The sequence below is a fragment of the Nocardiopsis sp. NPDC049922 genome (assembly GCF_040660275.1).
GTDB lineage: Bacteria > Actinomycetota > Actinomycetes > Streptosporangiales > Streptosporangiaceae > Nocardiopsis.
The window spans coordinates 1-57,476 of record NZ_JBFAME010000006.1 but is presented as its reverse complement, the minus strand read 5'-3'; the positions used below and the strand labels follow the sequence as shown (position 1 = coordinate 57,476).

Genomic DNA, 57,476 nt, shown 5'->3' with positions numbered 1-57,476 from the left:
GAAGGACTCCCGGAAGTTGGTCAGCAGGCCCTTGGTGAGCTGTTGGAGCAGGACCGTGTTGTCGCCCTCGAACGTGGTGAAGATGTCGGAGTCGGCCTTGAGCTGCGGGATGCGGTTCTCCGCCAGGTACCCGGCCCCGCCGCACGCCTCACGGCAGGTCTGGATGGTGCGGGTCGCGTGCCAGGTGGCCACCGCCTTGAGGCCGGCGGCCCGCGACTCCAGCTCGCGCTGGGCGTGCTCGTCGCGCTCGGCGGCGTGGGACAGCTCGTGCAGGCGGGTGACCAGCTCCTCCTGGGCGAAGTGCAGCGCGTAGGTGCGCGCCAGCGCGGGCAGGAGCTTGCGCTGGTGGGCGAGGTAGTCCAGGACGTGGACCTCGCGCTCGGGCTCGCCGTCGGCCGCGGGCCGGGTGAACTGGCGGCGGGTGTCGGCGTAGCGCGTGGCGATGGCCAGGGCCGCCTTGGTCGCCGTGCCCGCGCCCCCGGCCACGCTGATGCGGCCCCGGATGAGGGTGCCGAGCATGGTGAAGAAGCGCCGGTTCTCGTTGTCGATGGGGCTGGAGTACGTGCCGTCGGCGGCGACGTCCCCGTACCGGTTGAGCAGGTTGGTGCGCGGCACCCGCACCCGGTCGAACCACAGGCGGCCGTTGTCGACACCGTTGAGTCCGGCCTTGGCCCCGCAGTCCTCGATGCGCACGCCCGGCGCGGGCGAGCCGTCCCCGTCGCGGATCGGCACCATGAGGGCGTGCACGCCGTGGTCGGCGCCGTCCGTGCGCAGCTGGGCGAAGACCACCGCCATGCGGCCGTCGCGGGCGGCGTTGCCGATGTAGTCCTTGCGCGCCGACTCGTCGGGGGTGTGGACCACGAACTCCTCGGTCGCCGGGTCGTAGACGGCCGTGGTGCGCAGGTGCTGCACGTCGGATCCGTGGCCGGTCTCGGTCATCGCGAAGCAGCCGGGGAGGTCGAGGCTCATCACGCCGGGCAGGTACTCGGCGTGGTGGCGCTCGGTGCCCAGCGCGCGGATCGCGCCGCCGAACAGCCCCCACTGCACGCCGACCTTCACCATGAGGGACATGTCGGCGACGAGCATCTCGAAGGCGACGACCGAGGCGCCGATGTCGTCGCTGCCGCCGACCGCCTCGGGGAACCCGTAGGCCGGGACCTCGGTCTTGGCGAGCGCCTTGAGCTGGGTGAGGACGCGGGCGCGGTGGTCGTCCACGGACAGGCCGTGGACCGGGGCGAACTCGTCGCCCTGGAGGAGGTCGCGGGCGCGTTCGCGGATCCTCGCCCAGCGTCCGTCCAGGAGGCCGCGCAGTTCGGCCTCGTCCACGCTCAGTGCCCGGTCGCTCATGGTCTCCCCCTGGTGGTGCTCGACGGCGCGGCCACTTTCGTACCACTGCCGGACACGGGCGTGTCGGGAACACGCCGTGGCCACGGGTGTGGCGGCTCCCACGGTACGGGCGGGGAGGGAGGGCGTGCGCCGAGGGGCGGTCAGACGGCGGCGGTCTCCGGGACGGCCTCGTGCACCCGGCGCAGGAGGTCGTCCAGGGACAGGTCGAGCGCCGTGGCCACGGCGGCGACGGTGAAGAAGGCGGGGGTGGGGATGCGGCCGCCCTCGATCTTGCGCAGGGTCTCCACCGAGATCCCGGCCTGACGTGCGACGTCGACCATCGTCCGGTCGCCGCGGGCACTCCGCAGCAGGGATCCGAGCAGGCGGCCCCGCTCGATCTGGTCGGCGCTCAGCGGTTCACGAACCATGCCTGGAGTCTAGGGCGTGTTCCGCGGACACATACCCTGCTGCGCGACGCCCCAGCACAACTCTCGCCGCGTTCTCATCAGTCGAAAGGACCCCACCCTTACTCCTTCTTCGGCCTTGCGACAGCCGCACTGGATGCGCCGCTCGCAACGGGCAGCATCCACGGCACACGCCCTAGCTCCCACGCTCGGGATCGGTACAATAATACCGGCATAGACGCAGGGCCCCGAGAAGGTCGCCCGCATGCGCGAGACCGGGCGCGTCCGGGGCGACGGCGACCCGGTGCCGGCCGCCGTCGCCGAGGGGGCCCGGTGGTCCTCACCGCGCGGTGACCGCCTCCGCCCCGGGCGTCAGGCGCGTGAAGCCCGTCATCCGGGGGCGGTAGGTCACGGGCACCTCGAACGGCGAGGAGGCGATGCCGTCCACCACCGCCTGCTCGGGGTCCCCGTACACCTCGAACGCGTGGATCGAGCAGTGCTCCATGACGTCCTGGATGTACGGGTCGGACAGCTCCCAGTGTTCGAGGACGGAGGCCGAGTCCGCGTAGAGCTGGAAGCTGTGCGCCAGCATCCGCTCCTCGTCGAGGAAGACCTCCACCATCAACTGCGGGGCGTGCTCCTCGGCGAACTCCACCGCCCTCCGGATCGCCCTCCGGAACCCCTCCAGATGACCCTCGGTGATCCGCATCGTGTTGTGGAACAGGAGTGTCCCGCTGTCTTTCGTAGCCATGCGGCGATTCTGCGACCTCAAGCTGAGTTGAGGTCAAGCTCCTCGGTCCCTAGGCGAGGCCCGGGACGGCCAGCTCCAGACTGCCGTCCTCGGCGTCGATCCAGGCGGGCACCCCCAGCGGAACGCTCAGCTGGGCCGCGCAGTGCCCGAACTCCAGCCCCCACAGCACCGGCACCCCCAGCGGCGACAGCCGGTCGCGCATCAGGTCGGCGATCACCCCCAGGTCCGGCGGGCAGTCCGTCCACGTCCCCAGCGCCACCCCGGCCACCCCGTCCATCCACCCGGTCCGCAGCAGGTGGGTGAGCATCCGGTCGATCCGCGCCACGTCCTCCCCGACGTCCTCCAGCAGCAGGATCCCCCCGTCCGCCGACAGCCTGCTGTGCGGCGTGGCCAGCCCGTCGTTGAGCAGGCTCAAGTTCCCGCCGAAGGTCACCCCCCGCGCCCGTCCCGGCACCAGCGCGTGCGCGCCCGGCGACGTCAGCACCGTCCGCTGCTCCGGCGTGAACAGGGTGGTGCGCAGCTCGTGCTGGGCGACCTGGTCGCCGACGAAGTACCGCGTCCCCACCACGGGGCCGTGCACCGTCGCCACCCCCAGCTCGACGGCGAGGGCCTCGTGCAGCGCGGTGATGTCGCTGAACCCGACCAGCGCCTTGGGGCGGGCGCGGCGCATCGCGTCGAAGTCGAGCAGGTCCAGGGTGCGGTGCGCGCCGTCGCCGCCGCGCACGCAGAACACCGCCGCCACGTCCGGGTCGCACCAGGCCTCCTGGAGGTCGGCGGCCCGCGCGGCGTCCGATCCGGCGAGGTAGGGCAGCCGGGGGTGCCGCTCGCGCACGTGTGCGCCGAACTCCACCCGCAGCCCCCAACTCCGCACGACCTCCGCCGCGGCCGCCAACCGGGCGGGCGGAACCGGGCTGCACGGCGCCACCAGGCGGACCCGGTCCCCCTCGCACAGCCGAGGCGGTCGGACCAACTCCCGCACGCCCCGCGCGCTCCGCACGGTTTCGGTCACGGTCTCCTGGCCACCGCGCACCTCGGTCATCGTCTTCCCCACCCGTCACCGTCCATGGTCGTCGCCGTCTTCGGTGGGACGCGCACCGTTCGCGCCCCGATCCGGGTCGCGGTCCCCTCAGGACCGCAGGAACGCGTCCAGCACGCGCACCCCGGATCTCAGCCCCTCCAGGGGAACCCTCTCGTCCACTCCGTGCAGCAGACCCGGGTAGTCCATCCCCTCCGGCAGCCGCATGGGCGAGAATCCGTAGCAGTCGATGCCCAGCCGGGCGAACACCTTGGCGTCCGTGCCGCCGGCCATGCACACCGGGACCACGTGCGCGTCGGGGTCGTGCGCCACCAGCGCGGACCGCATCGCCGCCAGGGCCGCGGTCCCCAGGGGAGCGTCCACCGGAGGAGAGGCGTGGTCGTACGCCCAGTCCACGCGGTCACCGGTGAGCGCGTCCATCGTGCGCGTGAACTCCTCCTCGGCCCCGGGCAGGACCCGTCCGTCCACCCCGCCGACCGCCTCGCCCGGCACCACGTTGACCTTGTATCCGGCCGTCAGCGTCGTGGGCGTCGCCGAGTTGCGCACCGTCGGCGCCACGAGCGAGGCGGCGGCGTCGAACCGGGCCACGAGAGCGTCGACCGCCTCGTTGGTGTCGGTGTCCCCGGCTACGCGCTCGACCTCCAGCGCGGAGGCGATCGCGTCGATCGCGGCGCGGGTCACCGGCGTCAGATGGAGGGGCCAGCGGTAGGCGTCGATCCGGGCCATCGCGGCGGCCAGGGCGCCGACGGCGTTGTCCGCCGGCGGCCGGGAGCCGTGTCCGGCCGTGCCGCGGGCGCGCAACCGGAGCCAGGCGCTGCCGCGCTCGGCCGCGGCGACCGGGTAGAGCCGCACCGGCCGACCGGTGGCGGTGCGGGCGTGCACCGTGTGGCCGCCGCGCTCGCCGACCCCGACCCGGCATCCCTCGAACAGGTGGGCATGCTCGCGCACCAGCCAGTCGGCGCCGAAGGCGGCGCTGTCCTCCTCGTCGGCGACCAGGGCCAGCACGATGTCGCGTCGGGGGCGCAGGCCGCCGCGGGCCCAGTGGCGGACGACGGCGACGGCCATGGCGACGGTGTTCTTCATGTCCACCGACCCGCGCCCCCACAGCGACGGGGCCCCGGTGACCGGGCAGTCGGCGATCTCGCCCCCGAAGGGCGGGACCGACCAGTCCTCGGCGCGGGCGGGGACGACGTCCAGGTGGGCGTGGACCAGCAGGGCGGGGGCGTCGGGATCGGTGCCGGGAACGCGCGCGACGACGTTGGACCTCCGGTGCGCGGGCTCCAGGAGCTGTGGCGTCAGCCCGGCGTCGGCGAGCGCTTCGGCGGCGAACTCGGCGGCGGCCCGTTCGTCGCCCTCGCCGCCGCCGTGGTTGGTGGAGTCCCTGCGGACGAGTTCGCGGGCCAGGCGGACGGCGTCGTCCCCCGCGGCGGTGAGGTCGTACGTCGCGTCGGAAGGGTCGCCCACGGGTGCGGCCTCGCTCTCGACTGGGGTCCTTGGGCCCGGTGCTACGGGTGTGACCACGGTGACCCGCGTCACGGTCTCACCGTACACAGCCGCACCGGTCAGCGGCCCAGAAGTCGCCCTTCGACGGCTCGGCCCGTCATCCGTAGTCCTCCTCCATCGCCCGCGCGGCGAGCGTGGTCACCGCCTTGAAACAGCGGATCATCTCGTAGGCGTTCGGCGAGGTGTAGCGGACCCGGAGCACACCCGTGCGCGTCACGCCGGGGACGACGTCGGCGGCCTGCGCCAGGTGCGCGGCGTCGAACTCCACCTCCACGGCGTGCGTGCGGGGCTCCTCGGGGTCGAGTCGTCCGGCGAGCACCATGGCGGCCCGGGCACCGGCGCGGATGTCCCCGGCCGTGCGCGCAGGGGGGTGGCAGCGCGCGGTGTAGCGGCTCACGTGCTCCTTGACCGCGACCGTCCGGGCGAACGGCGCGTAGGTCGCGGCGTCCTCGCACGCGCGGTCGTCGCCGGTGACGAGGATGACCGGGACGCCGTACTCGGCGGCGACGGCGGCGTTGAGCCGCCCCTCGCTGGCGGGCTCGCCGTCCAGCCAGACCCCGGTGACCGCGTTGGGCAGGTAGGTGTGGGCGAGCACCCCGTCGGCCCCGGCGCCGCAGTGGTAGCCGAGGAAGACCACGCCGTCGCAGTCGTCGTGCTGGATCCCCTCGACCATCGACAGGTCCTTGTGGCGGCCGGTGATCATGGTGGCGCGTTCGTCCAGGCGCTCCAGGAGGAGGTTGCGCATCGTGGCGTGCGCCTCGTTGACCACCACCTCGCTCGCTCCGCCCGCGAACAGGCCCTCGACCGCGGCGTTGACGTCGCCGGTGAACATCGCCCGGCAGCGCTGCCACTGCTCGGTTCCGGGTTCGACGTCGGCGGGCCAGGTGACGCCGGTGGCGCCCTCCATGTCGGCGGAGACGAGGATCCTCATGCGGTGACCCTAACCCTCCGGCCCGGGGTTGGCCACGGGGTGGGGGACCGGCCCGGCGCCGCGCACACGAAAGTGCCCTCCGCACCCGGGACCCGGGTGCGGAGGGCGGCACGTGTGGTGCCGGGGAGCTCGGGACTCCCCGACACCAGGCTCACGATCCGGACCAAGGCGTCCGGTGCTCGCCGTCTGTTCGACTAGTCCCAGAACGGGCCGTGGTGGAAGCCGCGGTCACAGCCACGCTTGCCGTGGAAGCCGCCACCGAAGCCGAAGTGGTGGTCGCGGTCGAACGCGGCGGAGCAGATGCTCTGCGATCCGGCGCCGAACGGGCCGGCGAAGGTCGCGTTGGCCTCGTAGAAGCTGTCGGCGAAGGCGGCGGCCGGCAGGCCGAGGGCCAGCGCGGGCGCGGCGACGACGGTGAGCAGAACTCGCGAGATGGACTTCGTCATGGGATCTCCCCCCTGTGTGTGGATCGGTGCGTTCGCTCCGGTCCCTTCCGGCCGTTCCGCCGTGGTCCGGGTTGACGGAGGCTACTGGTCTCCGTGGCCCCGGGACGGTCCGGCCGGTCCACTCTGTTGAGCGGCACGTGTACAAGGATGCGCAGATTGTGGCCGAATATGCGCGCTTTGTAACCGGATTGACGAAGTGTGCGGTGAGAAGGGCTGATTTGGGGCCTGAAGTGTCGGTGGGGTGACAGCTCGACGGCTGGTTCCGGGGGCGACGGGGGTGCTTCTCCGGGGGCTGGGCGCACGAAAGGTGCCGGGGAGGCGTGCTCCCCGGCACCAGGCTCGCGATCCGGATGGCGTCCGGCGCTCGCCGCTGTCGTGATCTACCAGATCCAGGGGCCGACACGGTCGTCGCAGCCGCGGTGGCCGAAGCCGCCGAACCCGAAGCCGAAGCCGAAGTGGCCACCGTCGAACGCGGCCGAACAGACGTGCGTCGAGCCGGCGCCCTTGGGGCCCGCGAAGGTCGAGTCCGCCTCGTAGAAGCTGTCCGCGAGGGCGGCGCTCGACAGACCCAGCACCAGGGCCGGCGCGGCGACGGCGGTGATCAGGACTCGCGAGATGGTCTTCATCTGGGATCTCCTCCCTGTGTGTGGACCGGTGCCTTCGCTCCGGTCACCCCCGCTCGTTCGAGCGGCACGCCTATGAGGATGCGCCAATCGTGTCCTGATATGCGTGCTTTGTCACCGAATTGACCAAGTATGTGGTGGTATGGGTGGATTTGGGGTCTGAACTGTCGGTGGAGTGACAGCTGCACGCCGTTCTCGGGGGTCCGGGGCACCCCGGACACGACGGTGCCCCGGGGCTCGGGGCACCCGGGGCACTCGTCGGACCGGTCCGCGTCCGTGGTCGAACGTCAGGCTAGGGAAGGGTGAGGATCTCCGCGCCGGAGTCGGTGATGACGAGCGTGTGCTCGAACTGGGCCGTCCACGAGTGGTCGGCCGTCACGGCGGTCCACCCGTCGTCCCACATGTCGTACTCCACCCCGCCCAGCGTGATCATGGGCTCGATGGTGAACGTCATGCCCGGCACCATGACGGTGTCCGCGCGCGGGTCGTCGTAGTGCGGGATCACCAGGCCCGAGTGGAACTCCGGTCCCACGCCGTGACCGGTGAAGTCGCGGACCACGCCGTACCCGAAGCGCCGGGCGTAGGACTCGATGACCCGGCCGATGACGTTGATCCGGCGGCCCGGGCGGCACGCCTTGATCGCGCGCATGGTCGCCTCGCGGGTCCGCTCGACCAGCAGCCGGTTCTCCTCGGCCACGTCTCCCGCCAGGAACGTGGCGTTGGTGTCGCCGTGCACGCCGTCCTTGTAGGCGGTGATGTCGATGTTGACGATGTCGCCGTCCGAGATCACGGTGTCGTCGGGGATGCCGTGGCAGATGACCTCGTTGAGCGAGGAGCACAGCGACTTCGGGTAGCCCTTGTAGCCGAGCGTGCTGGGGTAGGCGCCGTGGTCGAGCACGAACTCGTGCCCGATCCGGTCGAGCTCGTCCGTGGTCACCCCCGGCTGCACGTGCTTGCCGACCTCCTGGAGCGCCCGGGCGGCGATCCGTCCGGCCTCGCGCATCCGCTCGATGGTCTCGGGCGTCTGCACGTCCCCCAGGACACCTTCGACCGGGTGCTTCCGTCCGACGTACTCCGGCCGGACGATGTGGGAGGGAACCGAACGTTGTGGCGAGATGCGCCCAGGAACCAGCGGAGTAGTCATGGGCACAGATTGTAGTTCGTGCCTACCACCGTCCGAGTTCGGCGATCCAGCGGCCAGAGGGTGTGAGGGATGCCCCGCCGCGGGTACGTGCGGGGCACGGACGACGGGAGGCGGGTGACGGTGAGCACACTGCACACGGGTGACTGGTGGTACTGCCTGAAGCACATGCGCGTCGAACAGGGGGCGGGCTGCCCCAACCGGGAGCGCATGGGGCCCTACGAGGACGAGGCCACGGCGGCGCGGGCACTCGCCATCGCGGCCGAGCGCAACGAGGAGTGGGAGGACGAGGAGGACCGCTGAGACGGCGGGGCCGTGGGCGCCCGGCCGGGGCCTCCTCTGGCAGGATCGGCGCGTGACCCCCGCCGCCCACGGCGGGGGCGCCGCGGCGCCCGCCGCGACGCCCGGGTCCTGACACCGACTGCCTCGTCCGGGAGGAAACCCCATGACCGAACCGACCACGCCGGAGGGCGTCGACATCGCGGACAGGACGGTCGCCGTCCTCGGTGGGACGGGTGACCAGGGGCGGGGGCTGGCCCGCCGGTTCGCCCTGGCCGGGCACACCGTCGTCATCGGCTCCCGCAGCGCCGAGCGGGCCGCGACCGCCGCCGCCGAACTCGTCGCGGCGGAGAAGACCGAGATCGACGTCCGCGGCCTGTCCAACGCCGAGGCCGCCGTGGCCGGTGACATCGTCATCGTCGCCGTGCCCTGGGCCGGGCACCGCGAACTGCTGGTCGATCTGGCGGACGTCCTGGCGGGCAAGATCGTCGTGGACTGCGTGAACCCGCTCGGTTTCGACAAGCGCGGCCCCCACGCGTTGGACGTCCCCGAGGGCAGCGCCGCCCAGCAGGCCGCCGAGGTGCTGCCGGACAGCCGGGTGACCGCCGCCTTCCACCACGTGTCCGCCGTCGTCCTGCTCGACCCGGACGTGGACACCGTCGACCTCGACGTCCTGGTGCTGGGCGAGGACCGCGCGGCCACCGACGAGGTGCGCGCCCTGGCCGAGCGGATTCCCGGCGTGCGCGGGGTGTTCGGCGGCAGGCTGCGCAACGCCCACCAGGTCGAGGCGCTCACCGCCAACCTCATCGCGGTCAACCGCCGCTACAAGACCCACGCGGGCATCCGGATCACGGGGTTGTGAGGGCCGGCCGCGGGGGCGCCCGGTCGGAGCGGACCGGCCGCCCCCGCGGGCGCGGGGTCAGGACGCCCAGCCCTTGACCTTCTCGATGAGCGCCGCCGGGTTCCCACCGAGCGGGATCACGTTGAGCTGGGTCACGCCCGCCGCCCGGAACGCCTCCACGCGCTCGCGCACGTAGGACTCGGGCCCGACCAGGTTGGTCAGCTCGACGAACTCGTCCGGCACCGCCGCGGCCGCCTCGTCCTTGCGCCCGTCCAGGTACAGGTCCTGGATCGTCTCCGCGGCCTCCTCGTACCCGTACCGGCGGGCCAGGGTGTTGTAGAAGTTCCTGTCCCTGGCGCCCATGCCGCCCACGTACAGCGCGATCATCGGGCGCACGTGGTCGAGCAGCCGCTTGGTGTCCTCGCCCTCGCCGATGGCCAGCAGACCCCCGGCCGCGATCTCCAGGTCGCCCAGGGCGGGGTCGCGTCTGGCCCTTCCCTTGGCGATGGCCTCCCCCCACACGTCCTCGGCCTTCTCCGGGACGAACAGGTGGGGCAGCCAGCCGTCGGCGATCTCGGCGGTCATCTGCACGTTCTTCTCGCCCAGCGCCGCGACGTAGACGGGGATGCGGGGGCGTACGGGGTGGTTGATGATCTTGAGGGGCTTGCCGAGCCCGGTGCCCTCGTCCGGGGGGAGCGGGAGCTGGAAGACGGATCCGTCATGGGTGAGGCGCTCCTCGCGCGCCCAGATCTTCCGGCAGATCTCGATCGTCTCGCGGGTGCGCGCCAGGGGCTTGGTGTAGGGGACGCCGTGCCACCCCTCGATCACCTGGGGGCCGCTCGCGCCCAGGCCGAGGATGGCGCGGCCGCCGGAGAGGTCGTCCAGCCCGGCGGCCGTCATCGCCACCAGGCTCGGCGTGCGGGTGTACAGCGGAAGGATGGCCGACCCGATCGACACCGTCTCGGTGCGGGCGGCGATGTAGCCCATGAGGGTGGGGCTGTCGAATCCGTAGGCCTCGGCCACCCACACGGTGTCCAGACCGGCCTTCTCCAGTTCGACCACCTGCTCCACGGCGGCCTTGGGCTCGCCCGCGTACTGGAGCGGCATCGAGATGCGCATGCGTCCTCCCCGGAGGGCCGGTCCCCGGCCCGTGTCGGTGCTGGGTACGCAGCGACTGTACTACCGAGTACCGTTCGGAAAGTAGCCTGCCGCACACTCGGGAAGGCGCCGGACACGGCGCCGCCGGTCGGAGCGGGTGCCCCGACCGGCGGACGCGGTCAGCCCGAGCCGGTTCCGGCTCCGATCAGCTGGCGTAGGAGTGGCGCTCCTCGGGGAAGGCGCCGCCCACGACCTCGTCGGCGAAGCCGGAGGCCGCCTCCCGCAGGGTCTCGGCGAGGTTGGCGTAGGTCTTGACGAACTTGGCCACCTTCGGGCTGAGCCCGGCCATGTCCTGCCACACCAGCACCTGGGCGTCCGTGGCCGGGCCCGCGCCGATGCCGATGGTCGGGATGCTCACCTGTTCGGTGATCTGGGCGGCCAGGTCGGAGGGCACGCACTCCAGCACGACCGAGAACGCGCCCGCCCGCTCCATCTCCTTGGCGTCCTTGAGCAGCGTGGCGGCGGACTCCCCGCGTCCCTGGACCCGGTAGCCGCCGAGGGCGTTCACGGACTGGGGGGTCAGGCCGATGTGGCCCATGACCGGGATCCCGGCCGAGACCAGCAGCTCGACCTGGTGGGCCACCGCGTGGCCGCCCTCCAGCTTCACCGCCTGGGCGCGGCCCTCCTTCATGAAGCGGGTCGCCGCCTCCAGTGCCTGCTGGGGCGAACCCTGGTAGGCGCCGAAGGGCAGGTCGGCCACCACGAGCGCCCGCCGCGTGGAGCGGGACACGGCCGCGGTCAACGGCACCAGCTCGTCCATGGTGACCGGCACCGTGGTGTCGTAGCCGTAGACGACGTTGGCGGCCGAGTCGCCGACGAGCAGGACGGGGATGCCCGCCTCGTCGAAGATCCGGGAGGTGAGGGCGTCGTAGGCGGTCAGCATCGGCCAGCGCTCGCCGCGCTTCTTGGCGGCGGCCAGGTCGCGGACGGTGACGCGCCGGCTGGTGACCCCGCCGTACAGGGTCTTCCCGTCGGAGGGGGGCTGGGTTGAGGTGGTCATGATGTGTCTTCCTCCGTGGTCTCGAAGCACCGTGTGGTGTCCCCGGACGTGTGGATGAGATCGTCCCGCGAGTGAGCGGGGAGGCCCCTCGGGGCCGGTCGGTCCCAGCGGGACCCTACGCGTGCGGAACGGGGAACCGCACCGCCGTTCGGTGGGCGACCGGTACCGCACGCCAGCATCATCGCATGCCGCCGATGCGTCGTATTCCTTGGGATACAGCCGCATTCCTTGGGATACAACCGGATCAGGACATGGGATCATTCCGTGAAACCCTGGGTGGAGGTGGGGCGTGGACGACCAGACCGCGTACCGGCGTCGGTGGGGTGCCCTCGCGGTGCTCGTCATCTGTCTGCTGGTGATCGTCGCCGACAACACGATCCTCAACGTCGCGCTGCGGACGCTGTCGGACCCCGAGGCCGGTGTGGGAGCGAGCCAGTCGGAACTGGCGTGGGCGATCAACTCCTACACGCTGGTCTTCGCCGGCCTGCTGTTCACCTTCGGGGTCCTGGGCGACCGCTGGGGGCGCCGCCGCCTGCTGGTGTGCGGCCTCGTGGTGTTCGGGGCGGCGTCGGTCGGCTCGGCCTACTCGGCCTCGCCCGAACAGCTCATCCTGGCCCGGGCGGCGATGGGGTTCGGCGCGTCCATGGTGATGCCGCAGACGCTGTCGATCATCACCCACGTGTTCCCGCCGGAGCAGCGCGGACGCGCGATCGGGATCTGGGCGGGCTCGGTGGGGCTGGCCCTGGCGATCGGACCGACGGCGGGCGGCCTGCTGCTGGTGAACTTCTGGTGGGGGTCGATCTTCCTCATCAACGTGCCGTTCGTCCTGCTGGGGCTGGCCCTGGTGTTCTTCCTCATCCCGGAGTCGCGCGACCCGAACCCCGGGCGGCCGGACGTGCTGGGTGTGGTCCTGTCGGTGCCGGGCCTGGTCCTGCTCATCTACGGCATCATCACGGCGGGGGAGCGGGCGTCGCTGACCGACGGGGACGTGTACGGCGCACTCCTCGCGGGCGCGGCCCTGGTCGCGGTCTTCCTCGTGCACGAGGCGCGCACCCCCGACCCGTCGCTGGACGTGCGGTTCTTCCGCGAACCCCGGTTCAGCGTCGCGATCGCCGTCATCATGGTGCTGTTCTTCAGCATGGCGGGGATCATCTTCTTCCTCAGCTTCTACTGGCAGAGCGTGCGCGAGTTCACGCCGTTCGTCGCCGGGATGCTGGTGCTGCCCTCCGCCGTGGGCCAGATGATCATGGCGCCGCTGAGTCCGACGCTCGTGCGGTGGGTGGGCCCGCGCTGGGTCGCCGCGGTCGGCGTCCTGGTGGCGTGCGGGAGCTTCCTGTTCTTCAGCCAGCTCAGCCAGGACACGCCGGTGCCGCTCATCCTCGTGGTCTTCTTCCTCCAGGCGGCGGCGATGGCGAGCGTGCTGACCCCGGCCACCGACGCGATCATGTCCGCCGTCCCGCCGGGCAAGGCGGGCGCCGCCTCGGCGGTGCAGAACACGGTTCGGCAGATCGCCACGGCGATGGGGGTCGCGGTCCTGGGCGCGGTGATCTCCACCCGCTACCGCGCGGAGATCTCCCCGGCGCTCGACGCGTTCGCGGCGGGGGAGGGCGCGGCCCGCACGAGCCCCGGGGAACTGCACGCGGCGGGGGAGTCGATCGAGGGCACCCTCGCGGTGGCCCGGCGCATCGGAGCACAGGGCCACGAGCTGGTGGCCCCGGCCAAGGAGGCGTTCATGTCCGGGCTGCACCTGGCCGCCCTCATCTCACTGGCGATCGGACTGCTCGGCCTGGTCGTCGTCCTCATCTGGATGCCGCGTGAGGCCGGTCGCCACCAGCCGACCGAGGGGCGGGAACGGTCGGCGGTGGGCGCGGACCGGCGCGGGGAGGAGACCTCCGGCTGACGCGGCGTGGGCGGCGGGAGCCGGTCGCGACTACCGTGGGAGCATGCGCCTGACCGCCTTCACCGACGTCTCCCTGCGACTCGTCATGCGGCTCGCGGTGGCTGAGGAGGGCGAACTCCTGACCACCAGGACCGTCGCGGGGATGCTGGCCGTGCCCTACACCCACATGGCCAAGGCCGTGGCCCGCCTGGCGGAGATGGGGATCGTGGAGGCGCGTCGGGGCCGGGGCGGCGGCCTGCTGCTCACCGGACGCGGAAGACGCGCGTCGGTGGGCGAGATCGTCCGGGAACTGGAGGGCGACGGAGACCTCGCGGGCTGTGAGGACGACCCGCCCTGTCCGCTGAGGGCCGCCTGCCGCCTGCGCGTCGCGTTGCGCGAGGCGCGCGAGGCCTTCCTCACGTCGCTGGACGCCGTGACCGTGGAGTCTTTGGTGTCACAGCCGACCCACGGTGTCCTGACCCTGCTGTCCGCCCCGGAGGAACCCCGCTGAACTGCTGATTCTCGCATTCTCGGGACCCGGCGGGGGAGGTCGCGGGGGCGGCTTTAATATGCATTTCAGATACCAATTATCTGCCCCGGGCCACCCTTCCCGGGATGAGGGAGGACGCATGCTCTCCACCGAGTCCGCGACCACCGTGCGGGCCACGATCCCCGCGATCGCCGGAGCACTGGACGACATCACCGGTCGCTTCTACGCGACGATGCTCGGCGACCGCCCCGAGCTCCTCGACGGCCTGTTCAACCGCGGCAACCAGGCCACCGGGGAGCAGCGCCGAGCGCTCGCCGGATCCATCGCCGCCTTCGCCACCGCGCTGCTGGAGCACCCGGACGAGCGCCCCGACGCCCTGCTCTCCCGCATCGCGCACAAGCACGTCTCCCTCGGCGTCACCGACGACCAGTACGTGATCGTGCACAAGTACCTGTTCGCCGCCATCGCCGAGGTCCTCGGCGACGCCGCCACCCCCGACGTGGTCGCCGCCTGGGACGAGGTCTACTGGCTGATGGCCGGCGCCCTCATCGCCATGGAGGCCCGCCTGTACGCGCGGGGCGGCCACGACGGAGGGGACGTCTGGCGTCTCTGGCGCGTGGTCGAGCGGCACGGGCAGACCCCCGACACGGTCTCCCTCACCCTCGAACCCGAGGGCGACGACCCCGCCCCGGAGTTCGGCCCGGGCCAGTACGTGAGCGTGCGGGCGCGGATGTCCGACGGCGTCCGCCAGGCGCGCCAGTACTCCCTGACCGGCGCGGACGGACGACGCCGCCGCCTCACCGTCAAGCGGCTGCGCGCGGCGGAGGGCCCCGAGGGGGAGGTCTCCGTGTTCCTGCACGACGCCGTCCGCGTCGGGGACACGCTGGAGGTGTCCGCTCCCGCCGGCGACGTCGTCCTCGGCGCGGGGGGCCGCCCGGTCGCTCTCGTCTCCGCCGGGATCGGCTGCACCCCGATGGTGGCGATGCTGCACCACCTCGCGGAACGGGGCGGGGACCGCCGCGTGTTCGTCCTGCACGCCGACCGCTCACCGCAGGACCACGCGCACCGGGAGGAGACGGCGGCCCTCGCCGCCCGGATCCCCGGAGCCGACCACCACGTGTGGTACGAGACCGGCGCGGAAGGGGGAGCGCACGCGGGGCGGATGGACCTGGACGGCATCGGCCTCCCCGAGGACTGCGAGGTCTACCTGTGCGGTCCGCTGCCGTTCATGCGCGACGTGCGCGCACAGGTGCTGGCCGCGGGCGTCCCGGCCCGGGACGTCCGCTACGAGGTGTTCGGCCCCGACCTGTGGCTCGGCGCCGCCTGAGCACCCCCCGGGGCGGAGGCGGCCGGGAGCCCGGCCGCCTCCGCCCGAAATCCCGTATCGCGCCGCGGACACACCCGACATACTGGGCGGCATGCTGGACCACGACCACGCCTCGCCCTTCGTGGGCCGCGACGACCACCTCGCCCGGCTCACCGACGACGCCCGCCTGGTCCGCGAGGACGGAGCCCGGGCGGTACTGGTCCGCGGTGACGCGGGGGTCGGCAAGACCCGCCTCATCGACGAGTACCTGAGCCGCACCCCGTTGGCCCGCGCCGCCGTCGGCGGGTGCCTCGAACTGGGCACGGACGGCGTCCCGTTCGCGCCCTTCACCACCCTGCTGCGCGAGCTCGCCCGGGACGAGGGCGGCCGGCCGTCCACCGCGCACGCCCGCGAGCTGGCCCGGCTGGTCCCCGAACTCGGTGAGCGGCCCGATCCCGCCGACGAGAGCCGCGCCCGCCTCTTCGAGGCCGTCCTCACCTTCCTGGAGGAACGCGCCCGCCCCGGCGGGCTCGTCGTGGTCGTCGAGGACCTGCACTGGTCCGACGCCTCCACCCGCGACCTGCTCGTCTTCCTGCTGCGCAACCTGGGCCCGGTCCCCCTCCACCTGCTGGTGAGCGTGCGCACCGACGACCTGCACCGCACCCACCCCCTGCGCCGACTGCTGCCCGAGCTCCAGCGCCTGCCCCGGGTCGGGCGGCTCGACGTCGGGCCGCTCACCCGCGACGAGGTCGCCGCCCAGGCCGCCGTGCTGCGCGGACACGCGCTCGCCCCCGGCGACGTCGACCTGCTCTACGAGCGCAGCGGCGGCAACCCGCTCTTCGTCGAGTCCTTCCTCGCCACCCCCGACCCCGTCGGGACCGGCCTCCCGGACGGGCCCCGCGACCTCCTGCTCGCCACGGTCGAGACACTGCCCGACGCCACGCGCCGCCTGCTCGGCCTGGTCGCCACCGGGGGCGAACACGTCGACCACACGCTCCTGGCGGCGGTGGCGCGACGGGCGGGCACCGCCGAGGAGGACCTCGACCGGGCCCTGCGGCCCGCCGTCGACGCCCAGGTGCTCCGCGCCACCGCGACCGGGTACTCCTTCCGGCACGCCCTGCTCGCCGAGGCCGTGCACACCGACCTGATGCCCGGCGAGCGCGTCCGCGCCCACCGCCGCTACGCCGAGGTCCTGGAACGGGGCGTCCCCGGCCTGTCGGAGTCGGAGCGGGCGATCCAACTCGCCCACCACGCCCACGAGGCGCGCGACCAGCCGCTGGCGCTGACCTCGGCCTGGCGGGCCGCCGACCACGCGGCCGACGCCGCCGCCTACCCCGAACACCTGGCGCTGCTCGAACGCGTCCTGGAGCTGTGGGACCTGGTTCCCGACGCCGCCGAGCGGGTGGGCCAGCCGCGTGGCGAGGTGCTGCGCCGGGCCGCCGAGGTGTCGCTGGTGGCCGGTTCGCTGCGCCGCGCCGTCGCCCACGCCACCGACGGTCTGCGCGACATCGGGGCCGCCGACTACCACGACCCCGCGGAGCCGCGCCCGGCCGAGGGGGAGCTCATCGGCGGGCTCCGGCACGTCCGCGCCCAGGCCCTGAAGGAACTGGGGCGGGACGGCGCTCTGGAGGACCTGGCCGACGCGTTCGTCGTCCTGCCGGACGGACACCCGGGGCGTGCCGCGATCGGAGCCACCTTCGCCGCCACGCTGATGATGCGCGGGCACGCCGACCAGGCACGACGATCCGCCGCCCGTGCGCTGTCCCTGGCCCGGGACGTGGGCGACCGGCGCAGCGAGGCGGACGCGCTGATCACACTCGGCTGCGTCACGAGATTCGACGACCGCGGCGGTGGCCTCGATCTGCTGGACCGGGGCATCGCGCTCGCCCGCGAGCACGGGTTCGTGTTGGTGGAGTGGCGGGGACTGGTCAACAGGGGCGGCGCACTCAAACACCTGGGGCGGACGGAGGACTCCTTCGCCAACGCGGTCGAGGGGTTACGGCGCTGCGAGGAGGCGGGACTGGCGCGCACCCAGAGCGGACCGTTCTTCTACGCGATGGCGGTGGTCCGCCTGTCCCAGGGGCGGCTGGACGAGGTGGAGCCGTTCCTGGACCGGATCACCGGTGACTCCGTCGTCCAGGCCAGGGCGTTGACCGTGGCGATGGAACTCGCCTTCCACCGCTGGGACGTGGACCGACTGCGCGCGGCCATGTCCGAGTTCCGGCGGTTGCTCCCCGAGAACAGCAGTTCGCCGACCGAGTACCTGCCGTTCCACCTGGCCAAGGTGCGGCTCGCCGTCCATGAGGGACGCCCGGCGGAGGCGTTCGACCTCGCCAGGGATCTCCTGGACCGGGCGGTGGCCGATCTGTGGCGGCTTCCGGAGGACCTCTATGCGGTCTCGCTCCCGTCCCTGGCGGAGTTCGCGATCGTCCTCGCCGAGGAGCCGAGACGGCGGGAGGAAGCGCTGGAGCTGCGCGCCCGGGTGTGTGAGGCCCTCGACCAGTTGCGGTCGGAGGTGGACCACCCCGGTCGGCGTCAGGTCGTCCAGCACCTGACGGGCCTGGTCGCCCGGGACCCCGAGGAGGCCCAGGCGTCCTGCGAGGCCGCACTGGAGCTGGCCGCGGCACAGGGGCGGACGCTGCTCCGCGCCGAGATCCTGCTGGCGGCCGTCCGGGCGGCCGTGCGCGCCGGTGACCGCCACCGTGCCGCCGCCCGTCTCGCCGACGCGGACGCGACGGCGGCGCGCCACGGTCTCACGTTCGTCGGACGTCAGGCGGCGCTGCTGCGGGTGCGTCACGGTCTGGTGGACGGGGCCGGGCGAGCCCTGGAGAGCGGCGCCCGTCCCGCGCGCACGGCACCGGTCCCGCCCGCCGGACTCACCCGCCGCGAGGCCGAGGTGCTCGCCGAGGTCGCCAAGGGCGGCACCAACCGGGAGATCGGCCAGGCGCTGTCCATCTCGGCGAAGACGGTCAGCGTGCACCTGACCAACCTCATGGCCAAGCTCGGGGTGTCCAACCGCAACGCCGCCGCCGTGCGCGCCCGCGACCTCGGCATCGGCTGACCCCCGCGCGCCGGGCGGCGGCGCGACCGCGTCGGGTCAGGCCGACACGAGCCGGTAGGCGTCGAACCCGCCGACCAGGTCGGACACGTCCTCCCGGCCACGTGAGCGCAGGAAGCTGGCGGCGACGCTGGAGCGGTAGCCGCTCGCGCAGTGCACCACCACGGCGCGGTCCGCCGGTAGTTCGTCCGCGCGGGAGGGCAGGTCCGCCAGCGGGATGTGGACGGACCCCTCGATCGCCCCGGACTCCCGCTCGGCCGCGCCGCGCACGTCGAGCACGACCGGCGCGTCGGGCTCCCCGAGGCGGCGGAGCAGGTCGACGGCGTCCACACGGGGCGCGCGCCGCACCTCGTCGGGGACCGAGGCCAGGGCGGACTCCGGTGACGCGAGGTATCCGGCGACGGTCTCCAGGCCGATGCGGGCCAGACGGGTGACGACCTCGCGCTCGCGGCCCCGGTCGGCCACGATGAGGATGTCCCGGCCGGGCTCGACCACCATCCCGGCGGTCTCGGCGAAGCGACCGTCGACCCCGACGTTGACCGCTCCGCGCAGGTGCCCGGCGGCGAACGCCGACTGGTCGCGCGCGTCCACCACGACCGCGCCCTCCGCGCGCAGCCGCAGGAACGCGTCCCGCTCCAGGGGGCGGGTCAGGGCGTCCAGGTCGACCGGGTCGCGCCGCTGCCGGTTGCGGGCGGCGTCGTAGGGGAAGTAGGCCGGGATGGCCTCCTGCCCCTCGGTGACCAGCGCCGTGAACGTGTCGACGTCCATCGGCTGGCACGCGTAGTTGCTCGCGCGCTGGTCGCCGATGGTGGACCACCGGTCGGTCGACAGGTTCTTGCCGCACGCGCTGCCCGCGCCGTGGGCCGGGAACACGCGGGTCCGGTCCGGGAGGGACATGAGTCTGCGGTGCACCGAGTCGTGGAGCATCGGGGCGAGCGCTTCGGGGGCGTGGCCGAACGAGGCGGCCAGGTCCGGGCGGCCGACGTCCCCGACGAACAGCGTGTCCCCGGTGAGGACCCCGTACGGGACGGCGTCGTCGGCGTGCTCGTACACCAGGACGCTGACGGACTCGGGCGTGTGCCCCGGGGTGTGCATGATCTCCAGGGTGACGTCGCCGAGGCTGACGCGTTCGCCGTCGGAGAGGCGGCGGACCGGGAACCGGGTCTCGGCCCGGTCCCCGTAGCCGATCCACGCGCCGGTGCGCTCGGCGACCTCGAAGTGACCGGAGATGAAGTCGGCGTGCAGGTGCGTGTTGATCACACCCTCGATGGTCAGGCCCTTCTCGCGCGCGTCGTCGAGGTACTCGTCGACGTCGACGCGCGGGTCGACGACGACGGCCCGGCCCGTCGTCTCGTCGCCGACGAGGTAGGCGGCCTGGGACAGGCAGTCGAGGTAGTACTGGGCGAAGATCATCGCTGCTCCTCGCGGATCAGACACACCCCGGGGTACACCGCCGGGCCCCGAGAGCCCCGAGAGGGCGACCGCCGCCGCCTCAGAGCGTCGGCAGGTACCTCTGCAACTCGTACGGGGTGACCTGGCGGCGGTAGGAGTGCCACTCCGCCTTCTTGTTGCGCAGGAAGAAGTCGAAGACGTGCTCACCCAGCGTCTCGGCGACCAGCTCGCTGTTCTCCATGATGCGCAGGGCCTCGTCCAGGCTCTGCGGCAGCGGGCGGATGCCCAGCGCGCGGCGTTCGGCGTCGGTGAGCGCCCACACGTCGTCCTCGGCGCCGGGGGGCAGGTCGTAGCCCTCCTCGATGCCCTTGAGACCGGCCGCCAGGATCACCGCGTAGGCCAGGTACGGGTTGCACGCGGTGTCCATGGAGCGGATCTCGATCCGGCTGGAGTTGGACTTGCCGGGCTTGTACATCGGCACCCGCACCAGGGCGGACCGGTTGTTGTGGCCCCAGCAGATGTAGGCGGGCGCCTCGCCGCCGGCGCCGGCGGAGGCGGCCGGGTCGTCCCACAGCCGCTTGTAGGAGTTCACCCACTGGTTGGTCACGGCGGTGATCTCGTCCGCGTGCCGCAGCAGACCGGCGATGAACCCGCGGCCCACCTTGGACAGCTGGTACTCCGCTCCGGGCTCGTGGAAGGCGTTGCGGTCACCCTCGAACAGGGACAGGTGCGTGTGCATGCCCGACCCCGGGTACTCGGTGAACGGCTTGGGCATGAACGTGGCGTACACGCCCTGCTCCATCGCCACCTCCTTCATCACGAGCCGGAAGGTCATGATGTTGTCGGCGGTGGTGAGCGCGTCGGCGTAGCGCAGGTCGATCTCCTGCTGGCCCGGGCCGCCCTCGTGGTGGCTGAACTCCACGGAGATGCCCATGGCCTCCAACATGTTGATGGCGTTGCGCCGGAAGTCGTGCGCGCTGTTGTGCGGCGTGTGGTCGAAGTAGCCGCCCGAGTCGTTCGGCTCGGGGAACTCCCCGTGCTCGGGGAACTTCTTGAGCAGGTAGAACTCGATCTCGGGGTGGGTGTAGAAGGTGAACCCCAGGTCCGAGGCCTTGCCCAGCTGCCGCTTGAGCACGTGCCGCGGGTCCGCCGACGACGGCGAGCCGTCCGGCATGAGGATGTCGCAGTACATGCGGGCGGTGCCGTGCGGCTCGTTGCGCCAGGGCAGCACCTGGAACGTCGAGGGATCGGGCTGGGCGAGCATGTCCGCCTCGTACACACGGGCGAAGCCCTCGATCGCCGAGCCGTCGAAACCGATGCCCTCGGTGAAGGCGGCCTCCAGTTCGGCGGGCGCCACGGCCACGGACTTGAGGTACCCGAGCACGTCGGTGAACCACAGCCTCACGAACCGGATGTCGCGCTCCTCCAACGTGCGGAGCACGAATTCCTGCTGTCGATTCACGATCAACCTTCCTCGATGCCGGTCAGTCCCGATCCCGGTCCGCCGAGCGCGGAGCCAAGCCGGACACAGTGTCCCAGACCCAGTCTGCCGTGCGCATATTTCCGGGGTATTTCCGCACGTGTCGTCCCGGGCGGCGACATCGCGCCCCCTCACTCGCATTATGACCCGTCACGGCCCCGCGGAACCGTGGTCCACAGGCGTAACACGCGGCGGCTACCCTCGAAGGCGTGGCACAGCTGAGAATCGCACTCGCCCAGGTCAACCCCACCGTCGGTGACCTGGAGGGGAACCGCAGCCTGGTCGTCGAGGCCGCCCGGCGGGCCGCCGAGGAGGGCGCCCACATCGTGGCCCTGCCCGAGATGGTCGTCACCGGCTACCCGGTCGAGGACCTGGCGCTGCGCAACTCCTTCGTGTCCGCCTCCATCCGGGCCACCCGCGAACTCGCCGCCGAGCTGGACCGCGCGGGCCTGGGCGACCTCCCGGTCGTCGTGGGCCACCTCTCCCGGCGGGAGGGGGCGGCGCCCACCGGGTTCGCGCCGCACGGCGGGCTGCCCGCCGGAGCCCCGCAGAACGCGGTCGCCGTCCTGCACCGGGGCCGGTCGGTGCTCTCCTCCGCCAAGTACCACCTGCCCAACTACGGCGTCTTCGACGAGTTCCGCAACTTCGTCCCCGGCGACACCCTGCCCGTCCTGCGCGTCCACGGGGTGGACGTGGCCCTGGTCGTGTGCGAGGACCTGTGGCGGGAGGCCGGGCCGGTCACGGCCGCCCGTGCCGCCCGGGTCGACCTGGTGGTCTCCCTCAACGGCTCGCCCTACGAGCGGCACAAGGACGACGTGCGCCTCGAACTGTGCCAGCGCCGCGCCCGGGAGACCGGCGCCGCGCTGGCCTACGTCAACATGGTCGGCGGCCAGGACGACCTCGTCTTCGAGGGCGACTCCCTGGTCGTGGACGCCGACGGCGAACTCCTTGCACGCGCCCCCCAGTTCGACGAGACCCTGCTCGTCGCCGATCTCGACCTGCCCGACCGGTCCGACGCCGGTGTGCCCGACGGCGCCGAGGTCGACGGTCTGCGGGTGGTCCGCCGCACCCTCTCCGGCGCGCCGGTCACCCCCTACCCGGCCCGGGAGAACACCGTCACGCCCAGGCCCGATCCGCTCTCCGACACCGGCGAGGTGTACCACGCGCTGGTCCTGGGACTGCGGGACTACGTGGCCAAGAACGGGTTCGCCTCCGTCCTGGTCGCCGTCTCCGGCGGCATCGACTCCGCACTGGTCGCGACCATCGCCGTGGACGCGCTGGGCGCCGACCGGGTCCACGGCCTCCTCCTGCCCAGCGCGCACTCCAGCGGGCACTCCGTCAGTGACGCGGAGGAGCTCGCCAAGCGGCAGGGGTTCGCCACCCGGACCGTCCCCATCGCCTCCATGGTGACCGCCTTCGAGCGGGCGTCGGCGGACGCCGGGGCGCCGCTGGGCGGACTGGCCGCCGAGAACCTCCAGGCGCGCGTGCGCGGAACGCTGCTGATGAGCCTGTCCAACCAGGAGGGCCACCTGGTCCTGGCCACCAGCAACAAGAGCGAGTCCGCCACCGGGTACTCCACCCTCTACGGCGACTCCGTGGGCGGGTTCGCCCCGATCAAGGACTGCTGGAAGACCCTCGTGTGGGACCTCGCGCGCTGGCGCAACGCCGAGGCGGAACGCCGTGGCCAGATCCCGCCCGTGCCGGAGAACTCCATCACCAAGCCGCCCAGCGCGGAACTGCGGCCCGACCAGCTCGACAGCGACTCGCTGCCCGACTACGACCTCCTGGACGCGGTCCTGGACGCCTACATCGGGACCGACAAGGGCGAGGCGGAACTGGTCTTCGCCGGGTACGACCCCGAACTCGTCCGCAGGGTCATCCGCCTGGTCGACCGCGCCGAGTACAAGCGGCGCCAGTCCGCGCCCGGGACCAAGATCAGCTCCCGCAACCTCAGCCGCGACCGCAGGCTGCCCATCACCAACCGCTGGACGGTCTGAGGCCCGGTCTCCCACCAACCAAAGAGGGGTCGTCGCCCCGACGACACCGGGCCCGGTCCGGACGTCTGGCGAGGCCCTGGAGGGCGTCGACCTCACTGGCATGACCGTCGGCGACGGCCGACGGCGGACGGGTCAGACCAGGCCGAGTTCGCGGGCGCGCGCCCCGGCCGCGGCCCGGTTGGCCACCCCCAGCTTCCCCAGGATGTTGGACACGTGGACGCTCGCCGTCTTGGGGGTGATGAACAGCGCCTCCGCGATCTGCGCGTTGGTGCTTCCGACCGCCAGCAACCGGGCCACCTCCGTCTCGCGTGTCGTCAGCCCGGCCGGAGCGCCGGGCGGCTCCGCCCCCTCGGACAGGGCCGCGCCCAGCCTGCGCGCGAGGTCGGTGGCGACGCGGGCGAGCGGCTCGGCGCCGCACTCGGCGGCCACGGCGTGCACCTCGCGCACGCGCTCCACCGCCCAGGCACGGTCACCGGCCCGCACGGCCGACTCGGCCGCGCACAGCCGAGCCCGGGCCAGGTGCAGCCGCATCGGGGTCTCCTCCCAGGCCGTCACGGCGGCGCGCCATGCCGTCAGCGCCCGCTCCGGCTCGGCGCCGTCGATCACCGCGAAGCGGGCCGCGCACGAGGCGGCGTGGGCCCTCTGCACCGGACCGGTGACCCGCATCGCGGCCACGACCTCGCCCGTCAGCGCGCGCACCCGCCGGGCCCGCTCGGCGGTCTCGGGGGACCTTCCGGGATCCAGACCGAGCTGCGCGGCCTCGGCCATCACCTCGACCAGCGGCCACGAGTACCCCGGAGCGGCGGCCAGCGCCACCCGCTCCAGCACCTTCCCGGACAGGTCGAGGGCCTCGTCCACGGCGCCCTCCACCAGGTCCGTCTCCAGCTGGGCCAGCGCCGACAGCTGGACCACGTTCATGCGCTGGGCGGTCAGGACCCGACATCGCTCCTCCGGACCGGCCGCCCGCCGGGCCGCGGTCAGGTCCCCCATGGCGGCGGCCGCCCTGGCCGCCACGGGCTGGACGTACCAGCGATTCTTGGAGGCGAAGTTGACGTGCCGGGTGGTCGCGACGATCTCGCGCGCCCGGGCCAGGTCACCGAGCTCGAAGAGGATCTCGGCCCGGTTCTGGTTGTTGAACGTGCTGTGCACCGACGCCCACCCGAGCGCGGCGTGCCGTGCGAGCGACTCCTCCAGCACCTCCAGACCCTCCCGGTGCCGACCGATCTCACGCAGGAAATGGCTGAGATTGCCCGCCCCGCGGGCCTCCAGACCGGGGTCGGCGTCGGCCGCGGCCCGGCGGATGCCCTCCTCGATCATCGGCTGCCCCCGCTCCGGGTCGCCGAGGGACATCAGCAGCCCGCCCAGAGTGATCCGGGCGTCGGTGGCCGCACACCCGTCACCGGAGGAGTCCGAGCGCTCGGCGAGCCGGAGGGCCGACCACGCGAGCTCCTCCGCGGTCAGTCCGGCCTCGGCCAGATCGGCCAGCCGCCGCTGGTCCGGGCCCGGATCGCGGTCGACGCGGTAGAGCAGGCTCTCCCGGGCCAGGATCGACAGCAGCAGCCCGTACCCCGGCATGTGCGGCGGGTGCAGTTCCAGGGCCCGGGCCAGGTCGAGGACGCCACCGCCGTTGGGGTCGTGGGTGCGCGCCTGGCCGCGCCGGCGCAGCAGAACGGCCCGGACCATCCGGGTGTGGTCGTCGTCATCGTGCGGCAGGACGGCCAGGGCCTCGTCGGCGAGTTCCCGAGCGCGCGCGTGGCGGTCCGCGCCCAGGGCCGCCCCGGCCGCCAGGCTCATCACCTCGGCCCAGGTGTGGCCCTGGACCCGTTCCTGGGCGTCCGGCACCCGGGCCCACAGGCTCAGGACACGCTCCAGCATGGCCAGCTCCTCGCTGGCGGCGAGGGCCTCCCCGGCCCGCACGGCCGCCCACCAGGACGCCTGGAGCGCGCGCGGCAGCTCCTGGGCGGCCATGAAGTGGTGGGCCTGTTCCGCGGCGCGGCGGTCGGCGGGCACCGACTCGGGGTAGGCGTCGATGAGTTGGGCGAAGCGCAGGTGGAGCCGGGCGTGCGGGCCGGGCAGCAGTTCGCCGTGGACGGCGTCGCGCAGCAGGGCGTGCCGGAAGCGGTAGCCGGTGCGGCCCGCGCGCAGCACGTTGGCGTCGACCAACGTGTGCAGCGCGTTCTCCAGCTCGCGTTCGGGAAGCTCGGCGGCGTGGTACAGCATCTCGTGCTCGACGTCACCGGACACCGCGCCCACCGACGCGACCCGCAGGACCGACAGGGCGGTCTCGTCGAGCCGGTGCAGCGGCTCCAGGAGCAGGTCGCGGAAGTGGTCCGGGACGTCGGGACTCTCGCCGGGGGTGGGATCCACCGCACTGGCCAGGCTCTCCACGAAGAGCGGGAAGCCGTCGGTGCGCCGGTAGAGTGCGTCGAGTTCGTCCGGCGCCAACTCGGCGCCGCGGATGGCCGCGGCCTGGAGGCCGACCTCGTACCGGCTCAGCGGTTCCAGCTGGAGGCGGTGGACGCCCGGGATCCGTTCGAGTTCGGGCAGGAGACGGCGCAGCGGATGGGTGCGGTGCAGGTCGTCGCCGCGGTAGGTGACGACGAACTGGACCCCGGGCTGGTCCAGGTTGCGGACCAGGAAGACCAGCAGGTCGCGGGTGGCGCTGTCGGACCAGTGCAGATCCTCCAGGACGACGGTGACGCCGCCGTCCTGCGCCGCCCGGGTCAGCAGCCGCAGGATCTGCTCGAAGAGGATGCCCCGGTTCTCCCGGCGCTCCGCCGGGACCTCGCCCAGTTCCGGCAGGAGCCGGGCGAACTCGCCGACCCCGCCCGGGGCGGCCTCCTCGAACACCGCGCGCCCGCGCTCGCGGAGGAACTGGCGCAGCACCGCTGTGAACGGCGCGTAGGCCAGGCCGTCGACGCCCAACTGGAGGCAGCCGCCCACGAAGACCGTTCCCTCCGGGCGGGTGGCGACGAACTCGCTGACCAGACGGCTCTTCCCCACCCCGGCGTCACCGCCGATCAGGACCGCGCCCGGTGCCTCCTGGTGGGTTCGTCTGGCGTGCTCCTGGAGGAGGCGGAGCTGGGTCTCCCTGCCGACGAAGGTGGCGCTGGTCTCTACGAGTAGGGGCATAACGCTCATTATGCCGTCGGCGTCCACACCGACCGGCGTTGTCCACAGGCCTGATCCGTCCGGTCTCGGGGGCCGCCTCCCGCCGGGGCTCAGACCAGGCCGAGTTCCCGGGCGCGCGCCCCGGCGGCGGTGCGGTTGGCCGCGCCGAGCTTGGCGAGGATGTTCGACACGTGCACGCTCGCGGTCTTGGGCGCGATCGACAGCTCACGCGCGATCTCGGCGTTGGTGCTGCCCGAGGCGAGCAGTCCGAGGACCTCCGTCTCCCGCGCGGTGAGCCCGGCGGGGGCGGCGGGCGGCGTCGCGGCGCCGTCCAGCGGGGCCCCGAGGCGGTGCGCCAGCCCGACGGCGGCCCGGGCCAACGGGTCCGCGCCGCACTCGGCGGCCGTCACGTGCGCCTGGCCCACCCAGGTACGCGCGGTGGACGCGTCGCCCGCCGCGAGGGCGGCCCGGGCGGCCTCCCACCGTGCTCTGGCCAGGTGGAGCACCATGGGCGTGCGTTCCCATCCGGTGACCGCCTCGCCCCAGGCCTCCAGCACCCGCTCGGGGGTTCCGGACGCCTCGGCCAACCGGGCCCGGACGTTCGCCCGGTTCGCGGCCTGCACCGGGCCGTGCACGGGCATGCCCGCCAGCACCTCGCCGAGGCGGGTGCGGACGGCGTGGGCGCCGGTGGAGCCGCCGTCGACCTCTCGGCGCCGTACGGTCTCCGCCACGAGGTCCAGCACCACCCACCCGTACCCCGGCGAGTCGGCGAGCGGCAGCCGATCGAGGACCTGCGCGGAGTAGTCCAGGGCGGTCCCGTCGTCCTCCTCGGCCAGGAGCAGGTCCAGCCAGGCGGACACGGCCTGCTGTGCCTGGTCCAGCCGTTCCATGCTCAGCACCGCCGCCCGGTCCACCCGGGCGATGCCCGACCGGGCCGCGGCCAGGTCGTCGTGGGCGGATCCGGAGCGGGCCGCGGCCAGGTCGCCCTGGGCGACCGCGGCCCGGTTCCACGGCACCAGGAGGAAGACCCGGTGCATGGGCGAGGCGCTGCGGTGCAGGGCCGCGTCCACGATGGAGCGGGTGTCGTCGAGGCGGCCGAGCTCGAAGTGGATCTCGGCGCGGTTCTGGTGCATGAAGCTGCTGTGCACCCCGCCCCGGCCCCAGGCGCGGTGGTTGCGCAGGAGTCCGTCCAGGAGCTGGAGCCCCTCCCCGTGCTTGCCCTGTTCCCGGAGGAAGTGGGCCAGGTTGTTGACGCCGCGCGCCTCCATGGCCGTGTCACCGATCTCGCGCGAGACCAGGATCGACCGTTCGATGATCGCGCGGCCCTCCCGCTCGTCGCCCTGGCTCATCCGGACCGAGCCGAGGGTGACCAGCGCCGCCGCCTCGGCGGAGCGGTCGCCGGTCCGCTCGGCGACGTCCAGGGCCCGCCGGGCCAGGTCCGTGGCGGAGGCGCCCAGGTGCAGCTGTTCCCTCGGCCGGAACATGGTCTCCCGGGCCAGGATGGACAGCATCACGCCGTACCCGGGCATGTGCGGCGGGTGGACGCGCAGGGCCTCCGCGAGGTCCTCGACGGCGCCCAGATCCACGCACTGGGTCCGTGCCTGGCCTCGGCAGCGGAGCAGCACCGCGCGGACCGTCCGGGTGTGGTCGTCGTCCGACGCGGTCAGGGCGGCCAGGGCCTCGTCGCACAGTTCCCACGCCCGACGCGGCCGTCCGGCGGCGAGGGCGGACAGGCCCGCGGTCGAGAGCACCTCCGCCCGCGTGTTGCCGTCGGCGCGCTCGACCGCGTCGGGCACCTGGTCCCACAACCCCAGCACCCGCTCCAGCATCGCCAGCTGCTCGGCGTGGGCGAGCGACTGACCGGCCTGCTCGGCGGCCGACCACGCGGCCTGCAGGGCCCGGGGCAGGTCGTACCCGGCCTGGTAGTGGTGGGCCTGCTCCGCCGCCCGGCGGTCGGCGGGGGCCGCGTCGGGGTACTCGTCGATGAGCTGGGCGAAGCGCAGATGGAGCCGGGCACACGGTCCGGGCAGCACCTCGTCGTGCACCGCCTCCCGCAGCAGCGCGTGCCGGAACCGGTAGCCGGTCCCGTGCACCCGGAGCAGGTTGGCGTCGACCAGGGTGTGCAGGGCCTCCTCGACCCCGGCCTCCGGCAGGTCGCAGGCGTGGACCAGGGCCGCGTGCCCGATCTCCCCGGAGACCGCCCCGACCGAGGCCACGCGCAGCACCGTGACCGCCGTCTCGGTCAACCCGTGCAGGGCGGCCAGCAGGAGTTCACGGAAGTGGTCGGGCACGGCGTCGGGTCCGAGCCTGCGGTCCACCCCGGAGGCGGCGAGCGCCTCGACGAAGAGGGGGATGCCGTCGGTGCGCTCGTAGAGGTCGTCCAGCCGCGTGGAGGTGAGCGTGGCCCCGGTGATGGCCGTCACCTGTTCGGCCACCTCCTCCCGGGTGAGCGGGGCCAGGTCCAGACGGGTGACCTCGGGCAGCCGCTCCAGCTCCGGCAGGAGCCGGCGCAGCGGGTGGGTGCGGTGCAGGTCGTCGGACCGGTAGGTCGCGATGATCTGCACGCCCGGAAGGTCGAGGTTGCGGACCAGGTAGACGAGCAGGTCGCGGGTGGCGCCGTCGGCCCAGTGCAGGTCCTCCAGCACCAGCGTGGCCCCGCGTTTCCCGGCGACCCGTTGGGCCAGGCGCAGGACCTGTTCGAAGAGGATGCCGCGCGCCTCCTGGCGGCCCTGCGGCGGGTCGCCCAGCTCGGGCAGGAGCCGGGAGAGCTCACCGACACCGCCCGGGAACGACCGCTCGACGATGCCCGGGCCGTGTGCGCGGAGGAACTGACGCAGGAGCGCGGTGAAGGGTGCGTAGGCGAGGCCGTCCACGCCCAGTTGCAGGCAGCCGCCGACGAACACGGTCCCGGCCGGGCGGGTCCTGGCGAACTCGGTGACCAGCCGCGTCTTGCCCACCCCGGCGTCTCCACCGACGAGCACCACCCCGGACGATTCCGACCACGACCGTTCGGCGTGCTCCGCCAGAAGCCGCAGCTGCTCCTCCCTGCCGATGACGACGGGGCTGGTTCCGGCGGAGTTGGACATGTCGTCCATTATGCCGAGCACGGCGCGAACCTCTCGCCCCGTGGGCGCCCCCGCGTCCGACGCGGCGGGCACGGTGTCGCCCCCGAACGCGGACACCGTGCCTCCCTCCTCGGTTCGGACGCGACGGCGGCCGGAGCTCCGCGCGCCCGCTCGGCGCTCACGCGGCCCGGCCGAAACGACCCCTGCGGTCCTCGCGGTTCGTGGCGCTCGCGCGGTGGTCCCGGCGGCGCTCCTCCCGGCGTCTGGCCCGCTCCTCGGCCCGGGCCGCGCGCGCGGCGCGTACGTGCTCGATCTCCCGCAGTCGCTCCTCCGTCATGATCTGGGCGTTCGCGTACATGAGGTCGCTGTGGAACATGGTGGTTCTCTCCCCGTACCGGCGGAACCCGGTGTTCCGCCGTCTGGAGACAACGATCGCTCTAAGAACACCCGGCGCACATGGGGAGGAATCCCAGTCTTCTCCTCCTGGTGGCCCCCCGATCGCTAAGACCCGCCTAAGACGGGGGCGGTCCGGCTCAGCGGGCCGCTAGGGCGTGTGCCGTGGACGCTGCCCGTCGCGCAGCAGGGTATGTGTCCGCGGCACACGCCCTGAGAAGCCGCCGACCGCTCAGAAGTCCCTGGGAAGGCCACGGGGAACCGACCCGGGACACGGTCGGACCGTGTCCGGGGGCCGGAGCGCGACCGCGGCGCGGAGCGTGCGTCGCCGTCCGGGCGTGTCACCTCACGCGATTCGGCGGTCACCCGTAGTTGTCTGGTGGTGTCGAGGAGCGAGATCGAGGGGGAGACACCATGGGTTGGATCGCGCGGGGGAGCCGACGGGCCGCGGCGACCACGGCGCTGGCGGTCGCGGCGTCGGGGGCGGCGCCGGCGTGGGCGGACGGAGGGGGCGGCGACGCGGGGCGCGAGTCGGCCCTCGCCGAGCTCGACCGGGCCGCGCTCGTGCGCCTGGTGTTGACCGCGCCGGACGAGTACCCGCTGCCGGGCGAGGAGGCGGAGTTCCGGGCGACCGTGGCCAACGACGGGGTGTCCCCGGTGGAGGGGGCGCTGCTCGCCCAGCACGTCCCCGAGGAGCTGGAGATCGTGGAGGTCGGCGGCGAGGGGGTGCTCGAAGGGGGCATCGCGAACTGGCGGGTGGACGTGGCCGAGGGGGAGGAGGCCGAGTTCGTGCTGCGTGTCCGCGTTCCCGGAGGCGCCGACGCCGGGCGCCGGCTGATGAGCACGGCGTGCCTCCTGCTCGACCGGGACGCCGATCCCACCTCCTGTGCGACCGACACGCTGGTCGTGGGCGAACCCACCGTGCTGTCCCGGGTGAACGCGTTCGTGGGCGCGGGGCCGGTGCGGGTGGCGGGCGCGGCGCTCGGTCTGGCCCTGATCTGGTTGCTGTGGCGCGCGCGGAGGGCGTCCCGCCTCTGAGACGATGCGGGGCGCACGGTGTCGATACGCCTCCTGAGCGTATCGTTACGTCGGTGTGTCATTAAAATGAGCCTGAAAACTACACGCCGTAGTAGTCTGGCGCCATGGACATCTTCTACTCCGCGCTCGTCTTCCTGCACATGATCGGCCTGGCCGGTATCATCGCGGGCTTCCTCATGCAGGTCATCTCCGGCAACCCCAAGTCGACGAAGGTCCTGCTGCACAGCTCCCTCCTCCAGCTGGTCACCGGCCTGGCCCTCGTCGGTGCGGCCGAGATGGCCGGGGATCCGGAGCTCAACCACGTCAAGGTGGGCGTCAAGCTGGTCGTCGCCCTGGCGGTCGTGGTCGTGGGCGTCCTCAACCTGCGCAAGCCCTCGAACCGGCTGGCCACCATCGCCGGCGTCCTCGCGATCCTCAACATCGGCGTGGCGGTGTTCTGGTAGGGGAGTCGGAAGCGGCCCTCCGGGGCGTCCGATCCGCGCGAAGACCGGCGGCCGCGGGGTGTGGACCCCCGCGGTCGCCGGTCTTCTTGTGTCCTCTTGCGGAGTCTTGCGTCGCCCTTCCATGGGATTGCGGGCACCGCTCCGCGTCCCCGCCGCAGGTCACGGCCGTGCGTTCCCGGCTCGCGCACACTCCGCATCCGCGACCACGTCGGCGTTCCGGCACGTCGCACCGACACTCGTCGCCCCACGTCATCGCCGAAACACGGAGGCGACACCCCGTTCACAAGGCCCACCGAGTCTGTTAGGTTCATCACCCCAACGCAAACTCTTGCAGTTCATGCAAGAGTGCGACGGCGGGGCATCGCGGCCTCGCCTGGAATCCCCCAAGGAGCACAGATGAGCTCGACACGGCACCGGTTCGGCGGGGCCGCCTCCGCCCTCCTCCTCGGCGTCACACTGGCCGTCCCGGTCCTGGCCACGACCCCCGCGGCCGCCTCGGCGACGGCGTCGACCCCCGCGGCCACGCCGACCGCCCGGCCCACGACCTCCGTCCCCCGCGAGGCGTCCCCGACCGCCGTGGCCAACGGCGAGACGATCGTCCACCTGTTCCAGTGGACGTGGGACTCCGTCGCCGCCGAGTGCGAGGACTTCCTCGGCCCCCGGGGGTTCGGCGGCGTCCAGGTCTCCCCGCCCCAGGAGCACGTGGTCGTCCCCTCGGCCGAGGGCGGCGAGTACCCCTGGTGGCAGGACTACCAGCCCGTCTCCTACCGGATCGACAACACCCGGCGCGGCACCGCCGCCGAGTTCCAGGCGATGGTCGACACCTGCCGCGACAACGGGGTGCGGATCTACGTCGACGCCGTGATCAACCACATGACCGGCCCCGGATCCGGCACCGGCAGCGCGGGCACCGAATGGGAGTACTACGCCTACCCCGACCTGTTCGGCGACGGGTCGGCCGCCTACGACCGCGACGACTTCGGACCCTGCTACGAGCCCATCTCCGACTGGAACGACAAGTCGCAGGTGCAGAACTGCCAGCTCCTGGAGCTCTCCGACCTGAACACCGCCGACCCCCACGTGCGCGACCGCATCCGGCGCTACCTCAACGGCCTGGTGGACATGGGCGTGGCGGGCTTCCGAGTGGACGCCGCCAAGCACGTCCCGGAGGCACACGTCCAGGACATCTTCGCCGACCTCGACGACGTCCCCGGCTTCGGCGGGGAGCCCGACGTCTACCACGAGGTCTACGGCGACGCCACGATCCCCTACACCGCCTACGCCTTCGACGGCGACCGCGTCACCAACTTCGACTACCAGCGCGACGTCGCCGCGAGGTTCGCCGACGGCGCCATCTCCGGACTGGCGGGTCTGCCCGACCACGGCGGCCTCACCGACGACCAGGCCACCGTCTTCGTCGACAACCACGACACCCAGCGGTACCACCCCACGCTCACCTTCAAGGACGGCGACCGGTACTACCTGGCCACCGCCTTCATGCTCGCCCACCCCTACGGCAGCCCCGTGGTGATGTCCAGCTACGACTTCGCGGACGAGGCCCAGGGGCCGCCCAGCGTCGGGGAGGTCGAGGGCAACCCCGCCGGACGGATCACCGAGGACGCCGACTGCGCCAGCGCCGCCTGGATCTGCGAGCACCGCGACCCCGCCGTCGCGGGCATGGCCGCCTTCCGCAACGCCACGGGCGACGCGGCCGTGGTCCAGCGCGCGACCGACGGGAGCTCCCGCCTGGCCTTCGACCGCGGCTCGCGGGGGTTCGCCGCCTTCAACGCGAGCGGCGCGACCTGGAACCTGACCACGGACACCGGCCTCCCGGACGGCACCTACGAGAACGCGGCGGGCGACGGCGCGTTCACCGTCTCCGGCGGTCGGGTGAGCGTGTCGGTCCCCGGGAACGGCGCCGTCGCGCTGCACGTCGGCGGCGTGTGCGACGACCCGGCCGAGTGCGGGGGCGACGACTGCACCACCGTCGCGGCCGAGTTCCACGTCCGGGCCGAGACCTACTACGGCCAGGAGGTGTACCTCGTGGGCTCCATCCCCGAACTGGGCTCCTGGAACCCGGCCGACGGCGTCCGCCTGCGCACCGACGAGGGCGCCTACCCCTGGTGGAGGGGGTCGACCGGCCTCCCGGTCGGCACCGAGTTCGAGTACAAGTACGTGAAGACCGACGGCGCCGGGAACGTCGAGTGGGAGTCCGGCGGCAACCGCGTCGCCACCGGAGACGACAGCGGCGGCGGCTGCACGCAGGTCTTCACCGAGTACTGGCGCTGACGGCCCCACTCCTCAGTCGTCGTAGAACGCGTGCTCCATGACCGACCGCGCCCGCCGGGTGGTCCGCAGGTACACCTCGACCAACCGCTCGGCGGGCCCCTCGGCCACCTCCTCGCCGTCCTCGGCCTCCGCGCCCCGGTGGCACCCCATCGCCTCCGCGAGCGCCGCCCGCACCCGCAGATCGGTGGGCAGCGAGTCACCGCCCCGGCCGCGCACCAGCATCACCATGCCGCGCACCCTCGACGCCAACCGCCAGGCGCGCTCCAGGACCGCACCGTCGTCGGCGCCCAGGAACCCGTGGGCCACGGCCACCTCCAACGCCTCCAGCGTGCTCGTGGTCCGCAGGTCGGGATAGGCGTGGGCGTGCCGCAACTGCACCAGCTGGGCGACCCACTCCACGTCCGACAGCCCGCCCCGGCCCAGCTTCGTGTGCAGCGTCGGGTCCGCGCCGCGCGGCAGCCGCTCGGCCTCCATCCGGGCCTTGAGCTTGCGGATCTCCAGGACGGCGGACGCGTCGAGGCCGTCCGCCGGGTACCGGATCGGGTCGATCAACGCGGTGAACGAGGCGCGCAGCCCCGGGTCGCCCGCGATCGGCCGGGCCCTGAGCAGCGCCTGGCTCTCCCACACCTGCGACCAGCGCCCGTAGTACGCCGCGTAGGAGTCCAGCGTGCGCACCACCGGCCCGCTCCGCCCCTCCGGGCGCAGGTCCGTGTCGACCTTGAGCGGCGGCTCCGCGGCGGGCATCTCCAGCAGCCTGGCCAGCTCGCGCACGATCGCCAGCGCCTGCCGCGTCGCCGCGTCCGGGTCCGCCCCCGGCAGCGGGTCGTGCACGTACATCACGTCGGCGTCGCTGGCGTAGGTGAGCTCGCCGCCGCCGAACCGCCCCATCGCGACCACGCACACCCGCGTGAGTGGCTCGTCCCCGGACTCGGCGACCACCCGGTTGCACGCCACCTTCAACGCCGCCTCGACGGTCACCGCGGCGATGTCCGTCAGCGCCGCGCCCACCTCCTGGACCGACGACACCCCCAACAGGTCGGCGGCGGCCGTCCGCAGCAGCTCGCGGCGGCGCAGCGCCCGCACCGCCGACACCGACTCCTCGGACCAGTCGTAGCGCCGCAGCGCCGCCTCGGCCTCCCCGGCCAGCACCTCCGGCCCGCGGCGCTCCAGGTCGGCGTCGTCGGCCAGCATCGCGACCGCGTCGGGAGCCCGGAGCAGCAGATCGGTGACGTACCGGCTGGTCCCGAGCAGCCAGGCCATCCGCTCGGCCACCCGCACGTCGTCGCGCAGCAGCCGCAGGTACCAGGGGGTCGTGCCCAGCGCGTCGCTCACCTGTCGAAAGCCCAGCAGGCCCGCGTCCGGGTCCGGCGCGTCGGAGAACCACCCGAGCATGACCGGGAGCAGCGTCCGTTGGATCGCCGCGCGCCGCGACACCCCCGAGGTCAGCGACTCCAGGTGCCGCAGCGCCCCGCCCGGGTCGGCGAACCCCAGCGCTTCCAGCCGCGCCCGCGCCTGGTCGGGCGAGAGCCGCGCCTCCTCCTCCGGCAGGCGTGCCACGGCGTTGAGCAGCGGACGGTAGAACAGCTTCTCGTGCAGCCGCCGCACCTCGGCGGACACCTTCCGCCGGGCCTCGGTCAGCTCCCGCACCGGGTCCGCCGTGTAGCCCAGCGCCCGGCCGAGCCGTCGCAGCTGCCCGGGCCCGTCGGGGCTGGCGGGGTCGGGCATCATGTGCGTGCGCCGCAGGCGCTCCAGCTGCAGCAGGTGCTCCACCCGGCGCAGGAACCGGTAGGCGTCGGCCAGGCCCGCCGCGTCCTTGCGGCCCACGTACCCGTGCTCGGACAGGGCCGCCAGCGCGTCCAGGGTGTGCCCCGACCGCAGCCGCTCGTCCGTGCGTCCGTGGACCAGCTGGAGCAGCTGTACCGAGAACTCGATGTCGCGCAGCCCGCCCGGCCCCAGTTTCAGCTCGCGCTCGGCCTGCCCGGCCGGGATGTGCGCCACCACGCGGCGGCGCATCGCCTGCACGTCCTCCACGAAGTCGCGGCGCCCGGCCGCCTCCCAGACCAGCGGCGAGATCGCCGCCTGGTAGGCGGCGCCCAGCTCGGCGTCCCCCGCGATGGGACGGGCCTTGAGCAGTGCCTGGAACTCCCAGGTCTTGGCCCACCGCTCGTAGTAGGCCAGGTGGCTCGACAGCGGGCGGACCAGCGGGCCGTTCTTCCCCTCCGGGCGCAGCGCCGGGTCCACCTCCCACAGCACGCCCTCGGCGTCGGTCTCGGACGGGATGCGCATCATGGCGGTCGCCAGCCGGGTGGCGGCGCGCATCGCCGCCTGCTCGTCCACCGGCTCCTCGCCCCCGGGAACCTCGGCGGGCTCGGCCACGAACACCACGTCGACGTCGCTGACGTAGTTCAGCTCCCGACCGCCGCACTTGCCCATCCCGATCACGGCCAGACGACACCGCGCCGCGTCCTCGGGGTGCTCGGCGCGGGCCACGGCCAACGCCGCGTCCAGGGCCGCGGCGGCCAGGTCGGCCAGTTCGGCGGCGACCTCGTCGACGGTGCACAGCCCGGACAGGTCGCGTCCGGCCAGGCGCAGGACCCGCCTGCGGTAGGCCACGCGCAGGGTGTGCCGGAGGCCGTCGAGCGAGCCGCCGTCGAACACGGCGGCGGTCGGCGCGGGGGAGTCGGGGTCGGCGCCGACGGTGTGCAGCAGGCCCCGGCGCAGCTCCTCGGGCTCCGGGGTGCGGGCGGCGTCGGCGCCGCGCAGCTCCCGCCAGTCGCCCGGGTGGCGGGCCAGGTGGTCGGTGAGCGCGGTGCTGGTGCCGAGCACCCCGCACAGCCGGGTGCGCAGGTCCGGGTCCTCGCGCAGCACCGCCAGGACCTCGTCGGGGTCCGGGGCGGCCTCCAGGACCCGGATCAGGCCGAGCAGGGCCTGGTCGGGGTCCGGGGCCTCCGCGAGGGCGTCGATGACGTCGGTGTCGGCCCGGGGGTCCAGACCGGCCTCCTCCACCAGTCGCAGGGCCCGGGTGCTGTCGCTGAAGCCACGCCTGGCCAGCGCGCCTGCTGTCATGTTGGTCTTTCCGTCCCTTGCCACGCGTCAACGGTAGCCGGGCGGGCCCCGGAACCGGGTCGGGGCCGGTATCCGAGCGGATACCGGCCCCGAGCGGGGTGCGCGCACCGGGCGCGTCACCCCCGGAAGCTGTCCGACGACCTAGATGTCGTAGTAGAGCTCGAACTCGCGCGGGTGCGGACGCAGGCGCAGGGAGTCGATCTCCTCGGTGCGCTTGAAGTCGACGTAGGTCTCCAGCAGGTCCTTGGTGAAGACACCGCCCTCGAGCAGGAACTCGTGGTCGGCCTCCAGGGCCTCCAGGGCCTCGTCCAGCGACGCGGGCACGGTCTTGATCGCCTGGGCCTCGGCCGGGGGCAGCTCGTACAGGTCCTTGTCGACCGGCTCCGGCGGCTCGATCTTGTTCTTGACGCCGTCGATGCCCGCCATGAGCATCGCGGAGAAGGCCAGGTACGGGTTGGCCGACGGGTCCGGCACGCGGAACTCGATGCGCTTGGCCTTCGGGTTCGAACCGGTGAGCGGCAGGCGGATGCAGGCCGAGCGGTTGCGCTGGCTGTAGACCAGGTTGATCGGGGCCTCGTAGCCCGGCACCAGGCGGTGGTAGGAGTTCACCGTCGGGTTGGTGAAGGCGAGCAGCGCCGACGCGTGCTTGAGCAGACCGCCGATGTAGTAGCGGGCGGTGTCGGAGAGCTGGCCGTAGCCGGACTCGTCGAAGAACAGCGGCGCGCCGTCCTTCCACAGGCTCTGGTGGCAGTGCATGCCGGAGCCGTTGTCGCCGAACAGCGGCTTGGGCATGAACGTGGCCGTCTTGCCCGCGGCGTTGGCGACGTTCTTGACGATGTACTTGTACAGCTGCACGCGGTCGGCCTGCTGGAGCAGCGTGCCGAACTTGATGCCGATCTCGGCCTGGCCCGCGGTGCCGACCTCGTGGTGCTGGAGCTCGACCTCCAGGCCGGAGTCGATCAGGGTGCGGACCATGTCGGAGCGCAGGTCGCTGTAGTGGTCGACCGGCTCGACGGGGAAGTAGCCGCCCTTGTAGCGCGGACGGTAGCCGCGGTTGCCGCCCTCGATCGAGGAACCGGTGTTCCAGGCGCCCTCGATGGAGTCGATCTCGTAGAAGCCGGTGTTGGCGCGGGTCTCGAACTTGACGTCGTCGAAGATGTAGAACTCGGCCTCGGGACCGAAGAAGGCGGTGTCGGCGACGCCCGAGCCGCGCAGGTACGCCTCGGCCTTGCGGGCGACGTTGCGCGGGTCGCGGCTGTAGGACTCCAGCGTCAGCGGGTCGTGCACGAAGAACGTCATGTTCAGCGTCTTGTGCTTGCGGAACGGGTCCACCACGCCGGTGCTCAGGTCGGGGAGCAGCAGCATGTCGGACTCGTGGATGGCCTGGAAGCCGCGGATCGAGGACCCGTCGAACATCTGGCCATCGGTGAACGTCGACTCGTCGACGTTCTCGGTCGGGAGGGTGACGTGGTTCACGCCTCCGAACAGGTCCGTGAACCGGACGTCGAGGAACTTGACGTCCTCGTTTCGGATATAGGCGAGCACCTCGTCGACGCTGCTGAACAAAACGAACCTCCGTGCAGGTGGCTGAGACGGCCGGCTCCGATCCGCTCCGTCGCGGACGTCCCGGAGCGCACGCCGCCTCCCGGCTTCGCCATCGAAGCTAGGAGCGCGTGGTTTCCACACCATGTCTCGATTGTTTCCTGCATGTTACGGAGCCCGTCGTTTTCGCAGACCAACCCGTGTTACCCGGTGATTCCGCCACGGAACGGGAGGAATCAGGGCGTCCGGCGGAGGGTTCCCGTGACCGGAGCCACACCCCTGCGCGCGCCGTGTGCGGCCCGCGGACCACCGCGGTCGGCACGCCCCCGTCGACCGGGCCGATACCGTGAAGGGTATGAGCGACGACAGGGGCGGCGGCACGGCCGAGGACGACTTCCGCTACCGGGGCAACCGCATGGGGCTGCCCGAGAGCGGCGCCGGTTCCGTGCCCGGCGTCGGTCGCCGCCTGGTCGGTCTGGCGCTCGACTGGGCGCTGGCGATGCTGCTCGCCTGGCTCGCGTACCGCGCGGGGCTGATCGGCTCCGGTCTGTCCGGGCAGGCGGAGGTCGCCCCGCTGATCAGCAACACGGCCCTGGTCGTGTACGCCGCCACCACCATCGTGTTGCTCACACTCTTCGGCACCTCCGTCGGCCGCCGCGTGGTCGGGGTCGGGATCACCGCCACGGGTGAGCGTTCCTGGCCGTGGTTCGTGTCGATGACCGTCCGCACCCTGCTGCTGTGTCTGGTCATCCCTGCGGTCATCTACGACCGTGACACCCGTGGCCTGCACGACCGCGCTGCGGGCACCGTGGCCACACGCTTGTGAGCATCCTGTCAAGGAATCCTTCGGGTCGACGGTCGGCCGACGTGCGTTCTCCTCGCCGTCGCGCGCCTCTCACCAGCGCTTCCACCGCTGTTCACGTCCGGGGGCGTCGGACGGATGTCCGTGGGTGCGCGCCCTCCTGGCCGAAACTCCACGCAGAGAGGGACGCTCCCCTTCTTAGCTGCTGTTAACATCCGTTCATTACTCTCCCTGGGAACAATCTTGACCCATGGGTCCCATGACCCCGCCCCCCGACGGGTCGCAACGCACCACCCCGAAGGTTCGTATGGCTGGTAGACGCTCCGCTCCCCGCTCCCCGCGCGCGTTCGACCGTGCGCGGATGTCCTCTGGTCAGTGGGTGGCGTGCGCGGCCACCTCGCTGGCCATTGTCGCCAGCCTGGGCGGATACGGGTGGTACCAGGGGATCGTCGGCAACATCACCACCCATGACGTGGACACCGACGCCTGGGACCGGCCGGTGAGCGTCGAGGGCGTGATGAACCTGCTCATCCTCGGCTCCGACATCCGCTCGGGGGAGAACGCCGACTACGGCGAGGCCGAGGGCGAGCGCCCCGACACGATGCTCATCGCCAGCATCAACGTCGACAACGGGACGGCGACCCTGGTGAACCTGCCCCGCGACCTGGTCGTGGAGCTGCCGGGGTGCGAACCGGCCGAGGGGTACGAGGGGATGGATCCCCAGACGGGCATGCTCAACTCCGCGATGACCTTCGGCGGCGTCGGCTGCCAGTGGAGCACCGTGGAGCAGGTCACGGGGGTACACCTGGACCACTTCGTCATGATGGACTTCACCGGGTTCAGGGGCATGGTGGACGCCATCGGCGGCGTGGAGATGTGCATCCCCGAACCGGTCAGCGATCCCAAGGCCCACCTGGAGCTGGACGCCGGGCTCCAGACCCTGAGCGGCGAGGAGTCGCTCGGCTTCGTGCGCTCGCGCTACGGCCAGGGGGACGGCAGCGACCTCTCCCGCATCGAGCGCCAGCAGGAGTTCATGGGCGCGATGCTGCGCCAGGTGCTGAGCAGCGAGGTGATGACGAGTCCGGTCACCGTCACCAACTTCCTCGGCGCGGTCACCGACTCGATCTCGACCGACCGCGAGCTGACCGTCGACATCATGACCGACCTCGCCATCTCCATGCGCGAGGTCGACCTGGGCAACGTCCAGTTCCTCACCGTCCCCAACGGTCAGAACCCCAACGACGCCAACCGCCTCGTCATGAGCGAGCCCGCCGCCTCGGAACTCTTCCAGGCGATCAACAACGGCGAGGACCTCACCGGCGGCGATGACGAGGAGGAGTCCGGCGACTCCGACGACTCCGGCGGCGACGAGGCCGGCCCCGACCCCTCGGAGATCACGGTCGACGTCCGCAACAACACCGGCGTCACCGGTCTGGCGAACGAGGCCCGGACGCAGTTGGCGGCGGAGGGCTTCGACGTCACCAACACCGGCAACCCCGAGGTGCGATTCCCGGGCGTGACCACCGTCTACCACGCGCCCGGCCAGGAGGCCGCGGCCTCGGTCCTGGCCGACGCCCTGGGGCAGGCCGTGGTCGAGGAGGCCGAGGGGCTGACCGCCGACCTCGAACTGGTCCTCGGCGAGGACTGGGCCGGTGTCGGGGGCGGGGACTCCGCCGGGTCCGAGGCCTCCGTCACGGAGGAGCTGGGCGGCACCACCGCGGAGGCCGCGCAGGACAGCCCCTGCTGACCCGGGGCTGAGGAGGACCGCTCCGGTCGGACCCGCGCGGGGTCGTGCCGGTCGGGTAGCATCCGGCCGATACGTCCGTTTCCGTGTGCCGAGCACAGATCCCCCGTCGGACACCCCTCCCCGCCCCATACCGGATCGGTGCCCCATGGCTCCCCAACGCGTGTCCCCCCTCCTCGCCCGGCGCTCGATCATGACCGCCGGGCAGTGGGTCGCGTGCGCGCTCACGGCCCTGCTCATCGCGGTCAGCCTGACCGCCTACGCGGGTTACGCGTCCGCGTTCGATATCCAGACCGAGGAGATCGACACCGACGCCTGGGGCGATCGCCCCGTGAGCGTCGAGGGCGTCCGCAACATCCTGCTCCTCGGCGTCGACACCGAGTCGGGCGGCGACCGGCCCGACGTCCTGGTCATCGTCAACGCCAACGTCGACGCGGGCGAGGTGACGATGGTGAACGTGCCGCGCGACCTCATCGTGGACATCCCGGCCTGCGACCCGGTGGACGGCTCCTCCGGGTGGTCCGGCGGCCGGGACCAGATCAACCACGCGATGATGTACGGCGGGCTCAGCTGCCTGGGCAACACCGTGGAGACCGCCACCGACATCCGCCTCGACCACATCGTCCAGGTGGACTTCGCCGGGTTCGAGGACATCGTCGACACCGTCGGCGGCGTGCGGATGTGCATCCCCGAGCCGATCCACGACCCGAAGGCCCACCTCCGGCTGGAGGCCGGCGAGCAGACGCTCGACGGGGCGGAGGCACTCGGGCTGGCCAGGTCCCGGGACAGCACCGAGAACCGGAACGACATGGGGCGCATCCAGAGCCAGCAGCGCCTGATCGGCGCGCTGGCGCGCGAGGTGACCAGCGGCGAGTTCCTCTCCAGCCCCTCCTCGGTCCACTCCTTCCTCGACTCGGTCACCGACAACCTCGTCACCGACGACACGCTCACCGTGGACCGGATGGCCGAGCTGGTCATCGCCCTGCGCGACGTGGACCTCGACCGGATGACCATGGTGATGGTGCCGGTCGTGGACTCGCCGACCTTCGAGTACAAGGTGGAGGTCCAGGAGCCCCAGGCGAGCGAGCTGTTCGCGGCGGTGGCCGCCGGCGAGACGCTGGCCGAGGAGGACGAGGGCGGCGGCGACGGCGCGGCCGAGGAGGACGTCGAGCCCTCGGACGTCTCCCTGCGGCTGCTCAACGGCACCGGGACCGACGGGCTGGCGGCCCAGGTCGAACCCCTGCTGGCCGCCGAGGGCTTCACGGTCACCGGGATCGGCGACGCGGCCCAGCGGTCCGCCGACGCGACCACCGTCTACCACGCCCCCGGCCGCGGGGCACAGGCCAGGGTCCTGGCCGCCGCGCTCGACACCGCCGCGGTGGAGGAGGACGCCGACCTCGGCGACGAGCTGGAGCTGGTCATGGGCGCCGCCGACTGGGCGGGCCTGGACACCGCGGGCTCGGGCGGAGACGGGGGAGACCCGCTCGACGGGCTGGACAGCAGGTCCGCCGCCGACCGGGTCTCCTGCGACTGACCACCGATCCGGCCCGGGACCTCGTCACCCCCGAGGCGGAGGGGGACACGCGTGAGGGGGCCGTCCCGCGTCGGGACGGCCCCCTCGAACCCGTGGGATCGGGCTAACCCATCCGGCCGCGCATCCCCTTGGGCAGCTTGGCGCCCTTGGGCATCGGGCCCTTGGGCATCTGCATGGCGGACGGGAGCGCCTTGAGCCGGTAGTTCAGCTCGGCGATGTCCGGCTTGTCCAGGAGCCTCGGCAGCTTGACCAGCGTGCGCTGGAGCTTGTCGAGCGGGACCTGGTCCTCGCCGTTGCCGACCTTGAAGTCGTAGATGTGGATGTCGTGCGCCACGCGCGCGACCCGCTTCTTCTCACCGGCGATCAGCGGGCGCAGACGGCCCGGGTCGCCCTCGCCGACGAGGATCACGCCGGGGCGGCCGACCACGCGGTGGACGACGTCCATCTGCTTGTTCCCGGCCACTCCGGGCTCGACGATCCAGTTGCCGCGCATGTTCTCCAGGATCGCCATCCCCGCGCCGAGACGGCCGTCGAGCATCGTGTACTGGACGCGCTGGGCCGACCGGGTGAAGATGACGAAGCCGACCAGGAAGGCCACCGGGAGGCCCGTGAGCGTCCACACCAGCCAGGCTCCGGTCCAGGCGCCGACCGCCACGGCGACGGCGAGGACGACGACCGCGACGGCCACGGCGATCGGGATACTGCGCGGGCTCTGCTGGTGGACGACCTTGGCGACCATGCCGATCTGCTTGAGCCGACCCGGCTGCTTGTCGGCCTGGCCCTTGGCGGGGGTCGTCTTCTCGGAACCCTTGGGCTTCTTCGCCATCGTGCTCTCAGGCAGCGTGCGCCGACGGGGTCGGCGGGGAACGGCGTCCCTGGGCTGCCTTGCCTCCTCTTCGCGGTCGACCTACGTGCGGCGCCATCCGGCGCCGCCAGCGGGGCGCCTCTCCCCTCCAGGATAGGCGGGCGGCCCCACGACTCCGGAACGGTGGCCCGAGGGCCACCGTTCCAGCTTGGTTACGACTGTGCCGTCACGTCCGAACGCGACGGGTCCGTCCCGGAGACGGCCTGTGCGTCACGCTTCTCCTTCGCCTGCTTGTACAGGCGTCCGGCGCGGTAGGACGAGCGCACGAGCGGCCCGGACATGACCCCGGCGAAGCCGATCTCCTCGGCCTCCTCGCCCAGCTCCACGAACTCCTCCGGCTTCACCCAGCGGTCGATCGGGTGGTGCAGCTTGGAGGGGCGCAGGTACTGGGTGATGGTCAGCAGGTCGCACCCGGCCTCGTGCAGGTCCCGCATGGCCTCGCTGATCTCCTCGCGGGTCTCGCCCATGCCCAGGATGAGGTTCGACTTGGTGACCAGGCCGTCCTCGCGGGCGCGGGTGATGACCTCCAGGGAGCGCTCGTAGCGGAAACCCGGGCGGATGCGCTTGAAGATGCGCGGCACCGTCTCCGTGTTGTGCGCCAGCACCTCGGGACGCGACCCGAAGACCTCGGCCAGCTGGTCGGGGTCGGCGTTGAAGTCGGGGATGAGCAGCTCGACGCCGGTGCCCGGGTTGAGCTCGTGGATCTTGCGGACCGTCTCCGCGTAGAGCCACGCGCCGCCGTCCTCCAGGTCGTCGCGGGCCACGCCCGTGACGGTGGCGTACCGCAGCCCCATCGTCTTCACGGAGTTGGCGACCTTGGTCGGCTCCATGCGGTCCAGCGCGGTGGGCTTGCCCGTGGCGATCTGGCAGAAGTCGCAGCGCCGGGTGCACTGGTCGCCGCCGATGAGGAAGGTGGCCTCCCGGTCCTCCCAGCACTCGTAGATGTTGGGGCACCCGGCCTCCTGGCAGACCGTGTGCAGGCCCTCCTTCTTGACGAGGGAGTGGAGCTCGGAGTACTCGGGCCCCATGTGCGCCTTGATCTTGATCCACGGCGGCTTCTTCTCGATGGGGGTCTCGCTGTTGCGCGCCTCCACGCGCAGCAGCTTGCGGCCCTCAGGAGCGACGGTCAACGTGAACCCGTTCCCTTCTGTGCCCCGTGACGGGGACGACTCCGCCCCTCGTGGGGGCACTGGGTCCCGGTGGGGGACTGGTGGCTGGTCTGGGTGGTCATCCTCGGGCGGCGGCGCCGGAGAGCAGCGCGGCGCCGTCGGTGTGGCTGTATCCGTCCGCGCCGAGGACGTCCGCGAGGTGTCGTTCGATGCGCGGCCGAACGTCGCCGACGGTCACGTCGCGCCCGACCTCGGCGGTGATCGTGGTGACGCCGGCGTCGGAGATGCCGCACGGGACGATCCGATCAAACCACGACAGATCATTATCGCAGTTCACCGCGAGCCCGTGCATCCCGACCCCGCGGGCGATGCGGCAGCCGATCGCGGCGATCTTGCGTTCGATGAGGCCGCGGTCGGGGTCGGCGTCCAACCACACTCCGGTGCGGCCCTCGACCCGCCTCCCGGTGAGGCCGTACTCCGCGATCGTGCGGATGATGGCCTCCTCCAGCATGCGGACGTAGGCGACCACGTCGACGGGGTCGCGCAGCCGGACGATGGGGTACACGGTCAGCTGACCCGGCCCGTGCCACGTGATCTTCCCACCGCGGTCGATGTCGACGACGGGGGCGCCGGGGTCGGTGATGGGACGATCCCACCTTCCGGTGCGCTTGCCCGCCGTGTACACGGGCTCGTGCTCCAGGAGGAGGACCGTGTCGGCCACCTCGTCGGCGACGCGGCGCTCGTGGAGCCGCTTCTGGAGGTCCCAGCCCTGGTGGAACGGGACCGGCGATTCGCCCATCCATGCGTAAACGAGATCACTCACGCCCACCACCTTACGCCCCGGCGCGGGGGTGGGGTCTGGCCAGGATGTCGGATAGCGCACTGTCGATGGTGGGGAACGTGAAGGAATAACCGGCCTTCACAAGACGTTCGGGCACCGCGCGAAGGTCCAGCAACGCGGTCTCCTCGGCGACGTCGCCGAGCGTCGCGCGCAGCGCCGTGGCCGGGACGGGGAGCAGGGTGGGCCGTCCCAACGCCCGTCCGAGCGCCTCGGAGAAGGCGGCGTTGCTCACCGGCTCCGGGGCGCACAGATTCACCGGGCCGGTGATCTCGGGGTGTTCCAGGAGGAAGCGGAGCGCCCCCACGTGGTCCCGCAGGGCGATCCAGCTCATGTACTGGGCGCCCGACCCCAGCCGTCCGCCGAGCCCGGCCTGGTACAGCGGCAGGACCGACCGCAGCAGGCCGCCGGAGCGGTCCAGCACGACCGCCGTGCGCAGGTGCGCCACCGACACACCCGCCTCCTCGGCGGGAGCGGTGGCGGCCTCCCAGGCCTGGGCGACCTCGGACAGGAATCCGGCGCCGGGCGGGGAGGCCTCCGTGGCCACGGACCCTCCGGTGTCCCCGTAGAAGTACAGCCCCGATCCGCTGAGCAGGCGTGGGGGAGGCGCGTCCATGGCGGCGACCGCGCGGCACAGCTGCCGGGTGCCCCGGACCCGGCTGCGCCGGATGAGCGAACGTCTGCGGCGGGTCCACGGGGTGTGGCCGACCGGCGCGCCCGCCAGATGCACGATGGCGTCGGCGCCGTGCAGCGCGACGGTGTCCACCCGGCCCTGTTCGGGGCGCCACTCCGCCTCCTCCAGGCGGGCGGTGCGCTCCGCGCGCGGAGCGTGACGCACCAGCCGGACCACCGAGTGGCCGTCCGCGAGCAGGGACGCGGCCAACGCGCCGCCGATGAGCCCCGAGGCTCCTGTGATCGCGACTCTCATGACCTCAGGCCTACCCCGGCGGGCGCCCGCGGACCGCCGGGCTCGGGCGGACACGGGGGCCGCCCACAATTTCCCGGGGTTTTTCGGCGAAAGACCTGCGGGAGGCGCCGCGGTCTTCTAGGTTGAAGGTGGGACAGGGAACTCCGCGTCAGCGCGGGGCTACCGTGGGCGACGCACTGCCGGTTCGGCCGTGTTCGCCCGCCCTCAGACCTTTGATGATGGGGATCATCAGGGGATGGTGATTGGTGGGGTAAGAGCGGGGCGGCGCCGTCGGCGCCGCCCCGTCTCGTGTCCCGCGAGGCGTTCGTGGCCGCGATGGAGCACGTCCGGGGCGCGGCCGCCACGGCGCTCGACCCGGCACCGGTCCCGGTGGGTCATGGCCGCCCCGGATAGGGCTCGCGTTCCCTCGCCGACCGCAGTGCCCGCGCCCACCACAGCAACAGGTCGAGCAGGGTGTCCACGGCCGCCTCGGTGCCGGACATGTCCTCCTTGGGGGTGCCGTCCGGGGCGAAGAGCGTCTGCGCGTTGTGGAAGCTGACCGTGTCGCGCAGGGTCGCCGTGTGCAGCTCGCTGAAGACCAACCGGAGCTGCTCGACCGCGCGGAGGCCGCCGGACAGCCCGCCGTAGGAGACGAACCCGACCGGCTTGGCGGCCCACTCGTGGCGGGCGGAGTCGATCGCCGCCTTCAGCGGCCCGGGGAAGGCGTGGTTGTACTCGGGGGTGAGGACGACGAAGGCGTCGGCGGCCTCGATCCGGGCGCCGAAGTCGTGGAGCGGCTCACCGTGGCCCTCGGCGGAACCGAGGTCGGCGACGTCGAGCACGTCGAGTTCGGCGCCTCCGTGCCCCCGCGCCCGGTCGAGGAACCAGCGGGTGACCGCCGGGCCCGTCAGGCCGCTCCGGTTGCCGCCCAGGATGACCGCGATACGAAGGTTGTCCATGTACGTCCTTGTGTCCACTGATGGGGGGTGAACGGCGTCCACGGTAGAACCTTGACCCGACTTGAGGTCAAACCGGGGCCCGCCGCGCGGGCCCCGGACACCGCCGGGCCGGACACCGTACGCGGTGTCCGGCCCGGCGGGGACGGCGGGAGCCGGGGGGCTACAGACCCAGGTCGGCCTCGAACGCGCCCTCCTCCAGGCGCTGCTTCAGGGCCTGGAGGAAGCGGCCCGCGTCGGCGCCGTCGATGAGGCGGTGGTCGTGCGACAGGGACAGGTAGACCATCGACCGGACGGCGATGACCTCACCGCCCATCGCCGGGTCCTCCACCACCACGGGACGCTTGACGACCGCCCCCGTGCCCAGGATCGCCACCTGCGGGGTGTTGATGATCGGCGTGCCGAACAGGGCGCCGCTGCTCCCGGTGTCGGCGATGGTGAACGTGCCGCCGCCGAGCTCGTCCGGGCTCAGCAGACCGGTGTGCGCCCGCTCGGTCAGCGCGGTGATGTTGCGCGCCAGGTCGGTCAGGCCCAGGCGGCCCGCGTCGCGGATCACCGGGACGAGCAGACCGCGGTCGGTGTCCACCGAGACGCCGAGGTTCTCGACGTCGTGGTAGCTGACCTCGTTGTTGTCGCCGTCGATGACCGCGTTGAGCTTCGGAGCGCTCCTCAGGGCCTCCACCGCGGCGAGCGCGAAGAAGGGGAAGAAGTCCAGCGCAACGCCCTCGCGCTGGGCGAAGTCGGCGCCCGCCTGCTCGCGCAGACGCGCGATCTTGGTGACGTCGACCTCGATCACCTGAGTGGTCTCGGCGGCGGTGTTGAGGGACTCCACCATGCGGTCGGCGATCGACCGGCGCAGGCGGCTCATCTTCTCGGTGCGGCCGCGCAGGGAGGTGTCCGTGGCGCCCTTGCGCGCCGTCGTGGACGGGGCGGCGGGAGCCGCGGCGCGCGCGGCGGCCGCCTTCTGCTCCTCGGCGGCCCGCAGCACGTCCTGTTTGCGGATCCGACCGCCGACGCCGGTGCCCCTGACCCGGCTCAGGTCGACGCGGTTGTCGGCGGCGAGCTTGCGGACGAGCGGGGTCACGTACGCCTCGGTGACGGCGTCGGTGCCCGACGCGCGGCCGGTGCCGCTGAGCGTCTCGATGTCCACGGTCGGGACCTCGTCGGGCCTGCGGGCCGGGGCGGGGGCCTCGAGCTCGGCGGCCTTCGGCTCCGGGGTCGGCTCGGGCTTCGGCGCGGGCTCGGCCTTCGGGGCCGGAGCCTGGGGAGCGGCCGCCCCGCCCTCGCCGCCGATGATCGCGATCTGGGCGCCGATGTCGACCGTCTCGTCCTCGTCGACGAGGATCTTGGTGAGTACGCCCGCGACCGGGGACGGGATCTCGGTGTCCACCTTGTCGGTGGAGACCTCCAGGAGTGGTTCGTCCACCTCGACGGTGTCGCCGACGCTCTTGAGCCACTGGGTGACGGTGCCCTCGGTGACGCTCTCACCCAGCGCGGGCATGGTCACCGCGGTCTCCGGACCGCCGGCGGAGGGAGCGGGCGACGGCCCGGCCCCGGCGGCGGGCTCCGGAGCGGCCTCGGGCTCGGGCTCGGCCTCCGGGACCGGCCCGGGCTCGGCGGCCTCGGCCGTGGGAGCGCTCTCGGACTCGTCGGCGGTCTCGCCCTCGCCGCCGATGATCGCGATCTCCGCGCCGATCTCCACGGTCTCGTCCTCGTCGACGAGGATCTTGGTGAGTACGCCCGCGACCGGGGACGGGATCTCGGTGTCCACCTTGTCGGTGGAGACCTCCAGGAGTGGTTCGTCCACCTCGACGGTGTCGCCCACGTTCTTCAGCCACTGGGTGACGGTGCCCTCGGTGACGCTCTCACCCAGGGCGGGCATGGAAACGGAAGTCGGCATGGGTTCCTCGTTGGATCTGGGCGCGGAATCTGCCCAGCGCCTTGACTGGGCAGCGCGGGTGCGGCGGGGGCGGGCCGCGTCGGCCCGCCCCCGGGTGGTGCGGTCAGTCGTGGACGTGCAGCGGCTTGCCCGCCAGAGCCAGGTGCGCCTCGCCCAGCGCCTCGGACTGGCTCGGGTGCGGGTGGATGAGCTGGGCGACCTCCGAGGGCAGCGCCTCCCAGTTGTAGATCAGCTGACCCTCGGCGATGAGCTCGCCGACGCGGCTGCCGACCATGTGGACACCCAGGACCGGGCCGTCCTTCTCGGCGATGACCTTCACGGCGCCCTGCGTCTGGAGGATCTGGCTCTTGCCGTTGCCCGCCAGGTTGTAGTTCATCTCGACCACGTCGTGGCCGCGCTCCTTGGCCACCTTGCTGGTCAGGCCGACCGAGGCCACCTCGGGCTCGCAGTAGGTGACGCGCGGGACGCCGTCGTAGTCGATCGCGGGCGGGTTGAGCCCGGCGATGTGCTCGGCGACGAAGATGCCCTCGGCGAAACCGACGTGGGCGAGCTGGAGGGTCGGGATCAGGTCGCCGACCGCGTAGACGTTGCCCACACCGGTGTGCAGGTTCTCGTCCACCTTGACGAAGCCGCGGTCCAGGGTGACGCCCTGCTCCTCGTAGCCGAGGCCCTCGGAGACGGGGCCGCGGCCGATGGCGACGAGCAGCACCTCGGCGTCCAGGGTCTTGCCGCCCTGGAGCGTGACCGTCACACCCGCGTCGGTGGTCTTGACCGACTCGAAGGGGGTGCCGAGCTCGTACTTGATCTTGCGCTTGCGGAAGGCCCGCTCCAGCAGCTTGGAGCTGGACTCCTCCTCCACCGGGACCAGGTGGGGGAGGGCCTCGACGATGGTGACGTCGGCGCCGTAGGACCGCCAGACGCTGGCGAACTCCACGCCGATGACGCCGCCGCCCAGGACGATGACCGACTCGGGGACGCGGTCCAGGCCGAGCGCCTGGTCGCTGGTCATGACCTTCTCGCCGTCGATGTCCAGACCCAGGGTCTTGGGCTGGGAACCGGTGGCGAGCAGGACGTTGCGGCCCTTGTAGACGGCGCCGTCGACGGTGACCTCGTCCGGCCCGGTGAGGCGGCCCGCACCCTCGACGACGGTGATCTTGCGGGACTTGATCAGCCCGGTCAGGCCCTTGTGCAGGCCGCTGATCACCTTGTCCTTGTACGTGTGGACCGCCTCGATGTCGATGCCCTCGAAGGTGGCCCTGACACCGAAGTTCTCGCTCTCCCTGGCGGAGTCGGCGACCTCGGCCGAGTGCAGGAGCGCCTTGGTGGGGATGCAGCCTCGGTGGAGGCAGGTCCCACCCAGCTTGTCTTTCTCGATCAGGACGACGCTCATGTCGAGCTCCGCCGCGCGCAGCGCCGCCGCGTAGCCGCCGCTGCCGCCGCCAAGGACGACGAGGTCGAAGGTGCCGCCGCTCTCACTCACGGGAACGAACTCCTTGTTTGTGGCTGGTGATTCCGGTGGTGGGTCGCGGAACCGGCACGTGTGGGGGGACGGCGCCCGGTCCGCGGGGGCCGGGGAGGGGCGGCGGTCCGGCTGGGCGCCGTCGCTCCCCGGGTCCTGCTACTCGGTGGTGTACTCCTCGGCGATGCGGACCAGGGTGCGCGTGCCCGCACCCGTGCCGCCCTTGGGCGTGTGGCCGTGCGGTCCGCCCTGGTTGAAGGACGGGCCCGCGATGTCGAGGTGCGCCCACTTGACGCCGTCCTCGATGAACTCCTTGAGGAACACGCCCGCGGAGAGCATGCCGCCCCAGCGCTCCCCGGCGACGTTGGCGATGTCGGCCACGGCCGAGTCCAGGCCCGAGCGCAGCTCGGAGGGCAGCGGCATCGGCCAGGCGGCCTCACCGGCGGCGCCGGCCGCGGCGACGACCTCGTCGCGGATCGCGTCGTCGTTGGACATGACGGCGAACACCCGGGTGCCGAGCGCGACGAGCTGGGCGCCCGTCAGCGTGGCGATGTCCACGATCAGGTCCGGCTCGTCCTCGTGGGCGCGGACCAGGGCGTCCGCCATGACCAGGCGGCCCTCGGCGTCGGTGTTGAGGACCTCGACGGTCTTGCCGCCGTAGATGCTCAGGACGTCGGAGGGGCGCTGGGCGGTGCCGCTGGGCATGTTCTCGGCCACGGCCAGGTAGCCGACGACGTTGACCCTCAGCTCCAGCGCGGCGATGGCGCGCATGGCGGCGAGCACGGAGGCGGCGCCGGCCATGTCGGACTTCATCCAGTCCATCGAGGCCGCGGGCTTGAGGGACAGGCCGCCGGAGTCGAACGTGATGCCCTTGCCGACGAAGGCGACGGTCTTCGTGGCCTCCGGGTGGGTGTGGGCCAGGCGGACCAGGCGGGGCGGGTTGGTCGAACCCTGGCCGACGCCGGTCAGACCGCCGTAGCCGCCCTCGGCGAGGGCCTGCTCGTCCAGGATCTCGATCTGGAGGCCGGTCGTGGCGGCGACGTCCTGGGCCGCCGCGGCCAGGTCCTCGGGGACCAGGTCGGCGGGGGCGGCGTTGACCAGGTCGCGGGTGAGGGCGACGGCCTCGGCCAGGACCCTGGACCGCTCCACGGCCTCGGCGGCGCCGGAGGCGGTGGAGGCCACGGTCAGGTCGAGGGACCGGTCCGCGCGCCTGCGCGCCTTCTCACCGGTGCGGTACCGGTCGAAGGAGTAGGCGCCCAACTGGGCCCCGAGCGCCACGGCGCCCGCCTGGTCGGCGGTCTGGGCGGGGAGGGCCAGGACGACGCGCCCGGCGCCCTCGGGACGCGAGGACAGCGAACGCAGGGCGGCGCCGGCGGCGCGGGACAGGGTGTCGGAGTCGACGGGACCGTCGGCGGGCGCCGGGCCGAGACCGACCGCGACGACGACCGGGGCCGAGACGGCTCCGAGGGAGGCAAGGGTGTGCACCTCCTCGGGTTCGCCGCTCGCTCCCAGGAGCGACAGGGTCGAGCCGAGACCGCCGGAGAAGGCGGCGTCGACGTCATGAGCGCCCGACGCGGGCTCCGGAGCGTCGCCTCCGGAGTGGTAACCGACGACAACCGCGTCGGCGTCGAGCGAACTGGGGGACTCCGTATGTACTGACAACGACGTGCTCACGTCCCCGATGCTAGTCGCCCCGTGAACACGGCGGCGACGCGGCACCCCGCGCCCCCACGGGCCCTGGCGCGGCACTCCGCGCCCGGCGGGAACAGGGCCGTTCCCCGGGGCGACCGGGCCCGCCGCGCGCTGGGAGGGGCCCTCTGGCCGCCGGTGGGGGGTGTCGCACGGGATCGCCCGGAGCGGCGGTCGTTGCCCGCGCGGACCAGTCGCGAAACTCGGTGTGAAAAAATGTGATGATGGTGACACCGGCCCGTGGGGGCGTTGGAGGTTGGCACGAAGCGGTCCCCGTCACGGGACGCACCGTCACCCCCAGGCGGTGACGGCCGCCGCCACGACCAGCGCCGTCGCGGTCGCGGACTCCACCAGGGCCCCCAACACGTCGCCGGTGATCCCGCCGAGCCGTCGCACCGACCTCCGCAGCAGCGCGCCCGCCGCGGACAGCCCGGCCACCGCCCCCGCGGCACAGCCCGCCGTCGCCCACGGCGAGGTGAACAGGCCCGTCGCGCACACCCCCGCGACGATCGCGCACGCCCCCGCCGCCAGCGGGAGGCGCACCGTCCCCGCCACCCACGCGCCCAGCCCCTCGGACCGGGCCGAGGGCACCCGCGGCGTGCACGCCAGGGTCACGGCCAGCCGTCCCACGGACCACGCCGCGGCCGCGCCGACCACGGCGGCGCCGGGCCCCGCCCCGACCAGCTGCCCGAGCGCCAGCACCTGCGCGGCCAGCACGACCACCAGCGTGACGACGCCGAACGGTCCGATGTCCGACCTGCGCATCACCGTCAGCGCGTCCTCGGCGGGCCGACCGCTCCCGAGCCCGTCGGCGAGGTCGGCCAACCCGTCCAGGTGCAGTGCGCGGGTGAGCAGCGCGCCCAGGCCGACGGCCAGCAGCGCGGCCAACGGATCCGCCAGCCCCAGCGCCGAGCCCGCCACGGCCACCGCTCCGAGGACGGCGCCGAGCACCGCGCCCAGGGGAACCGCCCAGAACATCGCCCATCCGGCGGCGGCGCGGTCCGCGCGCTCCACGCGCACGGGCAGGACGGTGAACGTCCCCACCGCCATCCGCGCGCCCGCGGCGGCGTCGCCGGTCACGGCAGCTCCAGGACGCGTCCCGCCGTCACCAGGACGACCTCCTCGGACTCGGCCCCGATCCACTGGTTGAGCCTGCCCAGGTGGTCGCGGAACAGCCGTCCGGCGCGGGTCGGCGGGACGACCCCCGAACCCACCTCGTTGGACACCGCCACCACGTAGGCGGTGGTGCTCCGCCACGCCTCCAGCAGGTCCAGCACCTCGGCCTCCACCCGCGCCTCGGCCTCGGGCGAGGGCGGGTCCTCCCACAGGCCGTGCCGGTCCATGACCCCGGTCAGCCAGGTGCCCAGGCAGTCGACCAGGACCGCGCCGTGCGCGCCCTTGAGCAGCGCCACCAGGTCGGAGGTCTCCTCGGTCCGCCACCACCACGGACGGCGTTCGGCGTGCGCCGCGACCCGTCCGGCCCACTCGGGGTCGTTCTCCGGATCGGGAAGGGGGCCGGTGGCCGCGTAGACCACCCGGGGCTCGGCGAGCAGTCGCAGTTCCGCCTCGGTGGACTTGCCCGACCGCACCCCGCCGGTGATCAGCACGCGGTGCGGGCCGCGCGGGCGGGACTCGGGCCAGACCGCGGGCGGGCACGACATCTCGTGGCCGTCGCCGGGGGCGAACGCGCCCCACAGGCGGGCCCGGCGGGCGAACTCCCGTGGTGAACGGATCCGGTGGTCGCCGCCGACCGCCACGACCGCCGTCGTCACCCCGATCACCCCGGAACGGCGCAGCTCCCCGATGACCTCCGGCCGGCGGGCCGCGTCGACGATCACCATGTCCACCTGCTGGGGCGGGGCCGTCGAGGAGTAACCGGAGGAGTCGTCCGGGTGCGGCGCGGGCGGACCGCCCGGCGGCGGTCCCTGCGTGGAGCGGGCGAAGAGCAGACGCCCGCCGTCGGTGCCCTCGACCAGGACGCCGTCCGGGGTGCGCGCGACCGTGTACCCGGGGGGCACCGGTCCGGCCGCGCCCTCCTCACGGAGGCGGAAGCGGTCGTCGACGGTCACGCGCAGGGGCAGACGGCGCTCCGTCTGGGCCTGGTTGCAGGAGGCGCAGGCGCACTGCGGGGTCGGCCAGCCCGCGTGACCCGCTGTCCCGAGGAATCGGATACGCACGCGAAGAAGTAAACAGCATGGGGCGCCAAGCCTTGGTTAAGCTCGGGGCGGGAGCCGGTGACCGACACCGGGAGAACCGCGACGAAGGGCGGCCGGACATGGCGTGGACCTGGCGGTACATCGAGGCGGACGGCGCGACCCCCCCGGGTGAGGACCTGCCCGCCGAGGCGTTCACCTCCCGGGGCGACGCGGAGAGCTGGCTGGGCGAGAACTGGCGGGAGCTGACCGAGGGCGGCGTGGACCGGGTCGCGCTCATGGACGGCGACCGGGAGGTCTACGCGATGGCCCTGGAGACGGCCGAGTAGCGGGGACCGCGCGGGCCCCGGCCGCCGCGCGGCGGCCGGGGCCCGACGCGTCCCGAGGCGGTCAGCCGAGGTCGTGGACGTCCTCCGGGCTCCTCGTCAGCGCCGGGTCGCGCCGGACGCTGTCGCCCAGGACCTCGTCGATGCGGGCGACCAGAGCGTCGTCGAGCGTGACCCCGGCCGCCCCGACGTTGTCGCGCACCTGCTCCGGACGGGAGGCGCCGACGATCGCGGCGGACACGTTGGGGTTGCGCAGGACCCAGGCGACCGCGAGCTGGGCCATGCTCAGCCCGGCCTCGGCCGCCAGCGGCTCCAGCTCCGCGACCTTCCGCAGGAGCGCCTCGTCCTCGGTCATGTCCTTGACGAAGTGGCTGCTCCTGGGGTCGGCCCCGCGCGAGCCGCTCGGCGCGGCCTGGCCGGGACGGTACTTGCCGGTGAGCACCCCGCCCGCGATGGGCGACCACACGATCTGGCCGATGCCCTCGCGTTCGCACACGGGGACGACCTCGGACTCGATGACCCGCCACACCATGTTGTACTGCGGCTGGTTGGAGACGATGCGGTCGAACCCCATCTCGTCGGCGATCTTCAGCGCGCGCTCGATCTCCTCGGCCCGCCACTCGGAGACGCCCACGTAGAGGACCTTGCCCTGGCGGACCAGGTCCTCGAAGGCCCGCATCGTCTCCTCCAGCGGGGTGGTGTGGTCGAACCGGTGCGCCTGGTACAGGTCCAGGTAGTCGGTCCCCAGGCGGCGGAGGGAGTCCTCCGCGCCGCGGATGACGTGCTTGCGGGACAGCCCCCGGTCGTTCCTGCCCTCGCCCATGGGCCAGTAGACCTTGGAGAAGATCTCCAGGCCGTCCCGGCGCTCGCCCTTCAGCGCCCGGCCGAGGACCTCCTCCGCCCTGCCCTGTGCGTAGACGTCGGCCGTGTCGAACGTGGTGACACCCGCGTCCAGTGCCGCGCGCACGCAGGAGACGGCCGTCTCCTCCTCGACCTGGGATCCGTGGGTGATCCAGTTCCCGTAGGCGATCTCGCTGATGACCAGACCGCTGTTGCCAAGATGCCGAAAGTCCATGCGGAGCACTGTAACGGGACACGGGCCGAGGCGCGACAGAGACGTCCCACGTATGGGGAGCGCTCCCATTCTGGGTGGAGTGAAGGGCCGGCGCGCGCACCGGCCCTACTCACGGGTTCGGGGAGCCCCCTCAGCGCGCGTGGCGCGGAGTGGGGTCCTCGCGGAGCTTCACCCGGGGCTTGGGCAGGCGCAGGCGACGGAACTGGATCTGCCGCATCGCCGCGTACAGGCCCGACCCCTTCACGCTGGCGTCGTTCGGGAAGTACGCGCCGGCGCGCTTCTTCACCGTGCGGCCCACGAGGACGCCCTCGATGACGATCGTGACCATCATCAGCGGCCACAGCACGTAGGCCACGACCATCTGCGCGGTGGGGTTGTTCACGAACATCAGCAGGACGATGAGGACCGACAGCGGCAGGAAGAACTCGCTGAGGCTGCGGCGCGAGTCGACGAAGTCACGGGCGAAGGCCCGGGCCTCACCGTGGTCCTGGGGCCGGAAGTAGCGCTCCTCGCCCTTGGCCGCGCCCCCGTCGCGGGCGGTGCGCCCGCGCTGGCGGTCGAGGCGCTCGCGGTAGGCCCGGTAGGCCTCCTTGCGCGACTGGGGGGCGTTGAGCGGTCGGCGCAGGTCCCGTTCGGATTCCTTGCGCTTTGGGGTGGGGACACCCTTCTTGGGGGTATATCCCTTAGGTTGGGTGGACTCAGTGGCCTCATGGCTGGCGGATTCGGATGCCTTCGAATCCGTGGCTGCGGAAGCGGAGCGACGTCGGAACACACCCTCAGGGTAGCCGGTCACAGCTTTATGGCGACCGCGGGCCAGACCGCGTAGGGTTGGGCGAAGCGCCCGCTGGGAACAGCCGATGTACGCACCGAGAAGGGGACGGCCACGCCGATGAGCGTGTTTCAGCGACTTTCGATGATCTTCAAGTCCAAGGCCAACAAGGCCCTGGACTCGGTCGAGGACCCCAGGGAAACCCTCGACTACTCGTACCAGAAGCAGCTTGAGCTCCTACAGAAGGTTCGTCGTGGTGTGGCGGACGTCGCCACCTCCCGCAAGCGCGTCGAGTTGCAGATCCAGCAATTGGAGCAGCAGTCCGGGAAGCTGGAGAACCAGGGGCGCGCGGCCCTGACCCAGGGCCGGGAGGACCTCGCCCGCGAAGCCCTGACGCGACGCTCCGGTCTGAGCAGCCAGATCGAGGGCCTGCGCGAGCAGCACGCCAACCTCCAGGGCGAGGAGCAGAAGCTCACGATGGCGGCCCAGCGCCTCCAGGCGAAGGTGGACGCCTTCCGCACCCGCAAGGAGACGATCAAGGCGACCTACACCGCCGCCCAGGCCCAGACGCAGATCAGCGAGGCCTTCTCCGGGATCTCGGAGGAGATGGGCGACGTCGGCATGGCGGTGCAGCGTGCGGAGGACAAGACCGCCGAGATGCAGGCCCGCGCGGGCGCGGTCGACGAACTCCTGGCCTCCGGGGCGCTCGACGACGTCACCGGCACCGCCAAGGACGACATCCAGGCCGAGCTCGACCGGATGGCCAGCTCCACCGGTGTCGAGGCCGAACTGGAGCGCATGAAGCTGGAGCTCGGACAGGGCAACGGCGGCGGCTCCGCGCCGCAGATCGAGGGCGGCAACAACCGGGAGGGCTCATGATCGTCCGCATCATGGGTGAGGGGCAGCTCGACCTCACCGACGCCGACCTCGACGTCCTGAACTCCTTCGACGCCTCGCTGGAGGCGGCGATCGAGTCCGGTGACGAGGACAGGTTCCGCGAGGCCCTGCACGACCTGCTGGCCAGGGTGCGCGAGGACGGCAAGCCCCTGCCCCCCGACGCGCTGGAGCCCTCGCAGTTCATCCTCCCGCCCGCCGACGCCACCATGGACGAGGTGCGGGAGATGCTCCAGGACGACGGCCTCATCCCCGGCTAGCCCCCTGACCGGGCACGCCGCCGTCCGTCCAGGCGGGCGGCCCGGACAGCGGACGGAGCGCGCCGACCGGAGCGGTCGGTCGCGTCCGACGCCAGCGCGCGCGAGTGTCGCCCACGGCCGCCGCGACCCGCAGCAACGCCTGATGCTGGAGTTGGGCTGGGAGGCGCTGGAGGACGCGGGGATCGTGCCCGACTCCCTGCGCGGTGCG

Annotated in this window: 47 protein-coding genes (1 of these 47 running past the window's edge); 17 read left to right on the top strand and 30 right to left on the bottom strand. The window is 72.7% G+C overall.

Annotated features, from left to right (window positions below):
• From AB0I72_RS13070 to map, 9 genes are all read right to left on the bottom strand, one after another.
• A protein-coding gene (locus AB0I72_RS13070) for an acyl-CoA dehydrogenase (protein WP_358566812.1) crosses the window boundary here: on the bottom strand, positions 1 to 1,347 show its 5' portion. Its footprint begins 624 nt before the window's first position; only the first 1,347 of its 1,971 coding nucleotides appear in the window; it begins with the start codon at positions 1,345 to 1,347; its stop codon lies off the left edge, out of view.
• 140 nt (positions 1,348 to 1,487) lie between these two features.
• Complete coding sequence (locus AB0I72_RS13065) at positions 1,488 to 1,754, bottom strand: helix-turn-helix domain-containing protein (RefSeq protein WP_075926128.1); 267 nt, start codon at positions 1,752 to 1,754, stop codon at positions 1,488 to 1,490.
• A gap of 316 nt (positions 1,755 to 2,070) precedes the next feature.
• Positions 2,071 to 2,481 (bottom strand): hypothetical protein, encoded by a 411-nt coding sequence (locus AB0I72_RS13060; RefSeq protein WP_358566808.1) that lies wholly within the window; start codon positions 2,479 to 2,481, stop codon positions 2,071 to 2,073.
• 49 nt (positions 2,482 to 2,530) lie between these two features.
• Positions 2,531 to 3,520, bottom strand: a complete 990-nt coding sequence (locus tag AB0I72_RS13055; protein ID WP_358567576.1) for an LD-carboxypeptidase — start codon at positions 3,518 to 3,520, stop codon at positions 2,531 to 2,533.
• A gap of 87 nt (positions 3,521 to 3,607) precedes the next feature.
• Positions 3,608 to 4,981 carry a M20/M25/M40 family metallo-hydrolase gene (locus AB0I72_RS13050; RefSeq protein WP_358566805.1) on the bottom strand — a complete coding sequence of 458 codons (1,374 nt, stop codon included), beginning with the start codon at positions 4,979 to 4,981 and terminating at the stop codon, positions 3,608 to 3,610.
• A gap of 136 nt (positions 4,982 to 5,117) precedes the next feature.
• Complete coding sequence (locus AB0I72_RS13045; protein ID WP_358566802.1) at positions 5,118 to 5,951, bottom strand: M55 family metallopeptidase; 834 nt, start codon at positions 5,949 to 5,951, stop codon at positions 5,118 to 5,120.
• 194 nt (positions 5,952 to 6,145) lie between these two features.
• Positions 6,146 to 6,397 (bottom strand): hypothetical protein, encoded by a 252-nt coding sequence (locus AB0I72_RS13040; RefSeq protein ID WP_358566800.1) that lies wholly within the window; start codon positions 6,395 to 6,397, stop codon positions 6,146 to 6,148.
• 380 nt (positions 6,398 to 6,777) lie between these two features.
• Entirely contained in the window at positions 6,778 to 7,023 is a 246-nt protein-coding gene (locus AB0I72_RS13035) for a hypothetical protein (protein ID WP_358566798.1), read from the bottom strand.
• A gap of 289 nt (positions 7,024 to 7,312) precedes the next feature.
• On the bottom strand, positions 7,313 to 8,164 hold the full coding sequence (gene map, locus AB0I72_RS13030) for a type I methionyl aminopeptidase (protein WP_358566796.1): 852 nt from the start codon (positions 8,162 to 8,164) through the stop codon (positions 7,313 to 7,315).
• A 120-nt stretch (positions 8,165 to 8,284) separates the two neighbouring features.
• Here map and AB0I72_RS13025 point away from each other — a divergent pair, with 120 nt between their 5' ends.
• Both AB0I72_RS13025 and npdG read left to right on the top strand, forming a co-directional pair.
• Positions 8,285 to 8,464 carry a hypothetical protein gene (locus AB0I72_RS13025; RefSeq protein ID WP_358567628.1) on the top strand — a complete coding sequence of 60 codons (180 nt, stop codon included), beginning with the start codon at positions 8,285 to 8,287 and terminating at the stop codon, positions 8,462 to 8,464.
• 142 nt (positions 8,465 to 8,606) lie between these two features.
• Positions 8,607 to 9,302, top strand: coding sequence for an NADPH-dependent F420 reductase (gene npdG, locus AB0I72_RS13020; RefSeq protein ID WP_358566793.1), 696 nt, complete (start codon positions 8,607 to 8,609; stop codon positions 9,300 to 9,302).
• A gap of 57 nt (positions 9,303 to 9,359) precedes the next feature.
• Here npdG and AB0I72_RS13015 read toward each other — a convergent pair whose 3' ends face one another.
• On the bottom strand, positions 9,360 to 10,400 hold the full coding sequence (locus AB0I72_RS13015) for an LLM class F420-dependent oxidoreductase (protein ID WP_358566790.1): 1,041 nt from the start codon (positions 10,398 to 10,400) through the stop codon (positions 9,360 to 9,362).
• Between the two features lie 184 nt (positions 10,401 to 10,584).
• Positions 10,585 to 11,439: a 3-methyl-2-oxobutanoate hydroxymethyltransferase gene (gene panB / locus AB0I72_RS13010; RefSeq protein WP_358566787.1), complete on the bottom strand. Its 855-nt coding sequence runs from the start codon at positions 11,437 to 11,439 to the stop codon at positions 10,585 to 10,587.
• Positions 11,440 to 11,728: 289 nt separating this feature from the next.
• Here panB and AB0I72_RS13005 point away from each other — a divergent pair, with 289 nt between their 5' ends.
• The 4 genes from AB0I72_RS13005 to AB0I72_RS12990 all read left to right on the top strand — a co-directional run bounded on the left by AB0I72_RS13005 (position 11,729) and on the right by AB0I72_RS12990 (position 18,175).
• A complete protein-coding gene (locus AB0I72_RS13005) occupies positions 11,729 to 13,339 on the top strand; it encodes an MFS transporter (RefSeq protein WP_358566784.1) in 1,611 nt (536 codons plus the stop codon).
• Positions 13,340 to 13,382: 43 nt separating this feature from the next.
• On the top strand, positions 13,383 to 13,829 hold the full coding sequence (locus AB0I72_RS13000; RefSeq protein ID WP_358566781.1) for an Rrf2 family transcriptional regulator: 447 nt from the start codon (positions 13,383 to 13,385) through the stop codon (positions 13,827 to 13,829).
• A 118-nt stretch (positions 13,830 to 13,947) separates the two neighbouring features.
• Positions 13,948 to 15,135, top strand: coding sequence for a globin domain-containing protein (locus AB0I72_RS12995; RefSeq protein WP_358566778.1), 1,188 nt, complete (start codon positions 13,948 to 13,950; stop codon positions 15,133 to 15,135).
• Positions 15,136 to 15,226: 91 nt separating this feature from the next.
• The gene (locus AB0I72_RS12990) at positions 15,227 to 18,175 is read left to right on the top strand and encodes an AAA family ATPase (protein WP_358566775.1); all 2,949 of its coding nucleotides are present in this window, start codon (positions 15,227 to 15,229) and stop codon (positions 18,173 to 18,175) included.
• 36 nt (positions 18,176 to 18,211) lie between these two features.
• Here the strand turns inward: AB0I72_RS12990 and AB0I72_RS12985 are convergent, their stop codons facing one another.
• Positions 18,212 to 19,585 carry an MBL fold metallo-hydrolase gene (locus AB0I72_RS12985; protein WP_358566772.1) on the bottom strand — a complete coding sequence of 458 codons (1,374 nt, stop codon included), beginning with the start codon at positions 19,583 to 19,585 and terminating at the stop codon, positions 18,212 to 18,214.
• Between the two features lie 79 nt (positions 19,586 to 19,664).
• The gene (gene glnA, locus AB0I72_RS12980; protein WP_358566769.1) at positions 19,665 to 21,026 is read right to left on the bottom strand and encodes a type I glutamate--ammonia ligase; all 1,362 of its coding nucleotides are present in this window, start codon (positions 21,024 to 21,026) and stop codon (positions 19,665 to 19,667) included.
• Between the two features lie 227 nt (positions 21,027 to 21,253).
• On the opposite strand from glnA (AB0I72_RS12980), the gene AB0I72_RS12975 reads away from it, so the two are divergent.
• Positions 21,254 to 23,041 carry an NAD+ synthase gene (locus AB0I72_RS12975; protein WP_358566766.1) on the top strand — a complete coding sequence of 596 codons (1,788 nt, stop codon included), beginning with the start codon at positions 21,254 to 21,256 and terminating at the stop codon, positions 23,039 to 23,041.
• Positions 23,042 to 23,173: 132 nt separating this feature from the next.
• Here the strand turns inward: AB0I72_RS12975 and AB0I72_RS12970 are convergent, their stop codons facing one another.
• The 3 genes from AB0I72_RS12970 to AB0I72_RS12960 form a co-directional block, all read right to left on the bottom strand.
• Entirely contained in the window at positions 23,174 to 26,182 is a 3,009-nt protein-coding gene (locus tag AB0I72_RS12970) for an AAA family ATPase (protein WP_358566763.1), read from the bottom strand.
• An 80-nt stretch (positions 26,183 to 26,262) separates the two neighbouring features.
• Complete coding sequence (locus AB0I72_RS12965; protein WP_358566760.1) at positions 26,263 to 29,334, bottom strand: AAA family ATPase; 3,072 nt, start codon at positions 29,332 to 29,334, stop codon at positions 26,263 to 26,265.
• Between the two features lie 61 nt (positions 29,335 to 29,395).
• Entirely contained in the window at positions 29,396 to 29,593 is a 198-nt protein-coding gene (locus AB0I72_RS12960) for a hypothetical protein (RefSeq protein ID WP_358566757.1), read from the bottom strand.
• Between the two features lie 431 nt (positions 29,594 to 30,024).
• On the opposite strand from AB0I72_RS12960, the gene AB0I72_RS12955 reads away from it, so the two are divergent.
• From AB0I72_RS12955 to AB0I72_RS12945, 3 genes are all read left to right on the top strand, one after another.
• Positions 30,025 to 30,648, top strand: a complete 624-nt coding sequence (locus AB0I72_RS12955) for a hypothetical protein (RefSeq protein WP_358566754.1) — start codon at positions 30,025 to 30,027, stop codon at positions 30,646 to 30,648.
• A gap of 104 nt (positions 30,649 to 30,752) precedes the next feature.
• Positions 30,753 to 31,091 carry a hypothetical protein gene (locus AB0I72_RS12950; RefSeq protein WP_358566751.1) on the top strand — a complete coding sequence of 113 codons (339 nt, stop codon included), beginning with the start codon at positions 30,753 to 30,755 and terminating at the stop codon, positions 31,089 to 31,091.
• Positions 31,092 to 31,487: 396 nt separating this feature from the next.
• Positions 31,488 to 33,380, top strand: coding sequence for a carbohydrate-binding module family 20 domain-containing protein (locus AB0I72_RS12945; protein WP_358566748.1), 1,893 nt, complete (start codon positions 31,488 to 31,490; stop codon positions 33,378 to 33,380).
• 12 nt (positions 33,381 to 33,392) lie between these two features.
• On the opposite strand, the gene AB0I72_RS12940 is transcribed toward AB0I72_RS12945, so the two are convergent.
• Positions 33,393 to 36,446 (bottom strand): bifunctional [glutamine synthetase] adenylyltransferase/[glutamine synthetase]-adenylyl-L-tyrosine phosphorylase, encoded by a 3,054-nt coding sequence (locus tag AB0I72_RS12940; protein ID WP_358567573.1) that lies wholly within the window; start codon positions 36,444 to 36,446, stop codon positions 33,393 to 33,395.
• 141 nt (positions 36,447 to 36,587) lie between these two features.
• The gene (gene glnA / locus AB0I72_RS12935) at positions 36,588 to 38,012 is read right to left on the bottom strand and encodes a type I glutamate--ammonia ligase (protein ID WP_358566745.1); all 1,425 of its coding nucleotides are present in this window, start codon (positions 38,010 to 38,012) and stop codon (positions 36,588 to 36,590) included.
• A 331-nt stretch (positions 38,013 to 38,343) separates the two neighbouring features.
• Between glnA (AB0I72_RS12935) and AB0I72_RS12930 the strand changes: the two genes are divergently transcribed.
• The 3 genes from AB0I72_RS12930 to AB0I72_RS12920 all read left to right on the top strand — a co-directional run bounded on the left by AB0I72_RS12930 (position 38,344) and on the right by AB0I72_RS12920 (position 42,068).
• Positions 38,344 to 38,814, top strand: coding sequence for a transporter (locus AB0I72_RS12930; RefSeq protein WP_358566742.1), 471 nt, complete (start codon positions 38,344 to 38,346; stop codon positions 38,812 to 38,814).
• Positions 38,815 to 39,097: 283 nt separating this feature from the next.
• Positions 39,098 to 40,537: an LCP family protein gene (locus tag AB0I72_RS12925; RefSeq protein ID WP_358566739.1), complete on the top strand. Its 1,440-nt coding sequence runs from the start codon at positions 39,098 to 39,100 to the stop codon at positions 40,535 to 40,537.
• A gap of 190 nt (positions 40,538 to 40,727) precedes the next feature.
• Positions 40,728 to 42,068, top strand: a complete 1,341-nt coding sequence (locus AB0I72_RS12920; protein WP_358567570.1) for an LCP family protein — start codon at positions 40,728 to 40,730, stop codon at positions 42,066 to 42,068.
• Between the two features lie 103 nt (positions 42,069 to 42,171).
• Here AB0I72_RS12920 and AB0I72_RS12915 read toward each other — a convergent pair whose 3' ends face one another.
• The 10 genes from AB0I72_RS12915 to AB0I72_RS12870 form a co-directional block, all read right to left on the bottom strand.
• Positions 42,172 to 42,894: a DUF4191 domain-containing protein gene (locus AB0I72_RS12915; protein ID WP_358566736.1), complete on the bottom strand. Its 723-nt coding sequence runs from the start codon at positions 42,892 to 42,894 to the stop codon at positions 42,172 to 42,174.
• A gap of 191 nt (positions 42,895 to 43,085) precedes the next feature.
• Complete coding sequence (lipA, locus tag AB0I72_RS12910; protein ID WP_358566733.1) at positions 43,086 to 44,063, bottom strand: lipoyl synthase; 978 nt, start codon at positions 44,061 to 44,063, stop codon at positions 43,086 to 43,088.
• 97 nt (positions 44,064 to 44,160) lie between these two features.
• Positions 44,161 to 44,865 carry a lipoyl(octanoyl) transferase LipB gene (gene lipB, locus AB0I72_RS12905; RefSeq protein ID WP_358566730.1) on the bottom strand — a complete coding sequence of 235 codons (705 nt, stop codon included), beginning with the start codon at positions 44,863 to 44,865 and terminating at the stop codon, positions 44,161 to 44,163.
• 10 nt (positions 44,866 to 44,875) lie between these two features.
• Positions 44,876 to 45,808: a TIGR01777 family oxidoreductase gene (locus AB0I72_RS12900; RefSeq protein WP_358566728.1), complete on the bottom strand. Its 933-nt coding sequence runs from the start codon at positions 45,806 to 45,808 to the stop codon at positions 44,876 to 44,878.
• A 374-nt stretch (positions 45,809 to 46,182) separates the two neighbouring features.
• Positions 46,183 to 46,746 (bottom strand): NAD(P)H-dependent oxidoreductase, encoded by a 564-nt coding sequence (locus AB0I72_RS12895; RefSeq protein WP_358566727.1) that lies wholly within the window; start codon positions 46,744 to 46,746, stop codon positions 46,183 to 46,185.
• 160 nt (positions 46,747 to 46,906) lie between these two features.
• Positions 46,907 to 48,643 (bottom strand): 2-oxoglutarate dehydrogenase, E2 component, dihydrolipoamide succinyltransferase, encoded by a 1,737-nt coding sequence (sucB, locus tag AB0I72_RS12890; RefSeq protein ID WP_358566726.1) that lies wholly within the window; start codon positions 48,641 to 48,643, stop codon positions 46,907 to 46,909.
• A gap of 103 nt (positions 48,644 to 48,746) precedes the next feature.
• Positions 48,747 to 50,123 (bottom strand): dihydrolipoyl dehydrogenase, encoded by a 1,377-nt coding sequence (lpdA, locus tag AB0I72_RS12885; RefSeq protein WP_358566725.1) that lies wholly within the window; start codon positions 50,121 to 50,123, stop codon positions 48,747 to 48,749.
• Positions 50,124 to 50,261: 138 nt separating this feature from the next.
• A complete protein-coding gene (locus tag AB0I72_RS12880; protein WP_358566724.1) occupies positions 50,262 to 51,776 on the bottom strand; it encodes a leucyl aminopeptidase in 1,515 nt (504 codons plus the stop codon).
• Between the two features lie 306 nt (positions 51,777 to 52,082).
• Positions 52,083 to 52,841, bottom strand: coding sequence for an adenosylcobinamide-GDP ribazoletransferase (locus AB0I72_RS12875; RefSeq protein ID WP_358567567.1), 759 nt, complete (start codon positions 52,839 to 52,841; stop codon positions 52,083 to 52,085).
• A 26-nt stretch (positions 52,842 to 52,867) separates the two neighbouring features.
• Positions 52,868 to 53,860, bottom strand: coding sequence for a bifunctional adenosylcobinamide kinase/adenosylcobinamide-phosphate guanylyltransferase (locus AB0I72_RS12870; RefSeq protein WP_358567564.1), 993 nt, complete (start codon positions 53,858 to 53,860; stop codon positions 52,868 to 52,870).
• A gap of 206 nt (positions 53,861 to 54,066) precedes the next feature.
• Here AB0I72_RS12870 and AB0I72_RS12865 point away from each other — a divergent pair, with 206 nt between their 5' ends.
• Positions 54,067 to 54,273 carry a hypothetical protein gene (locus AB0I72_RS12865; protein ID WP_358566722.1) on the top strand — a complete coding sequence of 69 codons (207 nt, stop codon included), beginning with the start codon at positions 54,067 to 54,069 and terminating at the stop codon, positions 54,271 to 54,273.
• A 61-nt stretch (positions 54,274 to 54,334) separates the two neighbouring features.
• On the opposite strand, the gene AB0I72_RS12860 is transcribed toward AB0I72_RS12865, so the two are convergent.
• The gene (locus AB0I72_RS12860) at positions 54,335 to 55,345 is read right to left on the bottom strand and encodes an aldo/keto reductase family protein (protein WP_358566721.1); all 1,011 of its coding nucleotides are present in this window, start codon (positions 55,343 to 55,345) and stop codon (positions 54,335 to 54,337) included.
• Between the two features lie 130 nt (positions 55,346 to 55,475).
• Entirely contained in the window at positions 55,476 to 56,117 is a 642-nt protein-coding gene (locus AB0I72_RS12855; RefSeq protein WP_358566719.1) for a DUF3043 domain-containing protein, read from the bottom strand.
• 117 nt (positions 56,118 to 56,234) lie between these two features.
• Between AB0I72_RS12855 and AB0I72_RS12850 the strand changes: the two genes are divergently transcribed.
• From AB0I72_RS12850 to AB0I72_RS12840, 3 genes are all read left to right on the top strand, one after another.
• Positions 56,235 to 56,993, top strand: a complete 759-nt coding sequence (locus tag AB0I72_RS12850) for a PspA/IM30 family protein (protein ID WP_358566716.1) — start codon at positions 56,235 to 56,237, stop codon at positions 56,991 to 56,993.
• Positions 56,990 to 57,268, top strand: a complete 279-nt coding sequence (locus tag AB0I72_RS12845; protein ID WP_358566712.1) for a hypothetical protein — start codon at positions 56,990 to 56,992, stop codon at positions 57,266 to 57,268. Before AB0I72_RS12850 ends, AB0I72_RS12845 begins: the two co-directional genes overlap by 4 nt.
• A 142-nt stretch (positions 57,269 to 57,410) precedes the next feature.
• On the top strand, positions 57,411 to 57,476 hold a 66-nt coding region (locus AB0I72_RS12840; RefSeq protein ID WP_358567561.1), incomplete at its 3' end, for a hypothetical protein.

Excerpts from the sequence above, each read along its gene's own strand:
- AB0I72_RS12990 (WP_358566775.1), top strand. The coding sequence starts at position 15,227 with ATGCTGGACCACGACCACGCCTCGCCCTTCGTGGGCCGCGACGACCAC.
- AB0I72_RS12960 (WP_358566757.1), bottom strand. The coding sequence starts at position 29,593 with ATGTTCCACAGCGACCTCATGTACGCGAACGCCCAGATCATGACGGAG.
- AB0I72_RS12930 (WP_358566742.1), top strand. The coding sequence starts at position 38,344 with ATGAGCGACGACAGGGGCGGCGGCACGGCCGAGGACGACTTCCGCTAC.
- AB0I72_RS12895 (WP_358566727.1), bottom strand. The coding sequence starts at position 46,746 with ATGGACAACCTTCGTATCGCGGTCATCCTGGGCGGCAACCGGAGCGGC.
- AB0I72_RS13040 (WP_358566800.1), bottom strand. The coding sequence starts at position 6,397 with ATGACGAAGTCCATCTCGCGAGTTCTGCTCACCGTCGTCGCCGCGCCC.
- AB0I72_RS12985 (WP_358566772.1), bottom strand. The coding sequence starts at position 19,585 with ATGATCTTCGCCCAGTACTACCTCGACTGCCTGTCCCAGGCCGCCTAC.
- AB0I72_RS13065 (WP_075926128.1), bottom strand. The coding sequence starts at position 1,754 with ATGGTTCGTGAACCGCTGAGCGCCGACCAGATCGAGCGGGGCCGCCTG.
- sucB (WP_358566726.1), bottom strand. The coding sequence starts at position 48,643 with ATGCCGACTTCCGTTTCCATGCCCGCCCTGGGTGAGAGCGTCACCGAG.
- AB0I72_RS12845 (WP_358566712.1), top strand. The coding sequence starts at position 56,990 with ATGATCGTCCGCATCATGGGTGAGGGGCAGCTCGACCTCACCGACGCC.
- AB0I72_RS12945 (WP_358566748.1), top strand. The coding sequence starts at position 31,488 with ATGAGCTCGACACGGCACCGGTTCGGCGGGGCCGCCTCCGCCCTCCTC.
- npdG (WP_358566793.1), top strand. The coding sequence starts at position 8,607 with ATGACCGAACCGACCACGCCGGAGGGCGTCGACATCGCGGACAGGACG.
- AB0I72_RS12920 (WP_358567570.1), top strand. The coding sequence starts at position 40,728 with ATGACCGCCGGGCAGTGGGTCGCGTGCGCGCTCACGGCCCTGCTCATC.
- AB0I72_RS12940 (WP_358567573.1), bottom strand. The coding sequence starts at position 36,446 with ATGACAGCAGGCGCGCTGGCCAGGCGTGGCTTCAGCGACAGCACCCGG.
- panB (WP_358566787.1), bottom strand. The coding sequence starts at position 11,439 with ATGACCACCTCAACCCAGCCCCCCTCCGACGGGAAGACCCTGTACGGC.
- AB0I72_RS12970 (WP_358566763.1), bottom strand. The coding sequence starts at position 26,182 with ATGAGCGTTATGCCCCTACTCGTAGAGACCAGCGCCACCTTCGTCGGC.
- AB0I72_RS12915 (WP_358566736.1), bottom strand. The coding sequence starts at position 42,894 with ATGGCGAAGAAGCCCAAGGGTTCCGAGAAGACGACCCCCGCCAAGGGC.
- AB0I72_RS12875 (WP_358567567.1), bottom strand. The coding sequence starts at position 52,841 with ATGGCGGTGGGGACGTTCACCGTCCTGCCCGTGCGCGTGGAGCGCGCG.
- AB0I72_RS12995 (WP_358566778.1), top strand. The coding sequence starts at position 13,948 with ATGCTCTCCACCGAGTCCGCGACCACCGTGCGGGCCACGATCCCCGCG.
- AB0I72_RS13055 (WP_358567576.1), bottom strand. The coding sequence starts at position 3,520 with ATGACCGAGGTGCGCGGTGGCCAGGAGACCGTGACCGAAACCGTGCGG.
- AB0I72_RS13035 (WP_358566798.1), bottom strand. The coding sequence starts at position 7,023 with ATGAAGACCATCTCGCGAGTCCTGATCACCGCCGTCGCCGCGCCGGCC.
- AB0I72_RS13000 (WP_358566781.1), top strand. The coding sequence starts at position 13,383 with ATGCGCCTGACCGCCTTCACCGACGTCTCCCTGCGACTCGTCATGCGG.
- AB0I72_RS12860 (WP_358566721.1), bottom strand. The coding sequence starts at position 55,345 with ATGGACTTTCGGCATCTTGGCAACAGCGGTCTGGTCATCAGCGAGATC.
- map (WP_358566796.1), bottom strand. The coding sequence starts at position 8,164 with ATGACTACTCCGCTGGTTCCTGGGCGCATCTCGCCACAACGTTCGGTT.
- AB0I72_RS13060 (WP_358566808.1), bottom strand. The coding sequence starts at position 2,481 with ATGGCTACGAAAGACAGCGGGACACTCCTGTTCCACAACACGATGCGG.
- AB0I72_RS12865 (WP_358566722.1), top strand. The coding sequence starts at position 54,067 with ATGGCGTGGACCTGGCGGTACATCGAGGCGGACGGCGCGACCCCCCCG.
- AB0I72_RS12850 (WP_358566716.1), top strand. The coding sequence starts at position 56,235 with ATGAGCGTGTTTCAGCGACTTTCGATGATCTTCAAGTCCAAGGCCAAC.
- AB0I72_RS13045 (WP_358566802.1), bottom strand. The coding sequence starts at position 5,951 with ATGAGGATCCTCGTCTCCGCCGACATGGAGGGCGCCACCGGCGTCACC.
- AB0I72_RS12925 (WP_358566739.1), top strand. The coding sequence starts at position 39,098 with ATGGCTGGTAGACGCTCCGCTCCCCGCTCCCCGCGCGCGTTCGACCGT.
- AB0I72_RS13015 (WP_358566790.1), bottom strand. The coding sequence starts at position 10,400 with ATGCGCATCTCGATGCCGCTCCAGTACGCGGGCGAGCCCAAGGCCGCC.
- AB0I72_RS12955 (WP_358566754.1), top strand. The coding sequence starts at position 30,025 with ATGGGTTGGATCGCGCGGGGGAGCCGACGGGCCGCGGCGACCACGGCG.
- AB0I72_RS12900 (WP_358566728.1), bottom strand. The coding sequence starts at position 45,808 with ATGAGAGTCGCGATCACAGGAGCCTCGGGGCTCATCGGCGGCGCGTTG.
- AB0I72_RS12950 (WP_358566751.1), top strand. The coding sequence starts at position 30,753 with ATGGACATCTTCTACTCCGCGCTCGTCTTCCTGCACATGATCGGCCTG.